This is a genomic window from Corynebacterium sp. 335C (assembly GCF_053525695.1).
Genome location: NZ_JASTTB010000001.1, coordinates 171,539 through 229,209 on the forward strand (window position 1 = coordinate 171,539; position 57,671 = coordinate 229,209).

Annotated in this window: 48 protein-coding genes and 2 pseudogenes (1 of these 50 cut by a window edge); 6 read left to right on the plus strand and 44 right to left on the minus strand. The window is 74.0% G+C overall.

Annotated features, from left to right (window positions below):
• The first annotated feature begins 26 nt into the window (after positions 1-26).
• On the plus strand, positions 27-995 hold the full coding sequence (locus QQS41_RS00730; RefSeq protein WP_448850797.1) for a quinone oxidoreductase family protein: 969 nt from the start codon (positions 27-29) through the stop codon (positions 993-995).
• 97 nt (positions 996-1,092) lie between these two features.
• On the opposite strand, the gene QQS41_RS00735 is transcribed toward QQS41_RS00730, so the two are convergent.
• On the minus strand, positions 1,093-2,037 hold the full coding sequence (locus tag QQS41_RS00735; protein ID WP_448850798.1) for a heme o synthase: 945 nt from the start codon (positions 2,035-2,037) through the stop codon (positions 1,093-1,095).
• Between the two features lie 455 nt (positions 2,038-2,492).
• On the opposite strand from QQS41_RS00735, the gene tkt reads away from it, so the two are divergent.
• From tkt to pgl, 5 genes are all read left to right on the plus strand, one after another.
• Entirely contained in the window at positions 2,493-4,592 is a 2,100-nt protein-coding gene (gene tkt / locus QQS41_RS00740; RefSeq protein ID WP_448850799.1) for a transketolase, read from the plus strand.
• Positions 4,593-4,958: 366 nt separating this feature from the next.
• Complete coding sequence (gene tal, locus QQS41_RS00745) at positions 4,959-6,080, plus strand: transaldolase (RefSeq protein WP_448850800.1); 1,122 nt, start codon at positions 4,959-4,961, stop codon at positions 6,078-6,080.
• Positions 6,081-6,104: 24 nt separating this feature from the next.
• Entirely contained in the window at positions 6,105-7,682 is a 1,578-nt protein-coding gene (gene zwf, locus QQS41_RS00750) for a glucose-6-phosphate dehydrogenase (protein ID WP_448850801.1), read from the plus strand.
• 27 nt (positions 7,683-7,709) lie between these two features.
• Entirely contained in the window at positions 7,710-8,672 is a 963-nt protein-coding gene (locus QQS41_RS00755) for a glucose-6-phosphate dehydrogenase assembly protein OpcA (RefSeq protein ID WP_448850802.1), read from the plus strand.
• Positions 8,673-8,846: 174 nt separating this feature from the next.
• Complete coding sequence (pgl, locus tag QQS41_RS00760; RefSeq protein ID WP_448850803.1) at positions 8,847-9,593, plus strand: 6-phosphogluconolactonase; 747 nt, start codon at positions 8,847-8,849, stop codon at positions 9,591-9,593.
• Between the two features lie 192 nt (positions 9,594-9,785).
• Here pgl and secG read toward each other — a convergent pair whose 3' ends face one another.
• The 43 genes and pseudogenes from secG to QQS41_RS00975 form a co-directional block, all read right to left on the minus strand.
• Complete coding sequence (secG, locus tag QQS41_RS00765; protein WP_448850804.1) at positions 9,786-10,022, minus strand: preprotein translocase subunit SecG; 237 nt, start codon at positions 10,020-10,022, stop codon at positions 9,786-9,788.
• A 291-nt stretch (positions 10,023-10,313) separates the two neighbouring features.
• A complete protein-coding gene (gene ppc, locus QQS41_RS00770) occupies positions 10,314-13,091 on the minus strand; it encodes a phosphoenolpyruvate carboxylase (RefSeq protein ID WP_448850805.1) in 2,778 nt (925 codons plus the stop codon).
• A 178-nt stretch (positions 13,092-13,269) separates the two neighbouring features.
• Positions 13,270-14,052 (minus strand): triose-phosphate isomerase, encoded by a 783-nt coding sequence (gene tpiA / locus QQS41_RS00775; RefSeq protein WP_448850806.1) that lies wholly within the window; start codon positions 14,050-14,052, stop codon positions 13,270-13,272.
• A gap of 151 nt (positions 14,053-14,203) precedes the next feature.
• Positions 14,204-15,412 carry a phosphoglycerate kinase gene (locus QQS41_RS00780; protein WP_448850807.1) on the minus strand — a complete coding sequence of 403 codons (1,209 nt, stop codon included), beginning with the start codon at positions 15,410-15,412 and terminating at the stop codon, positions 14,204-14,206.
• 109 nt (positions 15,413-15,521) lie between these two features.
• Positions 15,522-16,526: a type I glyceraldehyde-3-phosphate dehydrogenase gene (gene gap / locus QQS41_RS00785; protein ID WP_448850808.1), complete on the minus strand. Its 1,005-nt coding sequence runs from the start codon at positions 16,524-16,526 to the stop codon at positions 15,522-15,524.
• A gap of 186 nt (positions 16,527-16,712) precedes the next feature.
• The gene (whiA, locus tag QQS41_RS00790; protein WP_448850809.1) at positions 16,713-17,696 is read right to left on the minus strand and encodes a DNA-binding protein WhiA; all 984 of its coding nucleotides are present in this window, start codon (positions 17,694-17,696) and stop codon (positions 16,713-16,715) included.
• 72 nt (positions 17,697-17,768) lie between these two features.
• Positions 17,769-18,722 (minus strand): gluconeogenesis factor YvcK family protein, encoded by a 954-nt coding sequence (locus tag QQS41_RS00795; RefSeq protein WP_448850810.1) that lies wholly within the window; start codon positions 18,720-18,722, stop codon positions 17,769-17,771.
• Positions 18,723-18,810: 88 nt separating this feature from the next.
• Positions 18,811-19,704 carry an RNase adapter RapZ gene (rapZ, locus tag QQS41_RS00800; RefSeq protein ID WP_448850811.1) on the minus strand — a complete coding sequence of 298 codons (894 nt, stop codon included), beginning with the start codon at positions 19,702-19,704 and terminating at the stop codon, positions 18,811-18,813.
• A 10-nt stretch (positions 19,705-19,714) separates the two neighbouring features.
• A complete protein-coding gene (gene uvrC / locus QQS41_RS00805; protein WP_448850812.1) occupies positions 19,715-21,766 on the minus strand; it encodes an excinuclease ABC subunit UvrC in 2,052 nt (683 codons plus the stop codon).
• A 3-nt stretch (positions 21,767-21,769) separates the two neighbouring features.
• The gene (locus QQS41_RS00810; protein WP_448850813.1) at positions 21,770-22,273 is read right to left on the minus strand and encodes a PH domain-containing protein; all 504 of its coding nucleotides are present in this window, start codon (positions 22,271-22,273) and stop codon (positions 21,770-21,772) included.
• Positions 22,270-22,779, minus strand: a complete 510-nt coding sequence (gene ribH / locus QQS41_RS00815) for a 6,7-dimethyl-8-ribityllumazine synthase (RefSeq protein WP_448850814.1) — start codon at positions 22,777-22,779, stop codon at positions 22,270-22,272. The genes QQS41_RS00810 and ribH overlap by 4 nt, the downstream gene beginning before the upstream one ends.
• 99 nt (positions 22,780-22,878) lie before the next feature.
• Positions 22,879-24,216: a bifunctional 3,4-dihydroxy-2-butanone-4-phosphate synthase/GTP cyclohydrolase II gene (locus tag QQS41_RS00820; protein ID WP_448850815.1), complete on the minus strand. Its 1,338-nt coding sequence runs from the start codon at positions 24,214-24,216 to the stop codon at positions 22,879-22,881.
• 4 nt (positions 24,217-24,220) lie between these two features.
• A complete protein-coding gene (locus QQS41_RS00825; protein WP_448850816.1) occupies positions 24,221-24,814 on the minus strand; it encodes a riboflavin synthase in 594 nt (197 codons plus the stop codon).
• Between the two features lie 104 nt (positions 24,815-24,918).
• On the minus strand, positions 24,919-25,926 hold the full coding sequence (ribD, locus tag QQS41_RS00830) for a bifunctional diaminohydroxyphosphoribosylaminopyrimidine deaminase/5-amino-6-(5-phosphoribosylamino)uracil reductase RibD (protein WP_448851923.1): 1,008 nt from the start codon (positions 25,924-25,926) through the stop codon (positions 24,919-24,921).
• A gap of 134 nt (positions 25,927-26,060) precedes the next feature.
• A complete protein-coding gene (gene rpe / locus QQS41_RS00835) occupies positions 26,061-26,723 on the minus strand; it encodes a ribulose-phosphate 3-epimerase (protein ID WP_448850817.1) in 663 nt (220 codons plus the stop codon).
• Positions 26,724-26,860: 137 nt separating this feature from the next.
• Positions 26,861-28,423: an RsmB/NOP family class I SAM-dependent RNA methyltransferase gene (locus QQS41_RS00840; RefSeq protein ID WP_448850818.1), complete on the minus strand. Its 1,563-nt coding sequence runs from the start codon at positions 28,421-28,423 to the stop codon at positions 26,861-26,863.
• The gene (fmt, locus tag QQS41_RS00845) at positions 28,424-29,365 is read right to left on the minus strand and encodes a methionyl-tRNA formyltransferase (protein ID WP_448850819.1); all 942 of its coding nucleotides are present in this window, start codon (positions 29,363-29,365) and stop codon (positions 28,424-28,426) included. It abuts the gene before it with no gap.
• 8 nt (positions 29,366-29,373) lie between these two features.
• Positions 29,374-29,874, minus strand: coding sequence for a peptide deformylase (def, locus tag QQS41_RS00850; RefSeq protein ID WP_448850820.1), 501 nt, complete (start codon positions 29,872-29,874; stop codon positions 29,374-29,376).
• A 191-nt stretch (positions 29,875-30,065) separates the two neighbouring features.
• Positions 30,066-32,198: a primosomal protein N' gene (locus QQS41_RS00855; RefSeq protein ID WP_448850821.1), complete on the minus strand. Its 2,133-nt coding sequence runs from the start codon at positions 32,196-32,198 to the stop codon at positions 30,066-30,068.
• Positions 32,199-32,309: 111 nt separating this feature from the next.
• Complete coding sequence (metK, locus tag QQS41_RS00860) at positions 32,310-33,524, minus strand: methionine adenosyltransferase (RefSeq protein ID WP_448850822.1); 1,215 nt, start codon at positions 33,522-33,524, stop codon at positions 32,310-32,312.
• Positions 33,525-33,661: 137 nt separating this feature from the next.
• Positions 33,662-34,900, minus strand: a complete 1,239-nt coding sequence (coaBC, locus tag QQS41_RS00865) for a bifunctional phosphopantothenoylcysteine decarboxylase/phosphopantothenate--cysteine ligase CoaBC (RefSeq protein ID WP_448850823.1) — start codon at positions 34,898-34,900, stop codon at positions 33,662-33,664.
• 60 nt (positions 34,901-34,960) lie between these two features.
• On the minus strand, positions 34,961-35,248 hold the full coding sequence (gene rpoZ, locus QQS41_RS00870; RefSeq protein ID WP_448850824.1) for a DNA-directed RNA polymerase subunit omega: 288 nt from the start codon (positions 35,246-35,248) through the stop codon (positions 34,961-34,963).
• Between the two features lie 79 nt (positions 35,249-35,327).
• Positions 35,328-35,906, minus strand: coding sequence for a guanylate kinase (gene gmk, locus QQS41_RS00875; protein WP_448850825.1), 579 nt, complete (start codon positions 35,904-35,906; stop codon positions 35,328-35,330).
• A gap of 5 nt (positions 35,907-35,911) precedes the next feature.
• Entirely contained in the window at positions 35,912-36,235 is a 324-nt protein-coding gene (gene mihF / locus QQS41_RS00880; protein ID WP_448850826.1) for an integration host factor, actinobacterial type, read from the minus strand.
• 383 nt (positions 36,236-36,618) lie between these two features.
• Entirely contained in the window at positions 36,619-37,479 is an 861-nt protein-coding gene (gene pyrF, locus QQS41_RS00885) for an orotidine-5'-phosphate decarboxylase (RefSeq protein WP_448850827.1), read from the minus strand.
• Between the two features lie 3 nt (positions 37,480-37,482).
• Positions 37,483-40,824 carry a carbamoyl-phosphate synthase large subunit gene (gene carB, locus QQS41_RS00890; protein ID WP_448850828.1) on the minus strand — a complete coding sequence of 1,114 codons (3,342 nt, stop codon included), beginning with the start codon at positions 40,822-40,824 and terminating at the stop codon, positions 37,483-37,485.
• A gap of 3 nt (positions 40,825-40,827) precedes the next feature.
• Entirely contained in the window at positions 40,828-41,976 is a 1,149-nt protein-coding gene (gene carA, locus QQS41_RS00895) for a glutamine-hydrolyzing carbamoyl-phosphate synthase small subunit (RefSeq protein WP_448850829.1), read from the minus strand.
• Positions 41,977-42,017: 41 nt separating this feature from the next.
• Positions 42,018-43,424, minus strand: coding sequence for a dihydroorotase (locus QQS41_RS00900; RefSeq protein WP_448850830.1), 1,407 nt, complete (start codon positions 43,422-43,424; stop codon positions 42,018-42,020).
• Complete coding sequence (locus QQS41_RS00905; RefSeq protein WP_448850831.1) at positions 43,421-44,410, minus strand: aspartate carbamoyltransferase catalytic subunit; 990 nt, start codon at positions 44,408-44,410, stop codon at positions 43,421-43,423. Before QQS41_RS00905 ends, QQS41_RS00900 begins: the two co-directional genes overlap by 4 nt.
• Positions 44,407-44,988, minus strand: a complete 582-nt coding sequence (pyrR, locus tag QQS41_RS00910; RefSeq protein WP_448850832.1) for a bifunctional pyr operon transcriptional regulator/uracil phosphoribosyltransferase PyrR — start codon at positions 44,986-44,988, stop codon at positions 44,407-44,409. The genes QQS41_RS00905 and pyrR overlap by 4 nt, the downstream gene beginning before the upstream one ends.
• A 324-nt stretch (positions 44,989-45,312) precedes the next feature.
• A pseudogene (gene nusB / locus QQS41_RS00915) lies at positions 45,313-45,864 on the minus strand (transcription antitermination factor NusB); the annotation flags it as partial.
• 8 nt (positions 45,865-45,872) lie between these two features.
• A complete protein-coding gene (gene efp, locus QQS41_RS00920; RefSeq protein ID WP_448850833.1) occupies positions 45,873-46,436 on the minus strand; it encodes an elongation factor P in 564 nt (187 codons plus the stop codon).
• 140 nt (positions 46,437-46,576) lie between these two features.
• Complete coding sequence (locus tag QQS41_RS00925; protein ID WP_448850834.1) at positions 46,577-47,758, minus strand: M24 family metallopeptidase; 1,182 nt, start codon at positions 47,756-47,758, stop codon at positions 46,577-46,579.
• 101 nt (positions 47,759-47,859) lie between these two features.
• A pseudogene (gene aroQ, locus QQS41_RS00930) lies at positions 47,860-48,282 on the minus strand (type II 3-dehydroquinate dehydratase); the annotation flags it as partial.
• A gap of 47 nt (positions 48,283-48,329) precedes the next feature.
• Positions 48,330-49,427, minus strand: coding sequence for a 3-dehydroquinate synthase (gene aroB, locus QQS41_RS00935; RefSeq protein WP_448850835.1), 1,098 nt, complete (start codon positions 49,425-49,427; stop codon positions 48,330-48,332).
• On the minus strand, positions 49,424-49,978 hold the full coding sequence (locus QQS41_RS00940) for a shikimate kinase (protein ID WP_448850836.1): 555 nt from the start codon (positions 49,976-49,978) through the stop codon (positions 49,424-49,426). The genes aroB and QQS41_RS00940 overlap by 4 nt, the downstream gene beginning before the upstream one ends.
• Positions 49,975-51,177, minus strand: a complete 1,203-nt coding sequence (gene aroC / locus QQS41_RS00945; protein WP_448850837.1) for a chorismate synthase — start codon at positions 51,175-51,177, stop codon at positions 49,975-49,977. The genes QQS41_RS00940 and aroC overlap by 4 nt, the downstream gene beginning before the upstream one ends.
• A 100-nt stretch (positions 51,178-51,277) precedes the next feature.
• Positions 51,278-51,769, minus strand: a complete 492-nt coding sequence (locus QQS41_RS00950) for a prepilin peptidase (RefSeq protein WP_448850838.1) — start codon at positions 51,767-51,769, stop codon at positions 51,278-51,280.
• A gap of 148 nt (positions 51,770-51,917) precedes the next feature.
• Positions 51,918-52,730, minus strand: coding sequence for a shikimate dehydrogenase (locus QQS41_RS00955; protein ID WP_448850839.1), 813 nt, complete (start codon positions 52,728-52,730; stop codon positions 51,918-51,920).
• 59 nt (positions 52,731-52,789) lie between these two features.
• The gene (locus QQS41_RS00960) at positions 52,790-53,905 is read right to left on the minus strand and encodes an endolytic transglycosylase MltG (RefSeq protein WP_448851924.1); all 1,116 of its coding nucleotides are present in this window, start codon (positions 53,903-53,905) and stop codon (positions 52,790-52,792) included.
• Between the two features lie 410 nt (positions 53,906-54,315).
• Positions 54,316-54,798 (minus strand): Holliday junction resolvase RuvX, encoded by a 483-nt coding sequence (gene ruvX / locus QQS41_RS00965; RefSeq protein WP_448850840.1) that lies wholly within the window; start codon positions 54,796-54,798, stop codon positions 54,316-54,318.
• A 16-nt stretch (positions 54,799-54,814) separates the two neighbouring features.
• A complete protein-coding gene (alaS, locus tag QQS41_RS00970) occupies positions 54,815-57,478 on the minus strand; it encodes an alanine--tRNA ligase (protein ID WP_448850841.1) in 2,664 nt (887 codons plus the stop codon).
• A gap of 87 nt (positions 57,479-57,565) precedes the next feature.
• Positions 57,566-57,671 carry the end of a replication-associated recombination protein A gene (locus QQS41_RS00975; RefSeq protein ID WP_448850842.1) on the minus strand. 1,292 nt of this gene lie beyond the right edge of the window, so only the last 106 of its 1,398 coding nucleotides appear in the window; its start codon lies off the right edge, out of view; the stop codon is at positions 57,566-57,568.

Consider the following 57,671-nt stretch of genomic DNA (forward strand, 5'->3'; position numbering starts at 1 on the left):
CGGGGCGTCGCCCGTATCGTGGGCCCATGCGAGGAATCAGAGTCAGCCGGTTCGGCGGCGCCGACGTCCTGGAGCACGTCGGCGACCTGCCGGACCCGCGGCCGGGCGCGGGCGAGGTGCTCGTGCGCGTGGAGGCCGCGGGCATCAACTACACCGACGTGTACCAGCGCGAGGGCATCTACCCGCGCGATCTGCCGTTCATCCCGGGCGGCGAGGGCGCGGGCGTCGTCGAGGAGGTCGGCGAGGGCGTCGACGGCGTCTCCCCCGGCGACCGCGTCGCCTGGTGCGACGACGACGCCTCCTACGCGGAGTTCACCGTCCTGCCCGCCGGCCGCGTCGTGCCCGTGCCGGACGGGGTCTCCCCGGAGACCGCCGCCTCCGCGATGCTGCAGGGCTGCACGGCCCACTTCCTGGCCACGTCCGTGGCCCGCCTCGGCGAGGGCGACACGTGCCTCATCACCGCCGGCGCCGGCGGCGTCGGCCTGCTGCTCACCCAGTACGCCCGGGCGCTCGGCGCGACGCCCATCACCCTGACGTCGACGGAGGAGAAGGCGGAGCTCTCCCGCGCCGCCGGCGCCGCCCACGTGCTGCGCTACGGCGACGACGTGCCGGACGAGGTCCGCGACCTGACCGGCGGCCGGGGCGCCGACGTCGTCTTCGACGGCGTGGGCCGCGCCACCTTCGCGGGCTCCCTGGCCTCCGCCCGCGTCCGCGGCCTCGTCGTCCTCTTCGGCGCCGCCTCCGGCGCGGTCGAGCCGTTCGACCCGCAGGAGCTCAACAAGCACGGCTCGCTCATGCTCACGCGCCCGCACCTGCGGCACTTCATCGCCTCCGACGAGGAGCTGCGGGAGCGCGCCGGCGACGTGCTGGAGCGCATCGCCCGCGGGGAGCTCGACGTGCGCACCGGCGCGACGTACCCGCTGGCGGACGCCCGCCGCGCCCACGAGGACCTGGAGGCGCGCCGCACGACCGGCGCTTCGGTCCTGCTGCCCTGACGCGGGGTGCCGTCGTCACGCACATCCACCCGCACACGACGGAGGGCCCCGGGGACGGTTCCCCGGGGCCCTCCGTCGCGCGTGCGGCGCCGCGCGGCTAGGACAGCAGCTGCGTCAGCGTCAGCAGGCCGAGCACCGCGTCGAGCGACAGGCCGACGCACACCAGCGCCAGGTAGTTGTTCGACAGCAGGAACAGCTTCATCGGCTTGATCTCGGCGCCTGCGAGGACGCCGCGGTGCAGCTGCACCGACGCGACGATGAACCAGATGCCCGCCACCAGCGCGACGACCAGGTAGATGAGGCCGGTCGCGGGGATGAGCAGCAGCGTCGTCACCACGGTCGCGACGGTGTACCAGATGATGCGGATGGTCACCTCCGGCGGGGACTTCACCACCGGCATCATCGGCACGCCCGCGGCCTCGTAGTCCTCGCGGTAGCGCAGGCCGAGCGCCCACGTGTGCGGCGGCGTCCAGAAGAAGATCACCATGAACAGGACGATCGCCTGCCACCAGTGCGTCCAGCCGTCGACGGTGGCGGAGTTGTCGGTGATGGCCGCCCAGCCGACGAGGACCGGCATGCAGCCGGCCGCGCCGCCCCAGACGACGTTCTGGTCCGTCCGCCGCTTCAGCCACATCGTGTACACGAAGACGTAGAACGCGATGGTCATCAGGATGAAGATGCCCGCCAGCAGCGAGCCGCACAGCAGCCACAGCCACAGGAAGCTGGCCACCATCAGCACCACGCCGAAGATGAGGGCCGCCCGGTTGCTCACCGACTGCTTCGCCAGCGGCCGCTTCGCGGTGCGGCGCATGACCTTGTCGATGTCCGAGTCGACGACCATGTTGAACGTGTTCGCCGCCGCGGCGCCCATCCAGCCGCCGACGAGCGTGCCCAGGATGAGCGGCACGTCGACGTGGCCGCGATCCGCCTGCAGCATGGCGGGGATCGCCGCGACGAGGAGCAGCTCGATCACGCGGGGCTTCGTCAGCGCGACGTACGCCTTGACGGTGTCCAGCAACGGTCCTCCTGTAATCGTGGGCATCGTCCGAGTAGTCGGACGCGGCGGGGCGGAGGTTCCCGCGGCGGCGTGCGCGCGGGAACAGGCCCGGGTTCGAATGGTAGCCGTTGCGCACTCAGGACCGTGCACCGCCCCGCCGATACCCCGGGGGATTCTCCGCGTGACGACGGCCACCGTGCCGCGGGCGCGCCCCCGCCCCCGCGGCGGGCGCCCGGAGGGCCTCCGGGGCGGCGCCCGGGGGTCGTGCGTGCGGCGACGGCGGCGTCCCGCGGCGACGCGAGGGGGCTCCGGCGGGGTTCCCGTGCGGCCGGCCGCGGGCGGTGGGCGCTGTTGCGGCAACTTGCCGGGCCGGGACGCCCCATGAACGCCGGACGGCACCCTACACTGAGGGCCACGGGACGGATCCCGCGGGAGGCGCGCCGCGCCGCCGCCGGCCATCCGCCGCACACGTCGACAACGAACTCAGGAGGACGACGAACGTGACCCTCTCCCCGGAGCTGCAGGCGCGAGTCGAGCGCAAGTACCCCGACGACTGGACCGACCTGGACACCCGCGCGGTCGACACCGCCCGCGTGCTGGCGGCCGACGCCGTGCAGAAGTGCGGGTCGGGCCACCCGGGCACCGCGATGAGCCTCGCGCCCCTGGCGTACACGCTGTACCAGCGCGTCATGCGCCACGATCCGGCCGACTCGCGCTGGGCGGGCCGCGACCGCTTCGTCCTGTCCTGCGGCCACTCCTCCCTCACCCAGTACATCCAGCTGTACTTCGCCGGCTTCGGCCTCGAGCTGGACGATCTGAAGGCGCTGCGCACCTGGGGTTCCCTGACCCCGGGCCACCCGGAGTACGGCCACACCGCCGGCGTCGAGATCACCACCGGCCCGCTGGGCCAGGGCCTGGCCACCGCCGCCGGCATGGCGATGGCGGCCCGCCGCGAGCGCGGCCTGCTGGACCCGGAGGCCCCGGCCGGCGAGTCCCCGTTCGACCACTTCGTCTACGTCATCGCCTCCGACGGCGACATCCAGGAGGGCGTCACCGCCGAGGCCGGCTCGCTCGCGGGCACCCAGCAGCTGGGCAACCTCATCGTCTTCTGGGACGACAACGGCATCTCCATCGAGGACGACACCACCATCGCCTTCACCGAGGACGTCGCGGCCCGCTACCGCGCCTACGGCTGGCAGGTCATCGAGGTGGACGGCGGCGAGGACGTCGCCGCCCTCGAGGCCGCCGTCGAGGAGGCCAAGGCGGACGTCAACCGCCCGACCTTCATCCGCGTCCGCTCCGTCATCGCCTACCCGGCGCCCAACGCCATGAACACCGGCGCCTCCCACGGCGCCGCGCTGGGCGACGAGGAGGTGCGCCTCATCAAGGAGGAGCTCGGCTTCGACCCGGAGCGCACCTTCCAGGTCGACGACGACGTCATCGCCCACACCCGCTCCCTCGGCCAGCGCGCCAAGGAGGCCCGCGCCGAGTGGCAGAAGTCCTTCGACGAGTGGTCCGACCGCAACCCGGAGGGCCGCAAGCTGTTCGACCGCCTCGAGGCGCGCACCCTGCCGGAGGGATGGGACGCCGACCTGCCGCAGTGGGACGCCGACGCCAAGGGCGTCGCGACCCGCAAGGCCTCCGAGGCCACGCTGCAGGCCCTCGGCGCCACCCTGCCGGAGCTGTGGGGCGGCTCCGCCGACCTCGCCGGCTCCAACAACACCGTGATCAAGGGCGAGAAGTCCTTCGGCCCGGAGGAGATCACCACCGACACGTGGTCCACCTCCCCCTACGGCCGCAACCTGCACTTCGGCATCCGCGAGCACGCCATGGGCTCCATCCTCAACGGCATCGCCCTGCACGGCGGCACCCGCCCCTACGGCGGCACGTTCCTCATCTTCTCCGACTACATGCGCCCGGCCGTGCGACTCGCGTCCCTGATGGACATCTCCCCCATCTACGTCTGGACGCACGACTCCATCGGCCTCGGCGAGGACGGCCCGACGCACCAGCCGATCGAGCAGCTGGCCTCCCTGCGCGCCATCCCGGGCATGACGACGTTCCGCCCGGCCGACGCCAACGAGACCGCCGCCGCCTGGGCCGCCGCCATCGACGGCCCGGAGGGCCCGAAGGCCCTGGCGCTCACCCGCCAGAACGTCCCTGTGCTCGAGGGCACGAAGGAGCTGGCCGCCGAGGGCGTGCGCCGCGGCGCCTACGTCCTGCGCGACGCCGACGGCGAGCCGGACGTCATCCTCATGGCCACCGGCTCCGAGGTCCAGATGGCCGTCGAGGCCGCCGACGTCCTCGCGGAGGACGGCGTGAACGCCCGCGTCGTGTCCGTGCCGTGCCTCGACTGGTTCGAGAAGCAGGACGCCTCCTACCGCGAGTCCGTTCTCCCGGCCTCCGTCCGCGCCCGCGTGTCCGTCGAGGCGGGCATCGCGATGCCGTGGCACCGCCACATCGGCGACGCCGGCCGCGCCGTCTCCATCGAGCACTTCGGCGCCTCCGCGCCGTACCAGAAGCTCTTCGAGGAGTTCGGCATGACGACGGAGTCCGTCGTCGCCGCGGCCCGCGAGTCCATCGAGGCCGCCCGCGCCTAGCGCCCGCGCCTCCCGGCCCGCGTCCCTCGCGGCGGACAGGGCCCCGAGACGGCGCCCCGGCTTCGGCCGGGGCGCCGTCCCCGTTTCCGGGGCACGCCGCGGCGGAATCCGGGCGACCGCCCGGCAACACCCCGCAACCCCGCGCGCGGCGGCGCCGAGCCGCGTAGCGTGGCGACCGCACCCCCGGGACTCCCCCGGCGCGATCCGCCGCGATCCCGGGGATCGGCCGCCGCGGCCGCGGCACCCCGCGTCCCGCCCGCATCGCGCGGGCCGGGTGGGCACCGCGCCCGGGACGGCGGCGAACGAGCGACAGACACGACAGCACACGACGACACGAACGAAGAACCCGACAGAAAGGCCACCGACGTGACCAACCAGAACCTCTCCGACCTCGCCGCCGCCGGCACCTCCGCCTGGCTCGACGACCTGTCCCGCCAGCGCCTCGACGGCGGCGAGCTGGATGCCCTCGTCGACGAGCTCGCCGTCGTCGGCGTGACGACGAACCCCGCCATCTTCCACACCGCCATGACCGCCGGCGACGCCTACGACGCCCAGCTCACCGAGCTGGCGAAGGAGGGCGCCGAGGCCGCCCCCGCCGTCTTCACCATGGCCATCGACGACGTCCGCCGCGCCTGCGACGCGCTGGCGCCGATCCACGCCTCCACCGGCGGCGCCGACGGCCGCGTCTCCATCGAGGTCGACCCCCGCTACGCCGACGACTACGACGCCACCATCGCGCAGGCCCGCGAGCTGTGGGAGCGCGTCGGCAAGGACAACGCGATGATCAAGATCCCGGCCACCGACGCCGGGCTGCCCGCCATCACCGAGGTCCTCGCCGACGGCATCAGCGTCAACGTCACCCTCATCTTCTCCCTCGCCCGCTACCGCCAGGTCGTCGAGGCCTACATCGCCGGCATCGAGAAGGCGAAGGAGAACGGCCGCGACCTGTCCCGCATCCACTCCGTCGCGTCCTTCTTCGTCTCCCGCGTCGACACCGAGATCGACAAGCGCCTCGAGGGCATCGGCACCGACGAGGCCCTCGCGCTGCGCGGCAAGGCCGGCGTCGCCAACGCCCGGCTCGCCTACGCCGAGTTCGAGCGCGCCTTCGCCGCCGACGACGATCGCTGGGCCCCGCTGGCCGAGGCCGGCGCCCACGTCCAGCGCCCGCTGTGGGCCTCCACCGGCGTGAAGAACCCCGACTACCCGGCCACCCTCTACGTGACCGAGCTGGCCGGACCGCACACCGTCAACACCATGCCGGAGAAGACCCTGCGCGCGACGGTCGAAGCGGCCCTGGACGCCCCGATCTCCGATACGCTGACCGGGACCGGCGCGGACGCCGAGGCCCTGATGGCCTCCCTGGCGGACGCCGGCATCGACCTCGACGACGTCTTCGCCGTCCTGGAGAAGGAGGGCGTCGACAAGTTCGTCGACTCCTGGCGGCAGCTGCTCGACGCCATCGGCGAGAAGCTCGAGCGCCTGCGCTAGGACCGACCGACGACAAGGAGCCCCATGGACAACGGACGCTCGACGCTGCAGAACCCCGCCGCGCCCCGCGAAGGCGCCGGAGGCTGGACCAACCCCCTCCGCGACGCCCGCGACAAGCGGCTCCCGCGGATCGCGGGACCCGGCGGCATGGTCATCTTCGGCGTCACCGGCGACCTCGCCCGCAAGAAGCTGCTGCCGGCCATCTACGACCTCGCCAACCGGGGTCTGCTGCCCGCCAGCTTCGCGATGGTCGGCTACGGCCGCCGCGGGTGGTCGAAGGAGGAGTTCGAGTCCTACGTCCGCACCGCCGTCGAGGCCGGCGCCCGCACCGAGTGGCGCGAGCACGTGTGGAACCGCCTCGCCGAGGGCATCCACTTCGTCACCGGCACCTTCGACGACGACGAGGGCTTCGACGCCCTGGCGGCCAAGCTGCGGGAGCTCGACGAGTCCCGCGGCACCGCCGGCAACTGGGCGTACTACCTGTCCATCCCGCCGAGCGGCTTCGCCGCCGTGTGCAACCAGCTCGACCGCGCCGGCCTCGCGACGCCGGGCGAGGAGAGCTGGCGCCGCGTCATCATCGAGAAGCCCTTCGGCCACGACCTCGCCTCCGCCCGCGAGCTCAACCAGACGGTCAACTCCGTCTTCCCGGAGTCGTCGGTGTTCCGCATCGACCACTACCTGGGCAAGGAGACCGTCCAGAACATCATGGCGCTGCGCTTCGCCAACCAGCTGTTCGAGCCGCAGTGGAACGCGCACTACGTCGACCACGTGCAGATCACGATGGCGGAGGACATCGGCCTCGGCGGCCGCGCCGGCTACTATGACGGCATCGGCGCCGCCCGCGACGTCATCCAGAACCACCTGCTCCAGCTCCTGGCGCTGGTGGCCATGGAGGAGCCGTCGGCCTTCACCCCGGAGGACCTGCAGGCGGAGAAGATCAAGGTGCTCCGCGCCGCCGAGCCGGTGCTGCCCCTGGCGAAGACCACCGCCCGCGGCCAGTACTCCGCCGGCTGGCAGGGCTCCCACTTCGTCCGCGGCCTGCGCGAGGAGGAGGGCTTCGACCCCGAGTCCCGCACCGAGACCTACGCCGCCTGCACCGTCCAGGTGAACTCCCGCCGCTGGGCCGGCGTGCCGTTCTACCTGCGCACCGGCAAGCGCCTCGGCCGCCGCGTCACCGAGATCGCCCTGGTCTTCAAGACCGCGCCGCACCTGCCGTTCGCCGACGACATGACGACGGCGCTGGGCGCCAACGCCCTGGTCATCCGCGTCCAGCCGGACGAGGGCGTCCTGCTGCGCTTCGGCTCCAAGGTCCCGGGCTCCACCATGGAGGTCCGCGACGTCAACATGGACTTCGCCTACCAGGAGTCCTTCACCGAGGAGTCGCCGGAGGCCTACGAGCGCCTCATCCTCGACGCCCTGCTAGACGAGGCGAGCCTCTTCCCCACCAACGAGGAGGTCGAGCACTCCTGGCGGATCCTCGACCCCATCATCGAGTACTGGGCCCGCGAGGGCCGCCCCGAGGACTACCCGGCCGGCACGTGGGGCCCGGAATCCGCCGACCGCATGCTCGCCCGCGAGGGCCGGGCCTGGCGGCGGCCGTAGGCGACGAGGACGACGAGGAACAGGCACATGATCAAGAACCTCCCCGACACCGACACCCGCGACATCGCCCGCGAGCTGCTCACCCTCCGCGAGGACGGCGGCGGCGCCACCACCGGCCGCGTGCTGACGCTCATCGTGCTCGCCCAGCGCGAGGACGACCTGGCCCGCATCATCAGCATCGCCAACGAGGTCTCCCGCGAGCACCCGGCCCGCGTGCTGGTGCTCATCTCCGGCGACCCGCGCGGCGAGTCCCGCCTCGACGCGGAGCTGCACTTCGGCGGCGACGCCGGCGCGGCCGAGATCGTCGTCATGCACGTCTCCGGCGAGGTCGGCGAGCACCCCGCGGCCGTCGTCACGCCGCTGCTGCTGCCCGACACCCCGATCGTCGCGTGGTGGCCGTCGAAGCCGCCGCAGGTCCCGGCCGCCACCGCCGTCGGCCAGATCGCGCAGCGCCGCATCACCGACTCGCTCATCGACCCCGACGCCGACGCGGTGAACCTCCGCCGCACCGGCTACAACCCGGGCGACACCGACCTCTGCTGGTCCCGCCTGACATCGTGGCGCGGCGTCCTGGCCTCCGCGATGGACCAGCCGCCGCACGGCGCCGTCACCGCCGCGACGATCGCCGGCTCGGCCGACGACCCGTCCGTCGACATCGCCGCCGGCTGGCTCGCCGACCGCCTCGGCGTCACCGTCACCCGCGTCATGGAGGACGGCCCCACCGTCCCGCTGGACCACGAGGGCGAGCCGAAGGCGCCCGTCAGCCGCGTCCTGCTGGAGCGCGAGGCCGGCGACCTGGAGCTGCGCGTCACCGGCTCCATGACCGCCGTCGTCCGCATCGGCGGCCGCCCGCCGTTCAAGGTCGCGCTGTCGCGCCGCCCCACGGCCGACTGCCTGACGGAGGAACTGCGCCACCTCGACCCGGACGTCGCCTACGGCCGCGCCCTCCGCGGCCTGGCGCGCATCCGCCGCGTCCGCGAGTCCCACTAGAGGACCCGGAACCGGCCGCGGCCCCGGCGACCACCGCCGGGGCCGCCGTCGCGTCCGGGCCCGGCAGCGGTGCCCCGCCTCCGGGCCCGCCGGTCCGCCCCGCGCATCGACCCCGGGGCACAACTGAACCGCGCCCGCCCCACCCCGACCATCCCGACCAGAAAGGCCCCGCACATGGCCGAGTTCGATCTCTTCGGCACCCCCGAGTTCTCCCGTCACGCCGACCAGGCAGCCCTCGTCGAGGCCGCCCGCGCCCGCTTCTGCGACGTCGTCGCGCAGGCGCAGGGCAACGACGACGTCGCCCGCGTCGTCATCACCGGCGGCGGCGCCGGCATCGCCCTGCTGGAGGCGCTGGCCGCCGACTCCGGCGACGTCGACTGGGAGCGCGTCCTCGTGTTCTACGGCGACGAGCGCTTCGTGCCCGCCGACGACCCCGAGCGCAACCAGCTCCAGGCCGACCGCGCGCTGCTGTCGAAGGTCCGCATCCCGGAGTCCCACGTGTTCAGCATCCTGCCGTCGGACGGCCCCTTCGGCGACGACCCGGGCGGCGTCGCCCGCGCCTACGCCGCCATCGTCGCGGAGCAGGCCCCCGACGGGTTCGACCTCCACCTCATGGGCATGGGCGGCGAGGGCCACGTCAACTCGCTGTTCCCCCACTCCCCGGCCCTGGCCGAGGAGAACGCCCTGGTCGCCCCCGTCCGCGACTGCCCGAAGCCCCCGCCGACCCGCATCACCCTGACCATGCCGGCGGTGCGGACGGCCGACCGCATCTGGCTGCTGGTCGCCGGCGACGCGAAGGCCGACGCCGTGCGAGCCATCGCCGACGGCGCCGACCCGGCCGAGTGGCCCGCCTCCGGCGTCCGCGGCCGCCGCGAGACCGTCGTCTTCGTCGACGACGCGGCCGCCGCCAAGCTGGACTAGCCCGGCGGCGCCGGGGCACGGCACGTCCGCCCCGGCACGGGAGGCCGGTCACCGCCGGCCCGGCCCGGCCGGCCCTCCTCCGCCCACGCGAAACGGGGACCCCGCACGATGCGGGGTCCCCGTTTTCCGCGCCCGGTGCGCGTCGTCACGCATGACCCGGGCGATGCGCCGGCCGCGGCCGGCGCGCGGCCGTCACCAGCCGAACGCCTGGAACAGGCCGAGCAGCACGATGCACGCCAGCCACAGGATGGCGGTGATGATCGTGATGCGGTCGAGGTTCTTCTCCACCACCGTGGAACCCGACAGGTTGGACTGCATGCCGCCGCCGAAGAGGCTGGACAGGCCGCCGCCCTTGCCCTTGTGCAGCAGCACGAAGACGGCCATCAGCAGGGACGTGATGACCAGGATGATCTGGAGAGCGAGTTCCACGCGGCGTTTCCTCCACGGCGTCGTCGTCGGTCGGTGGTCGTCCGGGGCTGCGGCCCCGGTGCGGTGTCCCGGGGCGCGCCCCGGTGCGGCTCCCCCGCGGGGGCGCCGTCGACTCCCGCCACGATACCGCACCCGCGGCCCCGGTTGCGGCACCGGGGCGAACCGCGCGGCGCGGAGGCCCCGCGGTACGTCGCCTGGCCCGGGCGGGCGGATGATCGCGGCGGGGCGCGTCGTCACGCGATCACCGCACCCGCGCACCGCGGGTGCGTCGCGTGACGACGGCGATCCGCGCTACCCGGAGTTGCGCAGCGCGGTGGCCAGGCCGTTCATGGTCAGCTGGATGCCGCGGTGGACCTTGTCGCGGCGGTCGCCGGCGCGGTAGCGGCGCAGCATCTCCAGCTGGATGACGTTGAGCGGCATGAGGTACGGGAAGCGCATGTCGACGGAGCGGGCCAGCAGCGGGTTGTCGCCCAGCAGCCCCTCGTGGCCCGTGACCTCGAGGAACATCTCGCGGGTCAGCGCGAACTCCTCGCGGATGTGGGCCTGGATGCGATCGGCGACCTCCCGGTCCGCGACGAGCGTGGCGTACTGGGCGGCGATGTCCATGTCGGCCTTCGACATGACCTGCGCCATGTTCGACAGCACCGACTCGAGGAAGGGCCAGGAGCGGACGAGCTCCCGCAGCTCCTCGCGGCGGGCGTCGTCGCCGCCGATCCAGTCGCGCAGCGCCGTGCCGACGCCGAACCAGCCCGGCACCATCGACCGCTGCTGCGACCACGCCAGCACCCACGGGATGGCGCGGAGATCGGAGATGGACGTCGTCTGCTTGCGCGACGTCGGCCGCGAGCCGATGTTGAGGTTGCCGATCTCCGCCACCGGCGTCGACTCCTCGAAGAAGGCGATGAAGCCCGGGTCCTCGTGCATGAGCGAGGCGTAGGCGTCGCGCGACAGGTCGGCGATCTCGCGCATCACGGCGTGGGCGCGCTCGTGATCCTCCAGGTCCTCGACGCGCAGCAGCGACGACTCGATGGTCGCCGACAGCAGCGCCTCCAGGTTCCGGCGGGCCGAGGCGGGGGCGCCGTACTTCGCGGAGATGATCTCGCCCTGCTCCGTGATGCGCACGGAGCCGCGCACCGCGCCGTGCGGCTGGGCGAGGATCGCCTCGTAGGACGGGCCGCCGCCGCGGCCGACGGTGCCGCCGCGGCCGTGGAACAGGCGCAGGTGGACGTCCGCCTCCCTCGACAGGGCCGTCAGCTGCAGCTCCGCGTCGTAGAGCGCCCAGTTGGCGGCGAAGTAGCCGCCGTCCTTGTTGGAGTCGGAGTAGCCGAGCATGACCTCCTGCTCGTCGCCCCGGTTGCGCAGGTAGGCGCGGTAGACGTCGACGTCCAGGGCGTCGCGCAGGATGCCGGCGCCGGCGCGGAGATCCTCGATGGTCTCGAACAGCGGGATGACGTCGACGGTGCCGGCCGGGCCGTCCTCGCCGACGGTGATGAGCCCCGCCTCCTTCAGCAGGATCATCGGCTCCAGCAGGTCGGACACCGAGGAGCACATGGAGATGATGGAGTGCGGCACGACCTCCGGGCCGTAGGCGGCGCAGGCCGCGGCGGCGGCGCGGACGATGCCGAGCTCCCGCTCGGCGACCTCCGACAGCCGCGCCCCGGCGGGCACGAGCGGGCGGGCCGACGACAGCTCGCGGACGAGGATCTCCACGCGCTTGTCCTCCGGCAGGCGGGAGTAGTCCGGGGCGACGCCGGCGAGGCGGAACAGCTCCGTCAGCACGTCCTCGTGCACGTCGGAGTTCTGGCGCAGGTCCAGGGAGTGCAGGTGGAAGCCGAAGGTGCGGACCGTCTCCTGCAGGTCCGCCAGGCGGTGGTCGGCGAGGATGTCGTCGTGGTTGCGGCGCAGCGAGCCCTCCACGACCGCGAGGTCCGCGAGCATCTCCCCCGCGTCCGCGTACGGCTCGTGGTCCGACCAGTCGCCCTCGACGACGCCGGAGCCGAGGCGGTGGATGGCCGTGGCGGCGACGCGGCCGCGGACGCCGTGCATCGCGCGGCGGTAGGGCTCGTCGACGCGCGACGGGACGTCGTTGCGTCCCCGGCCCGCCAGGGCGATGAGGTCGACGGAGACGTTGGACAGCCGGTCCGACAGGCTTAGCTCGCGCTCCAGGGCGTGGCACTGGGCGACGTAGTGGCGCAGCACCGTCGCGGCCGCCCGGTCGGTCGCGTAGCGCACGGTGTCGGCGTCGACGAAGGGGTTGCCGTCGTGGTCGCCGCCGATCCAGGAGCCCATGCGCAGCGTCGGCGCCATGTCCGCGTCGCCGCCGCGTTCCACGAGCCGGCGGCGCACCTCGCGGTTCAGCTGCGGGATCGTCTCCAGCAGGGACAGCTGGTAGTAGCGCAGGCCGACCTCGACCTCGTCCCGGATGTCCGGGCGGTTCATGCGGATGAGCGCCGTCTGCCACAGCGTCGTGATGCGGCGGCGGATGTCGTGGTCCAGCGCGGCCAGGCGTCCGGCGGTGCGGGCGGTCTCCGGCTCCGCCTGGATGCGGTGGCGCTCGCGCATGGCGGTGGCGATGTGCTTCTGGACGTCGAAGACGGTGCGGCGCCGGGTCTCCGTCGGGTGGGCGGTGAGCACCGGGGAGACCAGGGCGCGGCGGGAGACCGCGGCGACCTGCTCCGGGGCGACGGAGGCGTCGTCGAGCTTGCGCCACGTCGCCGCCAGCGAGGAGTCGCGGGGCTCGGCGCCGGCGTCCAGCTCGGCCTCCAGCAGGCGTTCCTCGTGGAGGTCCTCGGCGACGTTGGCCAGCAGCGCGAAGTGGGTGAACGCGCGGATGATCGGGCTGGCGTCGGCCGGGTCGATGTCGTGGAACAGGTCCGCCAGCGCGGTGACGTCGCCCTCGCCGCGGTGGAGGCGGAACGCCGTGCGGCGGGCCTCCTCCACCAGGTCGAAGACGTCGCCGCCCTCCTGCTCGGCGATGACCTCGCCGAGGATCCGGCCGAGGTGGCGGATGTCCTCCCGGAGGATCGCGTCGCTGGCGTCTGCCGTGGGCATGCTGCGGTGGTCGTTCATGGCCCGGATGCTACGCCCGGCACGGCCGCGGCGCGCGGGCCCGGGCCCGGCGTGGACCGGGTCGGGCGCCGCGCGCCGCGTGCGTGTGGGACGCGGGGGCGATGCGCGGGGGACGCCGGTCCCTCGCGTCGCCGCCGCCGGGTGCGCCGCGTGACGACGGCACCCGCTCCGGCGGGGTCTACTCCGCGGAGTCGGCGGCCAGGGCCGCCAGCTTGGCGAACGCCTCGCCGTCGAGGGAGGCGCCGCCGACGAGGCCGCCGTCGACGTCGGGCTGGGAGACCAGCTCGGCGACGTTGTCGACCTTCATGGAGCCGCCGTAGAGGATGCGCATGCCGTCGGCGACGACGTCGCCGGCGATCTCGCGGACGGCCTCGCGGATGGCCTTACAGACCTCCTGCGCGTCGGCGGAGGACGCGACCTTGCCGGTGCCGATGGCCCACACCGGCTCGTAGGCGATGACGGACGCGGCGACGTCCTTGTCGGTCAGGCCGTCGAGGGAGCCCTTGACCTGCTCGACGACGTAGTCGACGTGCTCGCCCTTCTCGCGGATCTCCAGCGGCTCGCCGACGCAGACGATGGGGGCCATGCCCTCCTTCAGCGCCGCCTTGGCCTTCTTGGCGACCAGCGCGTCGTCCTCGCCGTGGTACTCGCGGCGCTCGGAGTGGCCGACGACAACCCAGCGGCAGCCGAGCTTGGCCAGCATGTGGCCGGAGATCTCGCCAGTGTAGGCGCCCTTCTCGTGGACGGAGACGTCCTGGGCGCCGTAGGTGACGGCCAGCTTGTCGCCCTCGACGAGGGTCTGCACGGAGCGCAGGTCGGTGAACGGCGGGATGACCGCGACGTCGACCTTGTCGTAGTACTCCTTCGGCAGGGCGAAGGCGAGCTTCTGGACGACGCCGATGGCCTCCAGGTGGTTGAGGTTCATCTTCCAGTTGCCGGCGATGAGGGGCTTGCGAGCCATGGTCGTTTCGTCTCCTTCCCCCGCGCGGTCGGCGCGGGCGGGTGATCGTGGTGTGTCGGTGGGACGGGGGTCGGCGGGCCGGGCATCGCGCCCGGCCCGCCGGGGCTCCGCCGCGGCGCGTGGTGCGTCGTGCGGGGCCGGTGCCGCGGGGCTAGGACTCGAGGACCTCGACGCCCGGCAGCTCCTTGCCCTCCAGGAACTCGAGCGACGCGCCGCCGCCGGTGGAGATGTGGCTGAAGCCGTCCTCGTCGAGGCCCAGGGTGCGCACCGCCGCGGCGGAGTCGCCGCCGCCGACGACGGAGAAGCAGCCGTCCTTCGTCGAGTCGATGATGGCCTGCGCGACCAGGCGGGTGCCGTTGGCGAACGCCTCCATCTCGAACACGCCCATCGGGCCGTTCCAGAACACGGTCTTGGCCTCGGCCAGCACGGAGGCGAACGCCATCGCGGACTCCGGGCCGACGTCCAGGCCCATCCAGCCGTCGGGGATCTCGGTGGCGTCGACCGTCTTGCGGTCGGCGTCGGCGGCGAACTCGGAGGCGACGACGACGTCGGTCGGCAGCACGATCTGCTCGCCGTACTTCTCCAGCAGCTCCTTGCAGGTGTCCACCATCTCCTCCTGCAGCAGGGAGGACCCGACGGACAGGCCCTTGGCGGCGAGGAAGGTGAAGCACATGCCGCCGCCGATGATGAGGTTGTCGACCTTCGGGGCCAGCGCCTCGATGACGCCCAGCTTGTCGGAGACCTTGGAGCCGCCCAGCACCACGGCGTAGGGCTTCTCCGGGTCCTCGGCGACGGTGCGCAGCACCTCGAGCTCGGCGCGGACCAGGTCGCCGGCGTAGGCCGGCAGCTTCTTCGCGACGTCGTAGACGGACGCCTGGGCGCGGTGGACGACGCCGAAGCCGTCGGAGACGAACGCGCCCTCCGGGACCAGGTCGGCCAGCTCGGCGGCGAACGCCTCGCGCTCCGTCTCGTCCTTGGAGGTCTCGCGGGCGTCGTAGCGGACGTTCTCCACCAGCAGCACGTCGCCGTCGGTCAGGCCGTTGGCGCGCTCGTGGGCGTCCTCGCCGGACACGTCGCCGGCGAGGGCGACGTAGCGGTCCAGGCGCTCGGACAGCGCCTCGGCGACCGGGGCGAGGGACAGCTCCGGCTTCGCCTCGCCCTTCGGGCGGCCCAGGTGGGCGGTGACGACGACCTTCGCGCCGGCCTCGGAGAGCTTGCGCAGCGTCGGGACGGAGGCGTCGACGCGGCCGAAGTCGGTGATGGCGCCGTCCTTCAGCGGGACGTTGAGGTCGGAGCGGACGAGGACGTAGCGGCCCTCGACGCCCTCGTCGAGCAGGTCCTGCAGGGTCTTCACGGTCATGGTCGGGGGTTCCTTCCTTGGGGTGTTTCCCGGTGAGAATGCCGCCGGGCCGGGGCACGCGCCGTGGGCGCGCGCCCCGGCCCGGGGTCGAGGGGTGCGGGTGGGGCGCCTAGAGGCGCTCGCCCACGTACTCGGTCAGGTCGACGAGGCGGTTGGAGTAGCCCCACTCGTTGTCGTACCAGGAGACGACCTTGACCTGGTTGCCGATGACCTTGGTCAGGCCGGAGTCGAAGATGGAGGAGTGCGGATCGGTCTCGATGTCCTTGGAGACGATCGGGTCCTCGGTGTAGTACAGGACGCCCTTCAGGTCACCCTCGGCGGCCTCCTTCATGGCGGCGTTGACGGCCTCGACGGAGACCTCGTTCTTCGCCTCGAAGGTCAGGTCGGTCACGGAGCCGGTCGGCACCGGGACGCGCAGGGCGTAGCCGTCCAGCAGGCCCTTCAGCTGCGGCAGGACCAGGGAGACGGCCTTGGCGGCGCCGGTGGAGGTCGGGACGATGTTCAGGGCGGCGGCGCGGGCGCGGCGCAGGTCCTTGTGCGGGGCGTCGTGCAGGCGCTGGTCGCCGGTGTAGGCGTGGATGGTGGTCATGAGGCCCTTGGCGATGCCGAACTTCTCGTCCAGGACCTTGGCCATCGGCGCCAGGCAGTTGGTGGTGCAGGACGCGTTGGAGATGATGTGGTGCTTCTCCGGGTCGTAGTCGGTGTGGTTCACGCCGACGACGAAGGTGGCGTCCTCGTTCTTCGCCGGGGCGGAGATGATGACCTTCTTGGCGCCGCCCTCGATGTGGGCCTTGGCGGCCTCCGCGTCGGTGAAGAAGCCGGTGGACTCGACGACGACGTCGACGTCGTGCTCGCCCCACGGGAGGTTCTTCGGGTCGCGCTCGGCCCAGACGATGATCTTCTTGCCGCCCACGGTGATGGACTCGTCGTCGTAGGTGACCTCGGCGTCGAGGCGGCCCAGGAGGGAGTCGTACTTGAGCAGGTGGCTCAGGGTCTTGTTGTCGGTCAGGTCGTTGACCGCGACGATCTCCAGGTCCGAGTTGTTGGCCAGCACGGCGCGGAAGAAGTTGCGGCCGATGCGGCCGAATCCGTTGATGCCTACACGAACGGTCACTGTGGTTCTCCTTAAAGGGATCGATTGCAAACCCGTGCCGGCGGTCCTGGCGGGGCCGCCGGGGTCACCACGAGTGTACGTGCGCCGGGGCCGTTTCGCAGGGGGCCCGGGGGCGGGCGCGCCGCGCCCCTCCTCCCCCGCGCCGCAGCCCGCGCGGGCCCCGGGGAACCGATCCCCGGGGGCGCCCTACGCCTCGTCGGGCAGGTCGTCCGGCACCGCCGCGGTGGTGTCCGGAATGCCGAGTTCGCGGGCTCGCTTGTCCGCCATCGTCGTCAGGCGGCGGATGCGCCCGGCGATGGCGTCCTTCGTCATCGGCGGATTGGCCAGGCGGCCGATCTCGTCGAGGGTGGCGTGTTTGTTCTCCACGCGCAGGCGGCCGGCGGCGACCAGGTGATCGGGGGCCTCGTCGCCGAGGATCTCCATCGCGCGCTCGATGCGGGCGGCGGCGATGACGGCGGCGCGGGCGGAGCGGCGCAGGTTCGCGTCGTCGAAGTTGGCGAGGCGGTTGGCGTTGTTGCGCACCTCCCGCCGCATGCGCTGCTCCTCCCACTCCAGGCGGGTCTTCTGGGCGCCCATGCGGGTCAGCAGCGCGCCGATGGCCTCCGCGTCGCGCAGGACGACGCGCTCGCCGGTCTTCGTCTCCCGCGTCTTCGCGGACAGGCCCAGGCGCCGGGCGCAGCCGACGAGGGCGAGCGCCGCCTCGGGGGCCGGGCACGCGACCTCGAGCGCCGAGGAGCGGCCGGGCTCCGTGAGGGTGCCGTGGACGAGGAACGCGCCGCGCCACGCCGCCTCGGCGTCCAGCACGGTGCCGCCGATGATGCGCGGCGGCAGGCCGCGGACGGGACGGCCGGCGCGGTCGATGAGGCCGGTGGAGCGGGCGAGCTCCTCCGCCCCGTCGGTGATGCGCACGACGTAGCGGGTGGAGCGGCGCAGGCCGCCGGGGCCCAGCGCCAGCAGCTCGGCGTCGACGCCCTGCAGGTCGTGGACGAAGCCGATGAGGCGTCGGGCGACGGCGCCGGAGGCGACCTCGGCCTCCAGCACGATGCGGCCCGCGACGACGTGGAGGCCGCCGGCGAAGCGGAGCAGCGACGCCACCTCGGACTTGCGGACGTCGTCCTGCGACACCGCGACCCGGGCGAGCTCGTCCTTGACGTTCGACGTCAGCGCCACCGGCGCACCTTCCTCCCTCGGGGCGGCCGCGCAACGGGCCGCCCGCGCTTCTGCTTGACGGTCCCGGAGAGTCTAGCGGTCCAGCCGGCCGCGCAGCGCCGCGGCCAGCTTCCGCGGCTGGTGCCGGCCGGTCCAGCGGCCGTCGCCGTCGATCTCCTGCACGTCGGCGGCGACGATCTCCGCGCCGAGGCCGGCGGCGGCCCGCTGCAGGAAGCGCAGCTCGCTGGCGCCGGCGACGGTGCGCTCGTCGACGATGACGGCGTCGGCCTCCAGGCCCGGGGCGTGCTGCGCCAGCATGTGGATGTGTCGCTCGGCGGAGAACCCGGCGGTCTCCCCCGGCTCCGCGACGAGGTTGAGGACGATGACGCGCGTCGCCTCCGTCTCCCGCAGCGCCTCCACGAGATCCGGCACCTGCAGGTGCGGCAGCACGGACGTGAACCAGGACCCCGGGCCGAGCGTCACCAGGTCGGCGTCGCGGATGGCGTCGACCGCCTGCGGCGTCGCCGCCGGGTTGTCGGGGATGAGGCGGATGCGGCGCACCTGGCCCGGGGTGGTCGCCACCGCGACCTGGCCGCGGACGGGCCTGACGACGCGCGCGTCGTCCTCCAGCCCCACCACCTCGGCCTCGATGTCCAGCGGGATGGTGGACATGGGCAGGACGCGGCCGCGGACGCCGAGGAGCCGGGCGACCTCGTCGAGCGCGGCGACCTCGTCGCCCAGCACCGACGTCAGGCCGGCCAGCAGCAGGTTGCCGACGGCGTGGCCGGCGAGCGCGCCGGTGCCGCCGAAGCGGTGCTGGACGACGGTCTCCCACATCCGGCCCCGCTCGTCGTCGGCGGCCAGGGCGGACAGCGCCATGCGCAGGTCCCCGGGCGGGATCTGCCCGAGCTCGCGGCGGATGCGGCCGGAGCTGCCGCCGTCGTCGGCGACGGTGACGACGGCGGTGACCGAGTCGGTCAGCGTGCGGGCCGCGCGCAGCGTCGCGAACAGCCCGTGTCCTCCGCCGAGGCAGGTGATGGCGGTCATGGGGTCCTCCTCCGTGCGGCGCCCGGGGATGGCGGGGCGCCGGTGTCCTCGGCCCGCGGGGCGGATCGCGCCGCCGCGGGCCCCGTCGTCAGTCGCGGGCGATGTCCCTGTGGACGGCGTCGACGACGACGCCGGGCATGCCGCCGAGGCGGTCGGCGAGCGCCTCCGCGACGGCGACGCTGCGGTGGTGGCCGCCGGTGCAGCCGATGGCGATGGTCATGAAGCTCTTGCCCTCGCGCTTGTAGCCGGGCAGCGCCACCTCCACCATCTGGCGGACCAGGTCGAGGAAGCGCGCCGACTCGGGGCGCTCCAGCACGAACTCCGCCACGTCGTCGTCGGTGCCGCGGTGCTCGCGCAGCTCCGGCACCCAGTACGGGTTGGGCAGGAAGCGGACGTCCAGCAGCATGTCCGCGTCGCGCGGGGCGCCGTGCTTGAAGCCGAACGACTGCACGGTCACGTGCTGCTTCGCCGACGCCGGGTCGGTGAACTGGCGCTCCAGCTCCCGGCGCAGGTCGTGGATGGACATCCGGGACGTGTCGACGACGATGTCGGCGGCCGCCTTGATGCCGGCGAGCATCACCCGCTCGCGCTCCAGGCCGTCGACGAGCGTGCCGTCGTCCTGCAGCGGATGGCGGCGGCGCACCTTGTCGTAGCGGGCGATGAGCACGTCGTCGTCGGCGTCGAGGAACATCACCAGCGGCCGGTGGCCCGTGTCCCGCAGGCGGTCGAGGACGTCGCCCAGCGAGCCCGCGAAGGCGCGGGAGCGGACGTCGGTGACGATGGCCAGGCGCTCGACCGGCGAATCCCCGTCGAAGCTCAGCTGCACCATGCGCACGATGAGCTCCGGCGGGAGGTTGTCCGCGACGTACCAGCCCATCTCCTCGAGCACCTGGGCGGCCGTGTTGCGGCCGGAGCCGCTCATGCCGGTGATGAGCACGAGCGAGGGATCCGGGCTGACTCCGGGCACGGTCGGTTGCGTCATGCCGTCCAGCCTACGTCGTTGACCCCTGCTCCGCCCGGCCTTCACCGCCCCCGCCGTCGCCCGGGTGCAGCGCCGCGTGCACCGTCGCCGCCAGCGCCGGGCCGATCCCGCGGACCTCCCGGATCTCGTCCTCGCTCGCCGCCTTCAGCTTCTTCACGGACCCGAAGTGCTTCACGAGGTCGGAGCGCCGTTGCGGGCCCAGGCCCGGGATGCCGTCGAGCACCGACGCCCGCATGCGCTTGGACCGCTGCTGCCGGTGGTAGGTGATGGCGAACCGGTGGGCCTCGTCGCGGATGCGCTGCATGAGGTACATCGCCTCCCCGCCGCGGGGCAGGATCACCGGCTCGTCGTCGCCGGGTACCCAGATCTCCTCCAGGCGCTTCGCCAGGCCGACGAGGGTGACGTCGTCGACCCCCAGCTCGTCGAGCACCGCCTGGGCGGCGGCGACCTGCGGGGCGCCGCCGTCGACGATGAACAGCTGCGGCGGGTACGCGAACCGGCGCTCGGAGGTCGCCTCCTCGACGACGTCGGCCTCCTCGTCCTCGAACGCGGTGCCGTCCTCGCTGCCCGGCATGGCCAGCTTGTCCTCGACGTGGCGGCGGAAGCGGCGGCGGACGACCTCGGCGATGGAGCCGACGTCGTCGCTGCGGCCGTCGCCGGCGGCGTCGCGGATGCGGTACCGGCGGTAGTCGGACTTCTTCGGCAGCCCGTCCTCGAACACGACCAGGGACGCGACGACGTCGGTGCCCTGGATGTGGGAGATGTCGGTGCACTCGATGCGCAGCGGCGCCTCGTCCATGAACAGGGCGTCGCGGATGCCCTCCAGCGCCTGCGAGCGGGCGGTGAGGTCGCCGGAGCGGCGCAGCTTGTGCTGGGTCAGCGCCTCGGCGGCGTTGCGGCGAACCGTCTCCAGCAGCTCCCGCTTGTCGCCGCGCTGCGGCACGCGCAGGTCGACGTGGGCGCCGCGGATGCCGGAGAGGTACTCGCGGACCCCGTCGGCGTCGTCGGGCTCGACCTGCACCAGGATCTCGCGCGGCACGGTGCCGGCGGCGGTCGTCGACTCGTCGCCGTCGACGCGCGCGTGCTCGGCGGCGTCGCCGTAGAACTGCGCCAGGAAGTCGGCGAGCAGCCGCGGCAGCGCCGGGTCCTCCTCCCCTTCGGCGATGGGGCCGGTCTCCGCGTCGCCGGACTTCTCGACGACCCAGCCGCGCTGGCCGTGGATGCGCCCGGAGCGGACGTGGAAGATCTGGACGGCCGCCTCGAGCTCGTCGGTCGCGAAGGCGACGAGGTCGGCGTCCGTGGCGTCGCCGAGGACCACCGACTGCTTCTCCATCACCCGGTGGACGGCCTGCAGGTCGTCGCGCAGGCGGGCGGCGCGCTCGAAGTCCAGCTGCTCGGCGGCCTCCGTCATCTCGGTCTCCAGCGAGCGGGTCAGCTGCCGGGTGTCGCCGGACATGAAGCGCATGAAGCCGTCGACGATGGCACGGTGCTCCTCCGCGGAGACGCGGTGGACGCAGGGGGCGGCGCACTTGTCGATGTAGCCCAGCAGGCAGGGCCGCTCGAGCTGGCGCTGCCGGTTGAACACGCCCTTCGTGCACGTGCGGGCCGGGAAGACGCGGGTGAGCAGGTCGAGGGTCTCGCGGATGGCCCACGCGTGGCCGTAGGGGCCGAAGTAGCGCACTCCCTTGCGGCGGGGGCCGCGGTAGACGAACAGCCGCGGGTAGAGCTCCCCGACGCTGACGGCGAGCATCGGGTAGCTCTTGTCGTCGCGGTACATGACGTTGTACCGGGGCCGGAAGCGCTTGATCCACGTGTACTCGAGCTGCAGCGCCTCGACCTCGGTGCGCACGACGGTCCAGCGCACCTGGGAGGCGGACAGCACCATCTGCCGGGTGCGGGGGTGCAGGCCGGCGACGTCCTGGAAGTAGTTGGACAGGCGGGCGCGCAGGTTCTTCGCCTTGCCGACGTAGAGCACGCGCCCGGAGTCGTCGCGGAACGTGTACACCCCCGGCTCCTGGGGGATGGTGCCGGGGGCGGGGCGGTAGGTCGCGGGGTCGGCCACGCCCTAGTCCTCGGGCATCCAGCGGTCCTCGAGCTCGCGGAACCGGCGGACGGCGTCGACGGTGCGCTCGCCGTCGGAGGCGGGCATCGCCCACATGGGGACGAACTCGAAGTCGGGCAGCTCCAGGCGGGCGCAGCGCGCGTCCTCCGGGAAGCTCAGGCCGTAGACGTCGGCCCACACGTAGAACCGGGGGCCGCCGAAGTTGCGGACCTCGACGCCGCGGTCGTTGACGCGCACGCGCGGGCGGGTGAGCGTCAGGGCGCAGGCGGCGACGATGACGCCGATGAGCGGGTAGGCGGCGACGTCGATGGGGGTGACCGCGGCGCCGGTGTCGCCGACGCCGACGACGGCGCCCATGAACAGGTGGATCACGATCGCGGCGGCGGCGAGGCCCCAGCCCCACGTCTTCATCCGCTTCGAGGTGACCTCGTAGACCCAGCCGCCGTCGGCCGCGGCCGCCGGGTCGGCGGCGCGCTCGCCGGAGGTGCGGGCGTCGCGGGCGGTCACGCGATCACCTCGCCCTCGCCCCCGGCGTAGGGCCGGTCGTCGTCGACGCGGGACAGTACGAGGGCGGTGTGCAGCGCGGCGACCATCGCCTCGCGGCCCTTGTCCTCGGTGGAGCCCTCGACGCCGGAGCGGGCGACGGCCTGCTCGTGGGTGTCGCACGTCAGGACGCCGTTGCCGACGGGCGTCGCCTCGTCCAGCGCGATGCGGGTGAGCCCCTGCGTCACGGAGTCGCAGACGTAGTCGAAGTGCGGGGTGCCGCCGCGGATGACGCAGCCGAGCGCCACGACGGCGTCGCAGCGCCGCGCGAGCGCCTGCACGACGACGGGCAGCTCCAGCGTGCCGACGACGACGTGGTCCTCCACCGTCGCGCCCGCCTCCTCGGCGGCGGCGATGGCGCGCTCGCGGAGCACGGAGGTGATGTCGGCGTTCCAGTGGGCCGTGACGACGCCGACGGTCAGCCCCTCGGCGTCGGGCAGCTCGATGTCCGGGAGTCCGGCTCCGCTCACGATGTCTCCTTTGCGTCGGTGGCGCGCCCCGCGCGGCGGGTGCGGGGCGCGGATGGCCCGGTCCGCGGGATGCGGGCCGGGCGGGGCCCGGGCGCGGGCCTAGTGCGCGTGCGGCTCCACGTGGTGGGTGCCGCAGGCGGGGCACTCGGCGATGCGGCCGGGCAGCTCCGAGGGGGCGGGGCCCTCCGGGAGCCCGTGGTCCCCAATGTAGTCGTCCAGCCACGGCAGTTCATGGCCCATCCGCTCGCGCTTGGTCAGCAGGTAGCGGATGTTGTCCTCGTTGACCTCGACGGGCACCGGCACGCGGCGCTCCATCTCCAGGCCGTGGCCGCCGAGGCCGGCGCGCTTGGTCGGGTTGTTGGTCAGCAGGGCCATGGTGCGCACGCCGAGGTCCCGCAGGATCTGGGCGCCGGTGCCGTACTCGCGGGCGTCGGCGGGCAGGCCGAGCGCGAGGTTCGCGTCGACGGTGTCGGCGCCGGCGTCCTGCAGGTGGTACGCCTCGAGCTTGCTCATCAGGCCGATGCCGCGGCCCTCGTGTCCGCGCATGTACAGGATGACGCCGCGGCCGGCCTCCTGGACCATCTCCATGGAGCGGTGCAGCTGCTGGCCGCAGTCGCAGCGGCGGGAGCCGAACACGTCGCCGGTCAGGCACTCGGAGTGCACGCGAACGAGGACGTCGCGGCCGTCGTCGGCGGTGATGTCGCCGACGACGAGGGCGACGTGCTCGACGCCGTCGACGCGGCTGCGGTAGCCCACGGCGCGGAAGAGGCCGAAGTCGGTGGGCATGCGCGTCTCGACGACCCGCTCGACCAGCGTCTCGTGGTGTCGGCGGTACTCGATGAGCTGCTCGATGCTGATGAGCGCGAGGTCGTGGGCGTCGCAGAAGCGGCGCAGCTCCTCGCTGCGGGCCATGTCCGTCGGGTCGTCCTCGGAGACGACCTCGCACAGCACGCCGGCCGGGCGCAGGCCCGCCAGGCGGGCGAGATCCACGGCGGCCTCCGTGTGGCCGGCGCGGGCCAGGACGCCGCCGTCGCGGGCGCGCAGCGGGACGACGTGGCCGGGACGGGTGAAGTCCTCCGGGCGCGTCTCCGGGTCCGCGAGCAGGCGGATGGTGTGGGCGCGGGAGGTCGCGGAGATGCCGGTGGTGCCGGTGGAGGCGTCGACGGTGACGGTGTAGGCGGTGCCGCGGGCGTCCTCGTTCCGGGCGACCATCGGCGGCAGGCCCAGGCGATCGCAGTCGGCGCCGGTCAGCGGGGCGCAGACGTAGCCGGAGGAGTAGCGGACCATGAAGGCGAGCAGCTCGGGCGTCGCCTTCTCGGCGGCGAAGATGATGTCGCCCTCGTTCTCGCGGTCCTCGTCGTCGATGACGACGACGGCGCGGCCGGCCGCGATGTCGGCCACGGCCCTCTCGACGCTGTCCAGTTCAATCACGGCCATGAGTCTATCGGCCGAGCATCTTCTCGACGTACTTGGCCATCACGTCGACCTCCAGGTTGACCCGATCGCCTGCGCCACGTGCGCCGATGACTGAATCGCGCAGGGTCGTGGGGATGAGGGACACCTCGAACCAGCCCTCCCCGATCGCGGAGACCGTCAGCGACGTTCCGTCGACGGCGATGGAGCCCTTCTCCACGACGTAGCGGTCCAGATCGGCGGGCAGGGAGATGCGGAGGACCTCCCAGTGCTCCGCCGGGGTGCGGGAGACGACCTCGCCGACGCCGTCGACGTGGCCCTGCATGACGTGGCCGCCGAGGCGGGCGCCGACGGCGAGGGCGCGCTCGAGGTTGACCTCGTCGCCCACGGCGAGGTCGCCGAGGCCGGAGCGGTCGAGGGACTCGCGCATGACGTCGGCGACGAAGCCCTCCCGATCGCCGATCATCTCCGCGACGGTCAGGCACACGCCGTTGACCGCGATGCTGTCGCCCAGGTGGGCGTCGGAGACGGCCAGGGTGCAGGAGACGGACAGGCGGATCGCGTCGCCCAGCTCCTCGATGGCCGCGACGCGGCCCTTCTCTTCGACGATTCCGGTGAACATTCCACAGAGCCTAGCCCCGGCCCCGTGCGCGGCCGCAGCGGCGCCCCGGGGCCGGGCCCGCCCCTCCCCCGTTCGCGGGCGGCGGCGCGCCGGGCGCCCCGTCGTCAGGCGTCGCGGCGCACGGCGCGGATGAGCACGTCGTCGCCCAGCACGTCGACGGAGACGGTGCGGAACCGCGTGATGTCGTCGATCGAGGTGCGCGCGCAGGTGTCGACGACGGCGGTGCCGGCGCCGAGCAGCGACGGGGCGACGTAGGACTCGACGGCGTCGACGAGCCCCGCCTCCAGGAACGCGCCGGCCAGCCGCGGCCCGCCCTCGACGAGGACGTCGACGATGCCGAGGTCGGCGAGCACGTCGACGACGGTCTCCATGTCGCGGGTGCGGATGTGGCGGAAGCCCCCGTCGCCGGGGGCGCCGTCGCCGCGCACCAGCGCGTCGTCCGGCACGTCCTTCTCCCCCACGACGACGCGCAGCGGCTGGCGGTCGTGCAGGCCGCCGTCCGGTTTCCGGGCGGTGAGGCGCGGGTCGTCGGCGATGACGGTGCCGGTGCCGACGACGATGGCGTCGCGCCGCGACCGGTCGACGTGGACGCGCTCACGGGCCCGCTCGCCGGTGATCCACTGGGAGGAGCCGTCGGTCGCGGCGGCGAGGCCATCGAGGGTGCCGGCGGTCTTCAGCGTGATGTGGGGGCGCCGCGTTGCCTGCCAGTGCAGCCAGGGCCGCAGCACGGTGTCGGCGATGACGCCGGAGAGCACGCCGCGGCTCACCTCGACGCCCTGCTCCGCCAGCCAGTCCGCGCCGCCGGCGGCGACGGGGTTCGGGTCGGACACGCCGAACACGACGCGGGCGACGCCCGCCTCCGCGAGCGCCCGGGTGCAGGGCCCGGTGCGCCCCGTGTGGTTGCAGGGTTCGAGCGTGACGACGGCCGTCCCGCCGCGCGCCCGATCCCCGGCGGCGGCGAGGGCCTGCGGCTCCGCGTGCGGGCCGCCGACGGGCTCCGTGCCGGCGGCGGCGACGGGGATGCCGCGGGCGTCGAGGACGACGCAGCCGACCGGCGGGTTGGGGGTGGTGGAGCCGCGGACGCGCTCGGCGGCGGCGATGGCCGCGCGCATCGCCTGGTCGTCGGACAGCGGCGTGGCGGCGGCGAGATCCGGGAAGACGGGCACGGGGATCCTCCTCGCGTCGGGCGGGCGCGCGGAGTGCGCGTCCGCGGGGTCGTGCCGCGCCCGTGACCGGCGCGGCGGGGTCAGCGTGCGGCGGCCGCCAGGCGGCGGAGCTCCTCGACCGCCTCGTTCGGGTCCTCGGCGCCGTAGACGGCGGAGCCGGCGACGAAGGCGTCCGCGCCGGCGGCGGCCGCGTCGCCGATGGTCGTGGCGTTGATGCCGCCGTCGATCTCGACGACGCAGTCCAGGCCGCGCTCGTCGATGGCGGCGCGCAGCAGCCGGACCTTCTCCAGCTGATCCGGCATGAAGGACTGTCCGCCGAAGCCCGGCTCGACGCTCATGACCAGCACCAGGTCGAACTCCTCCAGGTGGTCGAGCCACGGGCGGATGTCGGTGCCGGGGCGCACGGAGATGCCCGCGCCGACGCCGGCCTCCCGCAGGCGGCGGGCCAGGGCGATGACGTCGTCGGCGGCCTCGACGTGGAAGGTGATGCTGTCCGCGCCGCCCTTGACGTAGCCGTCGACCCAGTCCTGCGGGTTCTCGATCATCAGGTGGACGTCGAGGAAGCGGTCGGTGACGGAGTCGACGGCCTTCAGGATGGGGACGCCGAAGCTGAGGTTGGGCACGAAGTGTCCGTCCATGACGTCGACGTGGATCCAGTCGGCGCCCGGCACCCGCTCGACGTCGCGGCCCAGGTGCGCGAAGTCGGCGGAGAGGATGGAGGGGGCGATGATCGGCGCGTTCATGGCCCCGATCCTACCGCCACCGGGCGGCCCCCCGGCCGCGGCGCGCGCCCGCGTCCCCCGGGGCGGGGCGGACCCCGGCGCCGGGGCGGCGGACGGCCGCGGCGGGTCCCGTCGTCACGCGGACGGGGACGGCGGCGCTACGCCTGCGCCGGACGGCGCAGCACGGCGAAGAACATCGCGTCGGTGCCGTGGCGGTGCGGCCACATCTGCACCGACGGGTGATCGCCGACGCGGTCCATCGGGGCGACGAGGCCGTGGGCGTCGAGCTCCTCCAGCCCCTGGGTGCGCACGGCGCGGTCGACGGCGCCGCGGGTCTCCCGCACGTGCGGCGAGCACGTCGAGTAGACGATGACCCCGCCCGGGCGCACCAGCTCCGCGGCGGAGGCGAGCAGCTCGCCCTGCAGCGTCGTCAGCGCCCGCAGATCCGACGGGTCCTTCGTCCACCGCGACTCCGGGCGGCGGCGCAGCGACCCCAGGCCGGAGCACGGCGCGTCGACGAGCACGCGGTCGTAGCCGGGCTCCAGGCCCGGGTCGCGGCCGTCGGCGACGTGGACGTCGACGGGCAGGCCGGCGGTCGCCTCGCGCACGAGGTTCGCGCGCCGCTCCTGCAGCTCCACCGCGTCGACGCGGGCGCCGTCGATGGCGGCGATGGCGCCGAGGAACGCGGCCTTGCCGCCGGGGCCGGCGCACAGGTCGAGCCAGCGGCCGCCGTCGGGCCCGTCCAGCGGGGCCTCCGCGGCGGCGCGGGCGATGAGCTGGGAGCCCTCGTCCTGCACCGCCGCCAGGCGATTGCGGACGGGCTGCAGGTCGCCGGGGTCGCCGCCGTCGTCGAGGCGCACGGCGTACGGGGACCACGGGCCCTCCTCGCCGCCGGTGACCAGCGCCAGCTCCTCCGCGGTGATCTCGCCGGGCCGGGCGGCCAGGTGCACCACGGGGCGGGAGTCGTCGGCCGCCAGCGCGTCGGCGAGCTCCGCGGCGTCGGTGCCCAGCGCCTGCGCGAACGCCTCGGCGATCCAGCGCGGGTGGTTGTGGCGCATCGCCAGGTGGCCGATGGGGTCGCGCGCCGCGTCCGGCGCGACGCGCTCCACCCACTCCTGCTCCGATCGCTTCGCGACGGTGCGCAGCACGGCGTTGACGAAGCCCTTCGCCGCGCCCGACCCGGCCGCCTCCGCCGCACGGACCGACGTGTCGACGGCCGCATGGGCGCCGACGCGGGTGCGCAGCAGCTGGTAAGCGCCCATGCGCAGCACGTCGAGGAGCTCGGGGTCGATCTCCTCCAGCGGCCGCGACGACGCCGAGTCGAGCACGGCGTCGACGAGCCCGCGGGCGCGCAGCGTGCCGTAGGTCAGCTCCGTCGCGAAGGCGGCGTCGCGGCCCTCCATCTTCCGCCGGCGCAGCTCCGCCGGCAGCGCGAGGTTCGCGTAGGCGCCCTTGTCGCGCACCGCCGCAATGACCTCGAGGGCCGCCGCGCGCGGGGCGTCGACGCCGTGGTCGCGGCGCGGGCGGCTGCCGTGGTTGCCCCTGTTGCCGCCGCGATTGCCGCCGCGCCGGTTGCCGCGCCCGCCGCGGGCCGCGTCGTCGCGCCCCTTCCTGCCGCGGCGCTCGCCGGCCGCGTTGCGGCGCCGGCCGCCCCTGCGCGGGCCGCCGGCATCCCCGGCGCCGCCGTCGCGGCGGGCGCCGCCCTCGTCGTCGTCACGCATCTACTCCACGACCTTCCCGTCCGGATCGGCGCCGTTGGCCCAGTCGCCCGCGCGCATCATGCGCTTGCCCGGCGCCTGGACCTCCGTCAGCTCCACGGGCACGGTGCCCGTGCCCACCACCACGCGCGCCTTGCGGCGGCGGATCACGCCGGGGGCGAGCCCGCCCTCGGCCATCGGGTCCGACTCCGCCAGCGGCGTGACGCGGCCGAGCTTCAGGCGCGCCTCCCCCAGCATCGTCCACGGCCCCGGATGCGGCAGGTGCGCGCGCACGCGGCGGTCGATGACGTGGGCCGGCAGCGACCAGTCGATGCGGGCGTCCTCCGGCGTGATCTTCGCCGCGTGGCTGACGCCCTCGGCCGGCTGCGGCTCCGGGCGCATCCGCCCGGCGGCCAGGCCGTCCATCGTCGCCGCCAGCAGGTCGGCGCCGGAGACGGCGAGGCGATCCAGCAGGTCGCCGGCGGTGTCGTCGGCGCGCACCGCCTCCGTGACCGTGCCGAGCACCGGGCCGGTGTCCAGGCCCTCCTCGATGCGGAAGGTGGAGGCGCCCGTGATCTCGTCGCCCGCGGCGATGGCCGCCTGCACCGGCGCGGCGCCCCGCCAGGCGGGCAGCAGCGAGAAGTGCAGGTTCACCCAGCCGTGGACCGGCAGGTCGAGCAGCTCCGGCGGCACGAGGTTGCCGTAGGCGACGACGGCGACGCAGTCGGGCGCGAGCTCCCGCAGCGCCTCCGCGGCGTCGGCGTCGCGCAGGGAGCGGGGCGTGAGCACGGGCACGCCCGCGGCGTCGGCGACCTCGCGCACCGGCGACGGGTGCAGCCGCTTCCCGCGGCCGCGCTTCGCGTCGGGGCGGGTGAGCACCGCGACGACCTCGTGGTCCGGGTGCTCCAGCAGCCGCCTCAGGGACGGGACGGCCGGCTCCGGGGTGCCGGCGAAGACGATGCGCATCGCACCCGTCACCCCTTCATGAACCAGTCGGTGGCGCGCAGGTCGCGCATCGCCTGCTTCCGCACGTCCGGCGCCATGCGGCGCATGAACATCACGCCGTCCAGGTGGTCGGTCTCGTGCTGGATGCAGCGGGCGAGCAGTCCCTCGGCCTCGATCTCCACCGGCCGTCCCTGCGGGTCCTGGCCGGTGGCGCGCACGCGCATGTGGCGCTCGACGTCTCCGCCGACGCCGGGCACGGACAGGCAGCCCTCCTCGCCGACCTGCATCTCGTCGTCCACCGGCTCCCACACCGGGTTGACCAGGGCGCCGCGGACGCCCTCGCAGTCGTAGACGAAGATGCGGCGCAGCACGCCGACCTGGTTGGCGGCCAGGCCGACGCCGCGGCTGTCGTCCATGGTCTCCAGCATGTCCTCGGCCAGGCGGGCCAGATCGGCGTCGAAGTCCGTCACCTCGTCGGCGCGGGACGTCAGGACCGGGTCGCCGAACAGGCGGATGTCGCGCAGCGCCATCGCCGGATCATCTCCCTTCGGGGGTTCGGGGTCGGGTGGCGTGGCGGGGCCGGTTCCGGGCCCCGCGATCCCGCCCATGGTAGCGCAGGCAACGGGTGCTCCCCCGCGCCGCGCGGGGTCGCCCCGGTCGCGTGACGACGCACCCCGCCGGAGCCGTGCCGGACGCCCGGCCGGGTCCGGCGGGCCGGGGATCAGCCGATGCGCACCGGGTCGACGATGACGCGGACGGGCTGGGATCCGCGCTCCGACGTCCGGCGCGCGGCGGCGACGCGCAGCGCCCGGCCGAGCTCCCGGGCCCGGTCGCGCGGGACGCGCAGCAGCAGCCGCACCGGCTCGTCGTCGGCGTCCGACCCGGCGGGCGGGCGCACCCCGGGCGGCAGCGGGACGGGGCCGAGGAACGCCGTGCCCCGCGGGGCCTCCAGTCCGTCGCGGAAGGCGGCCACGGCCGCGGCGGATCCGTCGACGGCGGCCATCTGCACGGCGGGCGGGAACCCGGCGGCCTCGCGATCGGCGTACTCGCGGGCGGCGGCCGCCGCGACGTCCCAGCGCAGCAGGTCGGCGACGGCCGGCAGGGCGGCGTCGGCGTCGACGACCACGACGCCGCCGTCGCCGGCCGGGCGGACCATCGCGGCGGCCCGGGCCCAGTTGGCCAGCGCCTCCTCCCCGGCCCGCAGGTCCTGGCGGCCGAGGCTCGCCCACGTGTCCATGATGATCGCGGCGCCGTAGCCGCCCTCGACCTCCGGCTCCGCGCCCGGCGTCGCGACGACGACGCGGGCGCCCGGGTCGACGCGGGCGACGACGTGCTCGCCCGACGACGCGGTGATCCGGTGCGGGGCGAAGACGCGGCCGAGCTCCTCCGCCGTGCGGTCGGAGCCCGTGACGACGGCCCGGATCCGCGGCGAGCCGCACTCGTGGCAGCGGTGGCGGGCGTCGACGCGGCCGCACCAGCGGCACGTCGGGGCGCCGGCGGAGCCGCCGTGGCCGGGTGCGGCGCGCAGCGGCAGCTCGCGGCGGGGCCCGGGGCCGGCGGGACCGCCCGGCCCGCCCTGCCCCGTGCCGCCGCCCGGCCCGCCGTCCGCCGGCTGCGCATGCGGGATCTCCAGCGGCCCGTTGCAGTGCCGGCAGCGGGCCGGGGCGCCGCAGGAGCCGCAGGACAGCGTCGGCACGTAGCCCTTGCGCGGCACCTGCACCAGCACGGGCCGGTCGTCGCGCAGCGCGGCGCGGGCGGCGCGGAACGCCGCGGCGGGCAGGCGCCCGCGGGAGACGTCGGCGGGGTCGTCGTCGGTGTCCGTCGTCGCGCGCAGCTCCGGCACCGCGGCGGCGAGCGACTCCGGCGCCGGCATGAGCGGCGCCAGCCACCCGGAGCGCACGAGCGTCTCCATCTCCGCCGTGCGCGTCCACGAGGCCGCGAGGAAGCCGCAGCCTTCCTGGCTCGCCCGGGTCACCAGCACCTCGCGGGCGTGGACGTACGGGGCGCGCGGGTCGACCAGCGTGTCGTCGCCGTCGTCGACCAGCACGACCAGCCGCAGGTCCCGCACCGGGGTGAACGCCGCGGAGCGGGTGCCGATGACCAGGCGCGCCGAGCCCCGCAGCGCGTCGAGGTAGCGCCGGTACCGCGACTCGGGGCCGGTGCCCGCCGACAGCGCCGTGATCTGGCGCGGGCCGACGTGACGGCGCAGCGCCTCCTCCAGCGCATCCAGCCGCCGCTGATCCGGCACGATGACGAGGACTCCGCCGCCCTCCCGCGCCGTTGCCGCCGCGAGTTCCGCCAGCCGTGCGGCGACATCCTCCCCCGGCATCGGGTGCCACGCGGCGCGGGCGGGCCGGGCGGCGTCGCCGGCGACCGCCGCGGCCGTGAACGACCGGCCGTAGGCGTAGGCGCCCCACGACGACAGGTCGACGTCGTCGAGCTCGAGGGGGCCGAGCTCCTCCCACGTCGGCGGGGTCTCCGCCAGCGACTTCTCCGCGCGCGCGTGCCGCGACGGCACCGCCGCGCGGATGACGTCGCTGCGCACCCCGCCGTAGTACTCCGCCAGCGACTCCGTCAGCCGCGCCAGCTGCGGCGGGTACACCACGTGCGGCGACACCACGGCCTTGAGATCCGCCAGCCGGCCGGGATGCTCCGTCGTCTCCGCGAGCTCCAGCAGGATCCCGTCGACCAGCCGCCCGCCGAAGCGCACGCGCACGCGCACGCCGGGCTGCGCCGCCTCCACCATCTGCTCCGGCACCCGGTAGTCGAACACGCGGTCCAGGTGCGGCAGCCCGAGCAACGGCAGCACCCGCGCCACGGGGGCGCGGGTGCCGGATGCAGGGGCGTCGGTCATGCCGCCGATAGTAGAGGCGGCCCCGGCATGCGGTGCATGCCGGGGCCGGGGCGTAGGTCGGGTGCGCGGATGGTGCCGTGCTTTGCGACGGGTGCCGCGCGGCGCCGCGGGCTACAGCCCGGCGGCGGCGCGGAGATCCTCGACGCGGTCCGTGCGCTCCCACGGCACGTCGAGGTCGGTGCGGCCGAAGTGGCCGTACGCGGCGGTCGGCGCGTAGATGGGGCGCTTCAGGTCGAGCTCGCGGATGATCGCGGCCGGGCGCAGGTCGAAGACCATGCGGATGGCCTCCTCGATGACGGACTGCTCGACGGCGCCCGTGCCGAAGGTCTCCACGTAGAGGCCGACGGGGTTGGCGCGGCCGATGGCGTAGGCGACCTGGACCTCGGCGCGGCGGGCCAGGCCCGCGGCGACGACGTTCTTCGCGACCCAGCGCATGGCGTAGGCGGCGGAGCGGTCGACCTTGGACGGGTCCTTGCCCGAGAACGCGCCGCCGCCGTGGCGGGCCATGCCGCCGTAGGTGTCGACGATGATCTTGCGGCCCGTCAGGCCCGCGTCGCCCATCGGACCGCCGAGCACGAAGGAGCCGGAGGGGTTCACCAGGACGGTGAGGTCGGAGACGTCGAGGGCCGGCAGGCCCTCCTCCGCCAGCACGGCGTCGATGACGTGCTCGCGCAGGTCCGCCTCGATCTGGTCCAGGGACACGCCGGGGTCGTGCTGCGTGGAGATGACGACGGTGTCCAGCGTCACCGGGCGGTCGTCGGCGTCGTAGCCCACGGTCACCTGGGTCTTGCCGTCCGGGCGCAGGTAGCCCAGCACGCCCTCCTTGCGGACCGCGGTCAGGCGGCGCGACAGGCGGTGGGCCAGCGCGATCGGCAGCGGCATGAGCTCAGGGGTCTCGTCGACCGCGTAGCCGAACATCAGGCCCTGGTCGCCGGCGCCCGCCAGATCGTCGGCGTCGACCTCGCCGCCGGCGGTGCGGGCCTCCAGCGACTGGGTGACGCCGTCGGAGATCTCCGGGGACTGCTCGCCGATGGACACGAGCACGCCGCAGGTGTGGCCGTCGAAGCCCTTCTCCGAGGAGTCGAAGCCGATCTCGATGAGCCGGTCGCGCACGATGCGCGGGATCTCGACGTAGGTGCGGGTGGAGACCTCGCCGACGACGTGGACCTGGCCGGTGGTGACGACGGTCTCCACCGCGACGCGGCTGTCCGGGTCGTCGGCGAGCATCGCGTCGAGGATCGAGTCGGAGATCGCGTCGCAGATCTTGTCCGGGTGGCCCTCGGTCACGGACTCGCTGGTGAACAGGCGCAGGCCCTGGGTGGTCATCTGTCTCCCTTCTGCCCGCCGCGGCGCCGCCCGGGCTGGCCCGGACGGCGCGGCGGAGGTGTTCGGTGGGTCGGGCGGGCGCGTCGCCCGCGGCCCGCGCCGGCGGTGCCGGGGCGGGGAACGTCGGCAAGTATAGACTAAGCGGTCCGGGTGTCCAGGAGATCCCCGGCGCCGTCGAGGATCGCGGCGGCCACGGCGTGCTTCGAGCCGCGTGGCACGTCGTCCGCCTCCCCGTCCGGGGTGAGCAGCCAGCCCGCGTTGTCCTCGGCGCCGAAGGTGCCGCCGCCGGAGACGTCGTTGCACATCAGCAGGTCGCAGCCCTTGCGCGCGATCTTCTCCCGCGCCAGATCCAGGGGCGTGCGCTCGGCGTCGCCCGTCTCCGCGGCGAACCCGCAGATGACCGCGTCCGCGTCGAGCTCCCCCGCCGCGCGGCGCTCGACGGTGCGGCGCAGGATGTCCGGGTTCTCCGTCAGGCGCAGCGCCGAGAGGGCGTCGTCGTCGGAGCCCTTCTTCATCTTCGACGCGGCCTCCGTCTCCGGCCGGTAGTCGGCGACGGCGGCGGCCATGATGAGGAGGTCCGCGCCCGGGGCCGCCTCCGCGACCGCCGCGTCGAGATCGCGCGCGGACGTGATGCGGACGAGCTCCGCGCCCGGCGGCGTGTCCAGCTCGTCGGTCGAGCCCGCGATGAGCGTCACCGACGCGCCGCGGTGCACCGCGACGTCGGCCAGCGCGAAGCCCTGCCGGCCCGAGGAGTGGTTGCCCAGGTAGCGCACCGGATCCAGCGCCTCGCGGGTGCCGCCGGCGGTGATGACGACGCGGCGGCCCTCCAGCGTGCGGTCCAGCGCGCCCGGCCGCTCGGCGGCCAGCAGCGCCATCCGCCCGATGTGATCGGGCTCCGGCAGCCGGCCCGGGCCGCTGTCCTTCCCGGTCAGGCGCCCGTGCGCGGGCTCCAGCACCACCGCGCCGTGCCGGCGCAGCGTGGCGACGTTGTCCCGGGTCGCCGGGTGGTTCCACATCTCCGTGTGCATCGCCGGGGCGAACACCACGGGGCACGTCGCCGTCAGCAGCGTCGCGGTCAGCAGATCGTCGGCCCGCCCCTGGGCGGCGCGGGCCATGAGATCCGCGGTCGCCGGCGCGATCACGACGAGGTCCGCCTCCTGCCCGATGCGGACGTGGCGGACCTCGTCGACGGCCTCGAAGACCGTCGTGGAGACCGGGTTGCCGCTCAGCGCCTCGAACGTCGCCGCACCGACGAAGTTCAGCGCGGACGGCGTCGGCGCGACCGTGACGTCATGGCCGCGCTCGGCGAAGAAGCGGACGAGGTGGCAGGCCTTGTACGCGGCGATTCCGCCGGCCACGCCGACGACCACCTTCATGGGACGGGGGGACGTCGAAGCACGGCCGTCGGTCACGTGGCCTGCCACCTCTCCTTCGGTCTAGTTGCCCTCGGTGTGATCGAGGAGCCCCGCGTTGATCTCGCGCAGGGCGATGGACAGCGGCTTCTCGGCCGGGCCCGGCGTCACCAGGGGGCCGATGAACTCCAGCATGCCCTCGTTGAGCTGCTGGTAGTAGTCGTTGATCTGGCGGGCGCGCTTGGCCGCGAAGATCACCAGGGCGTACTTGGAGGAGGTCGTCCCCAGCAGCTCGTCGATCGGCGGGTTCGTGATGCCGACCGGCGGATCGAACACCGGCTGCGGGTTGGCCTCTGCGGTCTCCTGGGTCACTGTGCGTTGTCCTTCGAATCGATGGCGAATGGTCGGGGCGCCCGCTCGCGCGGGCGCGGTCGGGGCGCGTGCCCCGTGGTCAGCGGCCGAGATCCGCGCCGAGCTCGGCGGCGATGTCCCGGGCCGCGACGGCGGCGTCGTCGTTGATGATCGTCCGGTCGAACTCCCCCTCGGCGGCCAGCTCCTCGCGGGCCGTCCGCAGGCGGCGCTCCACCTGCTCCTCCGTCTCCGTGCCGCGGCCGCGCAGCCGCCGCTCGATCTCCCCCGTGTCCGAGGGGCGCAGGAACAGGCGCCGGGCCTCCGGCATCGACTCCGCGATGCTCCGGGCCCCGGCCAGATCGACCTCGATGAGGACCGGGCGGCCCGCGGCGAGAGCCTCGTCCACCGGCACGCGGGGCGTGCCGGAACGCTGCAGTCCGCCGTGGATGTCCGCCCACTCCAGCATCTCGCCGGCCGCGATCGCCGCGTCGAAGCGCTCGCGGGTGACGAAGTGGTAGTCGACCCCGTCCGACTCGCCCGGACGCGGCGGGCGGGTCGTCATGGAGACGCTGAAATAGAGGTCCGGGATGCCCGCCAGGAGCTTCGCGACCACCGTCGACTTGCCCGACCCGGCGGGGCCGGACAGCACGACGACGCGGGCGGAACCGGGACGGGACATCGCGACTACTCCGAGGTGAAGCCGAAGCGCTCGAGCAGGGCGCGGCGCTGGCGCTCGCCGAGGCCGCGCAGACGGCGGGTCTGGGCGATCTCCAGGTCGGCCATGATCTCCTGGGCCTTGACCTTGCCGACCTTCGGCAGGGCCTCGAGCAGGGCGGACACCTTCATCTTGCCGATGATCTCGTCCTCGTCGGCCTGCTTCAGGACCTCGGGCAGCTCGACGGCGCCGCGCTTCAGCTTGTCCTTCAGCTCGGCGCGCACCTTGCGGGCCTTGGCGGCCTTCTCAAGGGCGGCGGCGCGCTGCTCGGGGGTCAACTGCGGAAGGGCCACGGGTTCCTCCGTATGGGTTAGGGGTCTTGGATTCTCGTCGGTGACGCATCCGCGCGCAGGTGGCGCGCGGAACGGGCCGTAAGGCTAGCGCACCTGCGGCCGCACCGGTCAATCCGCGCCGTGCGGCGGGTCGCCGGGCCCGGTCGCGGGCGCCGCCCGTCCGGCCCTCGCCGGAGGCTCCGGCGGGTCAACTCGGGACAGTGTAGCACCATGTCGCCGCATGTCAGAACGCGGATCGGGCCGCGCGGCGCGAATTGCCGCCCGCCGCCGGGACTGGTATGGCCCCGGAAACGACGGCGGCGGACCGCCGGGGCGCACGTGCGCGCCCCCGCGATCCGCCGTGGGCCGGCCGGCTCCGCATCATGCGCCGCCGGCCGACGGGATCAGGCCGGGAACTTCCCCGCCGCGCGCAGCGCCGCCTCGCGCAGCGCACGCGGGTCCGGCCCGGCCTTCAGGATGGCCCGGGAGATGTTCGGCAGGGCCAGGCGGGCGGCGCCGCCCGCCACGCGGGCCACGTCGTCCGCGTCCGCGCCCTGGGCGCCGACGCCCGGCATGAGCACCGCGCCCGCCAGCTCGTCGAGCACCGGCGGCTCGGCCACCGTCGCCCCGACGACGACGCCGACGGAGCCCCCGCGGGCCCCGGCCGCGACGGCGGAGGCGTTCCGCTCCGCCGCGGCGTCGACGATGAGCTGGGACAGCGCGCGGCCCCCGTCGTCACGCGAACGCTGCACCGACGGGCCCTCCGGGTTGGAGGTCGCCGCCAGGACGAACACGCCCCGGCCCGTCTCCTCCGCCAGATCGAGCGCCGGCTCCAGCGAGCCGAAGCCCAGGTACGGCGAGACCGTCACCGCGTCGCACGCCAGCGGCGAGCCGTCGGCCAGCCACGCGCGGGCGTAGGCCGCCATCGTGGAGCCGATGTCGCCGCGCTTGGCGTCCGCCAGGGTCAGCGCCCCGGCGTCCGACAGCGCGCCGAGCAGCCGCTCCAGGACCGCGAAGCCGCGGGAGCCGTGCTCCTCGAACATCGCCACCTGCGGCTTCACCAGCGCGACGACGTCGCCGAACGCCTCGACGCACGTCATGGAGAACCGCTCCAGGCCGTCCGCGTCGTACGGCAGGCCCCACGCCTCCAGCAGCGCCGGATGCGGGTCGATGCCCGCGCACAGCCGGCCGCGCGCCTCCGTGGCGTCCAGCAGGCGGTCGCCGAAGCCCGGGCGGGCCCCGGCGCCGCTCGTCGCGTCCGCCATGGCCTACGCCCCCGCGCCGTGCAGGTCCTGCAGCGGGCGCACGTCCGTCTCGTTGTCGCGGATGGCCTCGATGCCCTGCACGGCCGCGATGGCGGCCTGGACCGTCGTCACGCACGGCACGCCCATGGCGACCGCCGCGGCGCGGATCTCGTAGCCGTCCTGGCGCGCCCCCGCGGAGCCGCCCGGCGTGTTGACGATGAGGTCGACCTCGCCGGCGCGGATGGCGTCGACGATGGTGGACTCGCCCTCGACCTCCGGGCCGTCGGCGGTGAACTTGTTCACGACCTCGCAGTCGATGCCGTTGCGGCGCAGCATGCCCGCCGTGCCGCGGGTGGCCAGGATGCGGAAGCCCATCAGCGCCAGGCGCTGGATCGGGAACACCAGGGTGCGCTTGTAGCGGTTCGCCAGCGACACGAAGATGGTGCCCTCCGCCGGCAGGTCGCCGTAGGACCCGGCCTGGCTCTTCGCGTACGCCTGGCCGAAGTCGCCCGCCAGGCCCATGACCTCGCCGGTGGACTTCATCTCCGGGCTCAGCAGGGAGTCCAGCTGGCGGCCGTCCGGGCTGCGGAAGCGGTTGAACGGCAGCACGGCCTCCTTCACCGCGATGGGCGCGTCCAGCGGCAGCGAGCCACCGTCCATGCCCTCCGGCAGCATGCCCTCGGCGCGCAGCTCCGCGATGGTCGCGCCCATCATGACGCGGGACGCGGCCTTCGCCAGCTGCACCGAGGTCGCCTTGGAGACGAACGGCACGGTGCGGGAGGCGCGCGGGTTGGCCTCGATGACGTACAGGGTGTCGTCCTTCAGGGCGTACTGGACGTTCATCAGGCCCTTCACGCCGATGCCGTGCGCCAGCGCGGCCGTCGAGCGGCGGACCAGGTCGATGGTGTCGTCGCCCAGCGTCATCGGCGGCAGGGCGCACGCCGAGTCGCCGGAGTGGATGCCGGCCTCCTCGATGTGCTCCATGACGCCGCCGAGGTAGACCTCCTCGCCGTCGCACAGGGCGTCGACGTCGATCTCGATGGCGTTGTCCAGGAAGCGGTCGACGAGCACCGGGTGGTCCGTCGACAGCTCCGTGGCGCGCTCGATGTAGTCCTCCAGCGTCGCCTCGTCGTAGACGATCTCCATGCCGCGGCCGCCCAGCACGTAGGACGGGCGGACCAGCACCGGGTAGCCGATGGACGCGGCGACCTCGCGGGCCTCCGCGAAGGAGGTCGCGGTGCCGAACGCCGGCGCCGGCAGGCCCGCGGCCTCCAGCACCTTGCCGAACTCGCCGCGGTCCTCCGCCATGTCGATGGCCTCCGGGGTCGTGCCGACTACCGGCACGCCCGCGTCCGCCAGGCGCTGCGCCAGGCCCAGGGGGGTCTGGCCGCCGAGCTGGACGATGACGCCGGCGACCGTGCCGGACTGCGACTCCGCGTGGTAGACCTCCATGACGTCCTCGAACGTCAGCGGCTCGAAGTACAGGCGGTCGGCGGTGTCGTAGTCGGTGGAGACGGTCTCCGGGTTGCAGTTGACCATCACCGTCTCGTAGCCGACGCGGGACAGCTCCAGCGCGGCGTGGACGCACGAGTAGTCGAACTCGATGCCCTGGCCGATGCGGTTCGGGCCGGAGCCCAGGATGATGACCTTCTCGCGCTCGGTCTGCGGCGCGACCTCCGACTCGGCGGCCGGGTCCAGCTCGTAGGCCGAGTAGTGGTACGGGGTCTTCGCCTCGAACTCGGCGGCGCAGGTGTCGACGGTCTTGAACACCGGGTGGACGCCGAGGCGCCAGCGCAGCGTGCGCACGCCCTCCTCGCCGGCCAGCTCCGGGCGCAGCGCGGCGATCTGGGCGTCGGACAGGCCCCAGTACTTCGCCTCGCGCAGCAGGTCCTCGTCGACGACGGCGGCGTCGAGGAGCTTACGGCGGACGTCCTGCAGGTTCTCCATCTCGGCGATGAACCACGGGTCGAGGCCGGAGGCCTCGTGGATCTGCTCGATGGAGGCGCCCAGGCGCTGGGCCAGCTCGACGTCGTAGATGCGGCCCTCGGTCGGGCGCCGCAGGTCCTCCAGGACCGCGTCGACGTCGGTCGCGCGGTCGCCGGCGAACGCCTCGTCGGGGACGGTCCAGAAGCCGGACGGCTTGTTCTCGAGGGAGCGCATGACCTTGCCGAGCGCGCCGATGTAGTTGCGGCCGATGGCCATGGCCTCGCCGACGGACTTCATCGTCGTCGTCAGGGTGTCGTCGGCGCCCGGGAACTTCTCGAACGCGAAGCGCGGGGCCTTGACGATGACGTAGTCCTGCACCGGCTCGAACGCCGCCGGGGTCTCGCCGGTGATGTCGTTGGTGATCTCGTCGAGGGTGTAGCCGATGGCCAGCTTCGCGGCGAACTTCGCGATCGGGAAGCCGGTGGCCTTCGACGCCAGCGCCGAGGAGCGGGACACGCGCGGGTTCATCTCGATGGTGATGATGCGCCCGTCCTCCGGGTTCACGGCGAACTGGATGTTGCAGCCGCCGGCGGCGACGCCGACCTCGCGGAGGATGGCGATGCCCTGGTTGCGCATCACCTGGAACTCGCGGTCGGTGAGCGTCATGGACGGGGCGACGGTGACGGAGTCGCCGGTGTGGACGCCGAGGGCGTCGACGTTCTCGATGGAGCAGATGACGACGACGTTGTCGTCGGCGTCGCGCATGAGCTCCAGCTCGAACTCCTTCCAGCCGAGGATGGACTCCTCGATGAGGACGTTCGCCTCCGGGGAGGCCGCGAGGCCGCCGCCGGCGATGCGCTCCAGGTCCTCGTCGGTGAACGCCAGGCCGGAGCCGAGGCCGCCCATGGTGAACGACGGGCGGACGACGACCGGCAGGCCGAGCTCCGCGACGGTCTCGCGGACCTCGTCCATGTCGTGGCACACGCGGGAGCGGGCGGACTCGCCGCCGATCTTCTCGACGATGTCCTTGAACATCTGGCGGTCCTCGCCGCGCTGGATGGCGGGGATGTCAGCGCCGATGAGCTCGACGCCGTACTTCTCCAGGATGCCGGCGCGGTCCAGCTGGATGGCCGCGTTGAGGGCCGTCTGGCCGCCGAGGGTGGCCAGCACCGCGTCGATCGGGTGGCCAGCCTCCTTCTCCTTCTCGAAGATCTTCTCGATGTACTGCGGCTGGATCGGCTCGATGTAGGTGTGGTCGGCGAACTCCGGGTCCGTCATGATGGTCGCCGGGTTCGAGTTGATGAGGGTGACCCGCAGGCCCTCCTCCTTCAGCACGCGGCACGCCTGGGTGCCGGAGTAGTCGAACTCGCAGGCCTGGCCGATGACGATCGGGCCGGAGCCGATGACCAGGACGTGGTTGATGTCGGTGCGGCGGGGCATGGGCTAGACCTGGCCTTCCATGAGCTCGAGGAACGTGTCGAAGAGGGTGCGCGCGTCGTGCGGGCCGGCGGCGGACTCCGGGTGGTACTGCACCGAGAACGCGCGGCCGCTGTCCAGGGCCACGCCCTCGACGGTGCCGTCGTTGAGGCAGGTGTGGGTGACGGAGGCCGTGCCCCACGGGGTCTCGAAGGAGTCGCCCGCCACGCCCTTCAGGGCGAAGCCGTGGTTCTGCGCGGTGATGTAGACCCGCTGGTCGCGGTGGTCCATCACGGGGACGTTGAGGCCGCGGTGGCCGAACGTCATCTTGTACGTGTCCAGGCCGAGGGCGCGGCCGAGGATCTGGTTGCCGAAGCAGATGCCGAACAGCGGCATGCCGTCGTCGAGGGCGTCCTTGACGACCTGGACCTGGGCGTCGGCCGTGGCCGGGTCGCCCGGGCCGTTGGACAGGAACACGCCGTCCGGGTCGTGGGCCTCCTTGGCCTCCGCGTAGGTGGTGGCGGCTGGCACGACGACGACGCGGATGCCGCGCTTGGCCATCTCGCGCGGGGTGTTGGCCTTGATACCGAGGTCCCACGCGACGACGGTCTTCTTCGCCTCGCCCTCCGGCTCGACGACGTAGGTCTCCTCCGTGGTGACCTCGGAGGCGAGATCGGAGCCCTCCATGGACGGCTGGGAGCGGACGATCTCCAGCAGCTCCTCCACCGGCTTGGCGGCCTCCTCGCCGGAGAAGATGCCGGCGGCGACGGAGCCGTGCTCGCGGATGTGGCGGACCAGCGCGCGGGTGTCCACCTGGCGGATGCCGACGATGCCCTGGTCGGCCATGACCTGCGACAGGGTGCCGGCGTCGTTGCGCCAGTTGGAGGGGATGCGCGACAGGTCGCGGATGATGACGCCGGCGGCCCAGATGCGGTCGCCGGGGTTCTCCCCGTCCTCGGTGTTCCAGCCGGTGTTGCCGATCTGGGGCGCGGTCATCGTGACGAGCTGCCGGTGGAAGGACGGGTCGGTCAGGGTCTCCTGGTAGCCGGTCATGGCGGTGGTGAACACCGCCTCGCCGAGGGTGCGGCCGGCGGCGCCGAAGCCGCGGCCCCGGAACACGCGTCCGTCCGCGAGGACCAGGACCGCCGGAAGATCGTTGGCGGGCTCGTTGCTCACGTGGCTGCCTTTCTGTTCGTGGGTGGGGGCGGAACCGGCGCTCATGCGCGGGCCCCGGTGTCGGTCGGCAGGGCCGGGTCGGCCTCGCCGTGGAGGGCGGTGACGCGGCCGCGCAGCACGGTGGCCGCGACGGACACCCGCATCTCCATGTCCTCGTACGGGGTGTTGGTCGTCTTCGACGCCAGGTCCTCGCCGTGGACGACCCAGCGCTTCTCCGGGTCGACGACGGTGAGGTTCGCCGGCTCGCCGACGGCGATGGGGCGGCCGTGGCCGGGCAGGCGGACGATCTCCGCCGGGCGCTCGGACATGACCTTCGCCAGCCAGCGCCAGTCGCACGGGCCGTCGTCGAGGACGAACTCCTCGGCGATGATGGACATCGACGTCTCCAGGCCCAGCATGCCCGGGCGCGCCATGTCGAACTCGCAGCACTTCTCCTCGGAGCCGTGCGGGGCGTGGTCGGTGGCGACGCAGTCGATGACGCCGTCGATGAGCGCCTGGCGCAGGGCCGCGGTGTCGCGGTCCTCGCGCAGCGGCGGGTTGACGCGGTTGACGCCGTCGAACGTCTCCAGGCGCGCGTCGGTGAGGATGAGGTGGTGCGGGGTGACCTCGGCGGTCATGGGGATGCCGTGGTCCTTCGCCCACTTCACCAGCTCGACGGTGCCCTCGGTGGAGGCGTGGCAGATGTGGGTGCGGCCGCCGTAGTCGCGCGCCAGGATGGCGTCGCGGGCGACGATGGACTCCTCCGCCACGCGCGGCCAGCCGCCGAGGCCGAGGCGCGCGGCGGTCGGGCCCTCGTGGGCGACGGCGCCGACGGTGAGCCGCGGGTCCTCGCAGTGCTGGGCCAGCAGGACGTCCATGCCGCGGGCGTACTCGACGGCGCGGCGCATGATCATCGGGTCGTCGACGCACTTGCCGTCGTCGGAGAAGACGCGGACCTTCGCCTGGGAGTCGGCCATCATGCCGAACTCGGTGAGGTTGGTGCCCTCCAGCCCCTTGGTGATGGAGCCGATGGGGTGCACGTCGCACAGGCCGATGGCCTGGGCCTTCAGCCACACGCTCTCGGCGATCGACGGGTCGTCCATCACCGGCTTCGTGTTGGGCATGGTGAACACGGCGGTGAAGCCGCCGCGGGCGGCCGCCTCGGAGCCCGTCTGCAGGGTCTCCGTGTCCTCGCGGCCCGGCTCGCGCAGGTGGACGTGGATGTCGACGAGGCCCGGCAGCAGCACGAGGCCGTCGAACTCGAGCGTCGCCGCGCCGTCGGCCGCATCCGCCGCGGCGTCGGCGCCGATGGCGGCGATGACGCCGTCGCGCACGAGCACGTCGACGGGCTCGCCCTCGCCGTAGGGGCGGACACCGCGCAGGACGAGGTCGCCGCGCACCGGCGGCGCCAGCGGGCCCGCCTCCGGGTAGTCGGTCCCCGCGGCCGGGGTGGTCTGCGTCGCGGTCACTTGGCCGCTCCTTCCTCGGTCGAGCCGGTGCCCTTGACGCCGGTCTCCATCGGCCCGGTGGAGCCGGAGGTCAGCAGCGTGAACAGGACGGCCATGCGGACGTGGACGCCGTTGGAGACCTGCTGCAGCACGGCGGTGCGCGGCAGGTCGGCGACGTGGTCGTTGATCTCCATGCCGCGCAGCATCGGGCCGGGGTGCATGACGATGGCGTCGTCGCGCATCAGCTTCTCGCGGTTGCGGGACAGCCCGTAGCGGGTGGCGTACTCGCGGTGCGACGGGAAGAACCCGCCGTTCATGCGCTCCTGCTGGACGCGCAGCATCATCACCGCGTCGGCGTCGGGCAGCTCCGGGTCCATCTCGTAGCTAACGCGCACCGGCCACTCCTCCACGCCGTACGGCAGCAGCGTCGGGGGCGCGACGAAGACGACCTCGGCCCCCAGCGTCGACAGCAGGTCGGCGTTGGAGCGGGCGACGCGGGAGTGCAGGATGTCGCCGACGAGGACGATCTTGCGGCCCTCGATGCCGCCGAGGCGCTGGCGCAGCGTCACCACGTCGAGCAGCGCCTGGGTGGGGTGCTGGTGCTTGCCGTCGCCGGCGTTGACGATGGACGGCTGCTGGCCGTGCTTCCCGGTCCAGTCGGCGATCTGCTTCGCGGCGCCGGACGACGGGTGGCGGACGACGATGGCGTCGGCGCCAATGGCGTCGAGGGTCAGCGCCGTGTCCTTCAGCGACTCGCCCTTCTTCACGGAGGACGACGACGCCGAGATGTTGATGACGTCGGCGCTCATCCACTTGCCCGCGGTCTCGAAGGAGGCGCGGGTGCGGGTCGAGTTCTCGTAGAACAGGGTGTAGATGGTGCGGCCGCGCAGCGTCGGCAGCTTCTTGATCTCGCGGCCGTCGAGCGCCTCCCGGAACCGGTCGGCCTCGTCCATGAGCCCGACGATCTCGTCCCGGCTCAGGTCCGCGATGGACAGCAGGTGCTTCACTTGCCCTCCTCCTCGGGGCGGGACAGGACGACGGCGTCGCGGCCGTCGAGGCTCTCGGTCAACACCTGCACGTCCTCCGTGCGCGCGGTCGGCAGGTTCTTGCCGACGTAGTCCGCGCGGATGGGCAGGCGCCGGTGGCCGCGGTCGACGAGGACCGCCAGCTGGATGGCGTCCGGCCGGCCGATGTCGGAGACGGCGTCGAGCGCGGCGCGGATGGTGCGGCCGCTGAACAGGACGTCGTCGACCAGGATGACCAGGGCCCCGTCGAGCCCGGCCGGCGGGATGCGCGTCGGCTGCAGCGCCCGGTGCGGGCGGTCCCGCAGGTCGTCGCGGTACAGGGTGATGTCGAGGCTGCCGGTCTCCGGGCGCACGCCCGAGAACTCCTCGATGCGCCCCGCCAGCCGCTCGGCCAGCGGCACTCCCCCCGACGGGATGCCCAGCAGCACCACCCTCGGCGCGGCCGATCCGTCCAATGCCGTCTTCTCGATGATCTGGTGCGCGATGCGCGCGACCGTCCGCGACACCTCCTCGGCGCTCAGCAGCTCCGTGACGTGCCCGGCGTTCGTATCGTCGCTCATCGTGACCTCCTTCCCCGCCTCTCGGTGCGGTCCCTTAAAGGATGTCGACGTGACATACCGGCTCGAGGATAGCACCGGTCTCGGCCCGGTCCGGGATCGGCGGCGCCCCCGCACCGGGGTGTCCCGGTGCGGGGGCGTCGTGCGGGGCTACTCCCCCCGCTTCGCCTCGCCGGCATCGACCACGGAGTCCGCGGCATCCGCGTCGCCCGCGGGTGCTGCGTCCGCGTCGGTCGCCGTCCCGTGCGTGACGACGTCCTCCTGCGCGGCGTCCGCGCCCGCCTCCCGCGCGGGCGCCTCCTCCGGCGCGTCGCCCGCGCCGTCGGCGTCGGGCTCCGCCGCGGCGGGGGCGGCGTCGTCACGCGGCTCCGCGTCCCGCGGCGGGACGACGACCGCGGCCGCGGCCAGCCGCGCCTGATCGGCGACGTCCGCGGCGGAGTCGAGCACCGCGTTGATGTACGGTGGCGCGACGTCCGTCGAGTACTCGGCGGCCAGCTCCACGGCCTCCACCACCGCGACGCGCGGCGGCACGTCCGGGTTGTGGAACAGCTCCCACGTGCCGATGCGCAGGATCGCGCGGTCGACGGCCGGCAGCCGGTGCAGCGGCCACTCCTCCGACAGGTAGCCGACGATCGTGTCGTCGATGCCGAGGATCTCGCGGGCCACGCCGATGACGATCTCCTCCGCGTACTCCGGCACCGGCGCGACGCCGGCCTCCGGATCGCGGGCCAGCTCGATGCGGTCGGCGACGAGCTCCTCCGCGTCGACGGAGCGCTGCTCCGCCTCGAACAGCAGATCGACGGCGCGGCGGCGCGCCCGGTAGCGGGCCCCGCGGCGCTTGTAGTTGGCCTCGCGGGCCCCGGTGCGGTCCTTGCCCACCGCCGGGCCTAGCTGGAGACGCGCGACAGGTAGGAGCCGTCGCGGGTGTCGATCTTCAGCAGGTCGCCGGTCTCGATGAACAGCGGGACCTGCACCTCGGCGCCGGTCTCCAGGGTCGCCGGCTTGGTGCCGCCGGTGGAGCGGTCGCCCTGCAGGCCCGGATCGGTGTGCTCGACCTTCAGCTCCACGGACACCGGGAGCTCCGCGAACAGGGGGTTGCCCTCGTGGAAGGACACCTGCACCGGGGAGTTCTCCAGCAGGAAGCGGGCGCCGTCGCCCATGAGGGCCGGCTCCAGGTTGATCTGGTCGAACGTCTTGTCGTCCATGAGGACGAAGTCCTGGCCGTCGCGGTACAGGAAGGTCATGTCGCGGCGGTCGACGGTGGCGGTCTCGACCTTGACGCCGGCGTTGAACGTCTTGTCGATGGTCTTGCCCGAGACGACGTCCTTCAGCTTCGTGCGGACGAAGGCGGGGCCCTTGCCCGGCTTGACGTGCTGGAACTCGACGATCTGCTGAAGCTTGTTGTCGATCTTCAGCACGAGGCCGTTCTTGAAGTCGGCGGTGGTTGCCACGTGTTCACTCCTGTGGGGCGGATGGGTGTCTTGCGGGTCCACGGTACCCGCGCAGGCGGCGCACGGGAAACGCGCCGCGCCGGGGACCGCGGGGTCGCCCACCGCGCCGACGCGGGGACGGCGGCGCGGCGGGCGCGGGATCAGAGGGTCTTCGGCAGCGGGACGAGGTTCTCGGGGTCGCCGTCGGTGATGACCAGCGTGTCCTCGATGCGCACGCCGCCGCGGCCCGGGACGTAGATGCCCGGCTCGATGGTCAGCGTCATGCCGGGCTCCAGCACGCCGGTGCCGGAGACGGCGGCGTACGGGAACTCGTGGACGTCGACGCCGATGCCGTGGCCCGTCGAATGCACGAAGTACTCGCCGTATCCGGCGGCGACGATGACGTCGCGGCAGGCTGCGTCGACCTCCGTCAGCTTCGCGCCGGGACGGGCGGCCTCCACGCCGGCGAGCTGGGCCCGCAGGACCACGGAGTGGATCTCGCGGGAGAAGTCGTCGGCCGCGTCGGCGCCGCCGACGGCGACGGTGCGGGTCATGTCGGAGCAGTACCCGTTCGCCAGCGCGCCGAAGTCGACGGTGACCAGGTCGCCCTCCTCCAGCACCCGGTCCTCCGCCCCATGGTGGGGCTTCGCGGAGTTCGGGCCGGAGGCGACGATGGTGTCGAAGCTCGGACCGTCGGCGCCGCGGACGCGCATGCGGTACTCCAGCTCGGCGGCGACCTCGCGCTCGGTGACGCCGGCGCGGATGCAGCCGTCGGCGGTCAGCGCGGCGAACGCGTCGACGGCGATCTCCGCGGCGCGGCGCAGCAGATCCAGTTCGACGTCGTCCTTGACGGCGCGGAGCTTCTCGACGACGTCGGTGACCTCGACGAGCTCCCCGCCCGCCGCCTCGCGCAGCGCGCCGGCGGCGGCGACGGTGACGTGGCCGGCCTCGAAGCCAATGCGGGGCGCGGCGGCATCGGCCGCGTCGCCGGCGTCGGAGGCCCCGTCGTCACGCGTCTTCTCCCGCTCCAGCAGATCCGCGATGAGCGCGGTGCCGCACGCGCGGGCGTCGACGCAGCGCAGATCCGGGGCCTGCGCGGCGACCTGCACGGTGTAGCGGCCGTCGGTGGAGATGACGGCGGGCTCGGCGCCCTCACGGGCGTCGACGAGCACCGCGCCGTTGGAGCCGGAGAAGCCCGTCAGCCAGGCGACGTGCGCCGGATGCGTGACGACGAGCGCGTCGCACCCGGCCTCCGGCAGCGCGGCGGCCAGGGCCGCGCGGCGGGCGGCGAAGTCGGGGCGGGCGGTCGCGGCGTCGGCCCCGGCGGTGGCGTGGTCGGTCATCGGTCCTCCTCCGGAACGGTGGAATGGTCGGTGTCGCCGGCGGCGGCCCCGGCTCCGGCGGATGCGGCGGCCCCGGCGCCCGCGGACTCCCCCGCGCGGCCGGCGATGGCGCCCAGCGCCATGCCGTAGCCGGCGACGCCGCAGCCGACGATGACGCCGTCGGCGATCGGCGACAGGTACGAGTGGTGGCGGAACGGCTCGCGGGCGTGGACGTTCGAGATGTGGACCTCGAAGAAGCCGCCGGCGTCGGCGACCTCCGCCATCGCGTCGCGCAGCGCCACGGAGGTGTGGGTCAGGCCGCCGGGGTTGATGATGACGGGCCAGCCCTCGTCGGCGGCCTCGTGGGCCCAGCCGATGAGCTCGCCCTCGTAGTCGGACTGGCGGCATTCGACGGTGATGCCGTGCATGGTGCCGAGGTGCCGCAGCTGCTCCTCGACGTCGTCCAGCGTCGTCGCGCCGTAGACGTCCGGCTGCCGCTTCCCCAGGCGGCCGAGGTTCGGGCCGTTGAGCACGAGCACGTGCATGGGGCCGGCGTCGGGGTGGACGAGCGGGCGGGGGCCGTCGGCGGCGATCATCGGGCCGACTCCTCCGCGGCGGGCTTCCCGGCGGCGGTCAGCGCGTCGTAAGCGGCGCGCAGCGTCTCCGTGTCCGGGTCCTCCAGGCGCGTGCAGCGCCCCGGCTCCTCGAGGACGACGAAGCGGATGCGGCCGCGGCGGTTCTTCTTGTCGCGGGTCATGCCGGCGTGCAGCTCGTCGAACAGGCCGGGCGCGTACGTCGTCGGCAGGCCGATGGACTCGAGGATGCGGCGGTGGCGCTCCACCAGGTCCGCGTCGATGAGGCCCGCCAGGCGGGCCAGCTCGGCGACGTAGACCATGCCGACGGCGACGGCGTGGCCGTGGCGCCAGCGGTACTCCTCGTGCCGCTCGACGGCGTGGCCGAAGGTGTGGCCGTAGTTGAGGATCTCGCGCAGCCCGGACTCCAGCAGGTCCTGCGACACGACGTCGGCCTTGACCTGGATGGCCCGGACGATGAGCTCCTCCAGCGCGCCGTCGACGTCGATCGCGGCGGCCGGGTCGGCCTCGTACAGGTCCAGGATGGCGGTGTCGGCGATGAAGCCGGCCTTGATGATCTCCGCGGAGCCGGCGACGATCTCCGCCTCCGGCAGGGTGCGCAGGAAGTCGAGGTCGCAGAACACGGCGGCCGGCTCGTGGAACGCGCCGACGAGGTTCTTGCCCGCGGCGGTGTTGACGCCGGTCTTGCCGCCCACGGCCGCGTCGACCATGGCCAGCAGCGTGGTGGGCACCTGGATGACGTCGACGCCGCGCATCCACGCCGCGGCGACGAAGCCGCCGAGGTCGGTGGCGGCGCCGCCGCCGACGGCGATGACGGCGTCGCGGCGGCCGAGGCCCCGCTCGCCGAGGGCGTCCCAGCAGCGCTCGGCGACCTGCAAGGTCTTGCCGGCCTCCGCGTCGGGGACCTCGAGGGCGAAGGCGTCGACGCCGGCGGCGGCGAGCGCCTCCTCGATGCGGCGCACCGGGCCCGCGACGGAGCCCTGGTGGACGATCGCGACGACGGACGCGCCGGAGGCGGCCTCCGCGATGGCGGGGACCAGGCCCCGGCCGACGGCGATGTCGTACGGCCGGGGGCCGTTGACGGTGATGGTGGTCATGCGTTGCTCCTCTCGGGGGCGGCGTCGTCCTCGTCGGACTCCAGGAAGCCGAGGATCTCGGCGACGACCTGCTGCGGCGTCCGGCCGGCGGAGCGGGCGCGGAACGACGCGACCTCCTCGTACAGCGGGCGGCGGCGGTCCAGCAGGGCGCGGTAGTGGGCGGCGGGGTCCTCGGCGGCCAGCACCGGGCGGGTGTTCTCCTCCGCCGTGCGGCGCACGCCCTCCTCCGCGTCGATCTCCAGGTAGACGACGGCGTGGCGGGACAGGCGGGCGCGGGTGGCCTCCGACAGGACGGCGCCGCCGCCGAGGCTGACGATGCCGGGGCGGGTCAGCGCCTCCGCCACCAGCTCCTCCTCGATCTCGCGGAAGCGCGGCTCGCCGAGGTCGGAGAAGACCTCGCCGCAGGCGCGGCCCTCGCGCTGCTCGATGAGCTCGTCGGAGTCCGTCAGCGGCACCCCGAGGGCGCGGGAGAGGCGCCGGCCGATGGTCGACTTGCCGGCGCCGGGCGGCCCGACGAGGACGGCGAGCGGGGCGTCGGCGGGCGCGGTCACTCGGCGGCCCCCTCGTCCCAGGCGAGGCGCCCGGCGACCTGCGCCAGGTAGCCCTCGACGTTGCGGCGGGTCTCGCCGATGCTGTCGCCGCCGAACTTCTCCATGACGGCCTGCGCCAGCGTCAGCGCGACCATCGCCTCGGCGACGACGCCGCCGGCGGGCACGGCGCACACGTCGGAGCGCTGGTGGATGGCGGTGGCGGCGGCGCCGGTGGCCATGTCGACGGTCTTCAGCGCACGCGGCACGGTGGAGATCGGCTTCATCGCGGCGCGGACGACCAGCGGCTGGCCGTTGGTCATGCCTCCCTCGAGGCCGCCGGCGCGGTTGGTCAGGCGGGTCACGCCGTCGCCCTCGCGGACCATCTCGTCGTGGGCGGCGGTGCCGCGGCGCCGGGCCTCCTCGAAGCCGTCGCCGATCTCGACGCCCTTGACGGACTGGATGCCCATCAGCGCCGACGCCAGGCGGGCGTCCAGGCGGGCGTCGCCGGAGATGTGGGAGCCCAGGCCGACCGGCAGGCCGTGCACGACGACCTCGACGATGCCGCCGAGCGTGTCGCCCTGCTTCTTCGCGGCCTCGATCTCGGAGACCATCGACTCCTCCGCCTCCTTCGAGAAGGCGCGCACCGGCGACGCGTCGATCGCGTCGACGTCGTCGAACGTCGGCAGCGGGCCGTCGTACGGCTCGGAGGCGCCGATGGAGACGACGTGGGTGACCACCTCGACGCCGAGCGCCTCGCGCAGGATGGCGCGGGCGACGCTGGCGGCGGCGACGCGGGCGGCGGTCTCGCGGGCCGACGAGCGCTCGAGGATGTTGCGGGCGTCCTCGTGGTCGTACTTCAGCATGCCGTTGAAGTCGGCGTGGCCCGGGCGCGGGCGGGTCAGGCGGGCGCCGCGGGCGGTCTCCAGCTCCGCCGGGTCCACCGGGTCGGAGGACATGACGGTGGTCCACTTCGGCCACTCCGTGTTGCCAATCATGATGGCGACGGGCGAGCCGAGCGTCCGGCCGTGGCGGACGCCGCCGACGAACGTCAGCTCGTCGGCCTCGAACTTCATGCGGGCGCCGCGGCCGTAGCCGAGGCGGCGGCGGGCGAGCTGGTGGGAAACGTCCTCGCGCGTCACGGTGACGCCGGCGGGGACGCCCTCGACCATGGCGATCAGCGCCTGGCCGTGCGACTCCCCTGCAGTGGTCCAACGAAACATGGGTGCCATTGTGGCATGCCGCCCGCCGCGGCGGGCGCATAGCCCGGGACCCGCCGCCGACCCTCCCCCGCGCCGCCGGTTCCGGTGCCGTGCGGGTGGCTCACGCGGCCGCGAGCGCGACGGCCAGCGCCGCGCCCGCCAGCATCCCGGGCCCGTGGGGCACCGCGCCCGGGTCCGCGTCCCGGTTGCGCTCCCCGCCGCGCCACCGGATCCGCGTGACGACGCCCAGGGCCGCCGTCGCCGCCCCCGACGCCGCGACGGCGGCGGCCAGCAGGACGGGCAGGTCCCCCGCGCCGCCCGAGCGGACCGCCGCCCAACCCACGGCCGCGCCGAGCGGCAGGGCCAGCTTCACGTCGCCGCCGCCCATCGACCCCGGCGCCGCCACCGCCAGGGCGAGGTGCGCCCCCGCCCAGCACGCGGCCCCGGCGACGGCGAGCGTGGCCGCGCGGGTCCCGTCGTCAAGCACCGCGGCGGCGGGAACGAGCACGGCCGCGGGCAGCGTGAGCGCGTCGTCGAGGCGGCGGCGCGTCAAGTCGCGCCATGCGAGCACGGCGGCCCACGCGAGGGCCAGATACGGGAGGACCGGCGTCATGGGCGGGACGCTACGGGCGCGCCGGCGGGCGTGCGGGGGCCGTCGCCCCGACCGTGGACGGCCCGGGCGGGCGGGAAGATCGGCCGCGGCACAGTGGATGGCGGCGGCGGATCGGGCGGCGAAGCGGACGGAAGGGCAGGACCCCGCGTCAGGCGCCGAGCGCCGCGCGCATCTCCGCGACGGGCGCCGCGTGCCCGGTGAACCGCTCGAACTGGGCCGTGCCCTGGTGCAGCAGCATCGACAGGCCGCCGACGACGGGATGGCCGACCTCGCCCGCGGCGCGGGCCAGCGGCGTCGGCCACGGGTCGTAGATGACGTCGAGGATGCGCGGGGCGCGCGCGAGGTACGTCGCGACGCCCTGCAGCGCATCCGACGGCACGGTGGACACGAGCACGTCGGAGGCGCCGGCGATGTCCGGCAGGCGCCCGTCGTCGAAGCGCACCCACGTGAACTCCATCCCCAGCGCGGCGGCGAGGGGCTCGACGGCCAGGGCCCGCTCGGAGCGGGCGACGACGTCGAGGTGGCGCACGCCCGCGCGGGCCAGGGCCCACAGGGCCGGGCGGGCGGTGCCGCCGGCGCCGACGACCACCGCGCGGCCGTCGGGCAGATCATCGGCGCCGAGCTCCGCGAGCGCCCCGGCGACGCCGTCGCAGTCGGTGTTGTCCGCCAGCCACCCGCCGTCCGGCAGGTGCACGAGCGTGTTCGCGGAGCCGACGAGCCGGGCCCGCTCGGTCGACTCGTCCGCCGTCTCCAGCGCGGCGAACTTGCCGGGCATGGTGACGGAGAACCCGGCCCACTCCGGGCCCGCCGCCGCGACGAGCGCCGGCAGCTCCTCTGCGCCGCAGTCGACGCGGACGTACTCCCAGTCGTCGAGCCCGAGCGCGGCGTAGCCGGCGCCGTGCAGCTGCGGCGACTTCGAGTGCGCGATGGGGCGCCCGAGGACCGCGGCGCGATGCGCCACGCCATCACGGGCGGGCGCGGGAAGCGCCGCGGGGGGCTTCCCCGGGCCGGGCGCGCCGGTCATCGGTTGGAGTCCAGCACGCCGCCGTCGATCGCCTGCTGCGTCGCGGCCTGGTGCTCCTCGAGGGTGTTGGAGAAGATCGTCGTGCCCTCGGAGTCGACGGTGACGAAGTACAGCCACTCGCCCGGCGCCGGGTTCTCCATCGCCTCGATGGCCTTCAGCGACGGCGCGCCGATGGGCGTCGCCGGTAGCCCGTACATGCGGTACGTGTTCCACGGGGTCTCGCGGGCGCGGGCCTCGTCCGTCGTCGCGACCTCCTGGTCCGGCAGGTCGTAGTTGACGGTGGAGTCGAACTCCAGGGGCTGGTTGATCTCCAGGCGGTTGAGGATGACGCGGGCGACCTTGTCGAAGTCGTCCGCCGGCGCCTCCGCCTCCACCAGCGACGCGGCGGTGACGAGCTCGTACGGGGTGAGGCCGACGGCCATCGCCGTCGCCTCCAGGCCCGTGGACTCGAACTGCTGCGCGGACTCCGCCAGCAGGCCCTTCAGCACCGCGACGGCGTCGCCCGACGGGTCGAAGTGGTGGATGCCCGGGGTGATGAGGCCCTCGATGCGCTTCGGGTCGTCGCCGCGGGCGTTGACCGCGTCGACGGCCCACGCGGGGACGCCGAGCTCCGCGGGCGGGGTCGTGCCCGCCGCGGCGCGCAGGTCCTCGACGCTGACGCAGTCCTCGCCGCCGCCGGCGCAGGACGCCTCGGAGATGAGGGTGAAGATGCCCTTGCGGACGTCGTCGGACGCCACGACGTGGGTGTCCTCCAGGCGCAGGCCGGTCGGGATGTCGATCATGCCCGCCTGGTTCTCCGGGTTGAGCAGGGCCTCGACCGCGGACTCCGCGGACATCCGCTCCTCCAGGCGGTAGAAGCCGGGCTGCAGGGAGTTCGACCGCGGGTGCGCGTTCGCCGCGTTGACGAAGGCGCCCGGGGAGCCGACGACGCCCTTCGCGTCGAGCTCGTCGGCCAGGTCCGACAGGGACTGGCCGGCGGCGACCTCCACCATGACCGGGGTGCCGTTGCCGTCGCCGCTGAAGTCGCCCTCCGTGCCGCCGCGGGCCCAGGCGACGCCGACGCCGACGAGGACCATGAGGCTGAGCAGGATGGAGGTGACGTTGATGGCCATCGACGTCTGCCGGCGGCGCACCCGCCCCCGACGTCCGTTGCGGCCGCGGCCCCTGTCCCGGGGCGCGCCCCGACGGGCGGTCTTGCTCATGGGGTGCTTCCTCCGGGGTCGACGGTGAACTAACCCTGCGATTGTCGCGCACGGCGCGCCGAAAGTCACGTTGCGGTCACGGCGGGTCGCGCCGGACGGGACGCGTCAACCGCCCGGTGACCGTCGTTCGCGTGACGACGGGGCGTGACCGGCGGCGACGCCGCCGGACCGCGGCGGCGCGCGGGCGGGGAGGTCTTACCGGTGCCGACGCCCGAACGTTACCCCCGGCCACCCCCGGCCACCCCCGACGGTGTTCCGGCCGGGCACGGGCGGGCGTGTGCGGGGGCCGTCGCCCGTGCAAGGCGGGCCGTGTCCGGGGCCTACGTCCCGCGGCGCAGGTCCAGCCAGGCCTGGAGGATCTCGACGGCGGCGGCCTGATCGACGGACTTCCGGCCCTCCCGGGCGGACACCCCCGCCTCCCGCATCCGGGACTGGGCGATGACCGTCGTCATGCGCTCGTCGCCCATCCGGACGGCGACGTCGCCGAGACGGCGGCGCAGGCGGAAGGCGACGTCGGCGGCCTTGCGCGCCGAGGTGCCGGGCGTGCCGTCGAGCATGAGCGGCAGGCCGACGACGATCTCGACGACGCCGAACTCCTCCGCCAGCTCCACGAGCCGGTCGATGTCGGGGCCGTCGGGGCCGCGCCGGCCGGTGGCCCGGGCGACGGTCTCCACCGGGGTGGCCAGCAGGCCGTCGGGGTCGCTGACGGCGACGCCGACGCGGACGTCGCCGACGTCGACGCCGAGGCGCCGGCCGGGGCCGGGATCGTCGGCGCCGGGCCGGTCGGGCACGAGCGTCGCCACGCGGGACTCCCCCGGCCTAGCGCCCGGCGAGGTGCGCGCGCACGGCGGCGAGGCCGGCGTCGACGCCCGACGGGTCGTTGCCCGCGCCCTGGGCCAGCTGCGGCTTGCCGCCGCCGCGGCCGGCGATGTGGGCGCCGAGGACCGGGACGAGATCGCCGGCCTTCAGGCCCGCGGCGACCGCCGGGTCGGTGACGCCGACGGCGAACGGGGCCTTGCCGCCGTCCTTGCCGCACAGCACCACGACGGCGGCGCGGTCGTTGAGGCGCCCGCGCAGGTCGTTGGCGAGGGTGCGCATGTCGCCGGCCTTCGTGCCCTCCGGCAGGTTCAGGCCGAGGAAGGTGACGTCGCCGACCTGCTCCGCGGAGTCGAGGTGGGAGGCGGCGTCGGACAGCAGCTGCTTCGCCTTGAGGTCCGCGAGCGCCTTCTCGGTGGCCTTCAGCTTCTCCGACAGGGCGCCGATGCGATCCGGCAGGTCGGCGGACGGGGTCTTGAACTCGGCGGCGAGGCGCTCGGCCAGCAGGCGCTCCGCGGACAGGTAGCGGAACGAGTCCATGCCGGAGTACGCCTCGATGCGGCGGGCGCCGGAACCGACGGAGGACTCGCCCAGCACCGCCACCGGACCGATCTGGGAGGTGTGGGCGACGTGGGTGCCGCCGCACAGCTCCATGGAGAACGGGCCGCCCATCTCGACGACGCGGACGCGGTCGCCGTAGTTCTCGCCGAACAGGGCCATCGCGCCCATCGCCTTCGCCTCGTCGAGGGAGGTCTCGATGGTGTTGACGGTCCAGTCCGCGTCGACGGCCTCGTTGGCCAGCGCCTCCACGCGGCGCAGCTGCTCCTCGGAGAGCTGCTCGCCGTAGGTGAAGTCGAAGCGCAGGTAGCCCGGCTTGTTCAGCGAGCCGGCCTGGACGGCGTCCGGGCCGAGGACCTCGCGCAGCGCGGCGTGGACGAGGTGGGTGGCGGAGTGCGCCTGGGTGGCGCCGTGGCGCCAGACCTCGTCGACGCGGGCCTCGGCGAGCTCGCCGACGGCGGCCTCGCCGGAGACGACGCGGCCCTTGTGCAGCCACAGCTTCTTGCCGACCTTCTGGACGTCGCCGATCTCGACGACGGCGCCGGAGCCGGTGGTGATGCGGCCGTGGTCGGCCATCTGGCCGCCGGACTCCGCGTACAGCGGGGTGCGGTCGAGGATGACCTCGATCTCGTCGCCCTCCGCGGCGCGCTCGACGCGCTCGCCGCCGGAGACCAGTCCCAGCACCGTCGACTCGTCGATGAGGCGGTCGTAGCCGGTGAACACGGTCGGGTGCTCGTCGAGGAACTCGCGGTAGACGCCGAGGTCGCCGTGGGTGCGCTTCTTCGCGCGATTGTCGGCCTTGGCGCGGGCGCGCTGCTCGGCCATGAGCTCGCGGAAGCCCTCCTCGTCGACCGTCAGGCCGGCCTCGGAGGCCATCTCCAGCGTCAGGTCCAGCGGGAAGCCGTGGGTGTCGTGGAGGGTGAACGCGTCGTCGCCCGACAGGGTCGTGCGGCCGGCGGACTTCGCCTCCGCGGCGGCCTCCTCGAACAGGCGCGTGCCGGCCTCGAGGGTCTTGAGGAACGCGCGCTCCTCGGCGACGCCGGTGCGGCGGATGCGGTCCCAGTTGTCCGCGATCTCCGGGTAGGACGGGGTCATCGTCTCGCGGACGGTGTCCAGCAGCGTCTCCAGGGTCGCGCCCTCGGCGCCGAGCAGACGGGCGGAGCGGACGATGCGGCGCAGCAGGCGGCGCAGGATGTAGCCGCGGCCCTCGTTGGACGGGGTGACGCCGTCGAGCATGAGCATGAGGCCGGTGCGCGCGTGGTCGGCGATGACGCGGAACAGCACGTCGTCACGCTGGGAGCCGCCGTAGGTGGAGCCCGTGAGCTTCTCCGCGGCGTCGATGACCGGGCGCAGCAGGTCCGTCTCGTAGACGTTCTCGACGCCCTGGAGCAGGAACGCGACGCGCTCGATGCCCATGCCGGTGTCGATGTTCTTCTTCGGCAGGGGGCCGAGGATCTCGAAGTTGTCCTTGCCGATGCCCTCGCCGCGCTCGTTCTGCATGAAGACGAGGTTCCAGATCTCGACGTAGCGGTCCTCGTCCGCCACCGGGCCGCCGTCGACGCCGTACTCCGGGCCGCGGTCGTAGAAGATCTCCGAGCACGGGCCGCACGGGCCGGGCACGCCCATCGACCAGTAGTTGTCCGCCATGCCGCGGCGCTGGACGCGCTCCTCCGGCAGGCCGACCTTCCCGGTCCAGATGTCGTGCGCCTCGTCGTCGTCGAGGTAGACCGTGGCCCACAGGCGATCCGGGTCGATGCCGAAGCCGCCGTCCGCCACCGGCTTCGTCAGCAGCTCCCAGGCGAGCGTGATCGCGCCCTCCTTGAAGTAGTCGCCGAAGGAGAAGTTGCCCGCCATCTGGAAGAAGGTGTTGTGGCGGGTCGTGATGCCCACCTCCTCGATGTCGAGGGTGCGCACGCACTTCTGGATCGACGTCGCCGTGTCGAAGGACGGGGTCTCCTGACCCAGGAAGTAGGGCTTGAACGGGACCATGCCGGCGTTGACGAACAGCAGGTTCGGGTCCTCGAGGATCAGCGATGCGCTGGGGACCTCCACGTGCCCGTGGGAGGTGAAGTGATCCAGGAAACGCTGGCGGATCTCGTGGGTCTGCAAGGCTGTTCGTCCTTCTGGTCGGTCGATCGCGGGCGGGTGCCGGCCCGGGTCCGGGCCGACGGCACCCGGACAGCATACTCCCCGGGGTCAGCCGCGGCGGAACCCGCGCACGATGCGGCGCAGGCGGCCGATGTATTCGCCGATCGGCTTCTCCCGCCCGTGGTCCGACGGCGCGTAGTAGACGCCGTCCAGG

Bases quoted from the DNA above. Each gene is read 5' to 3' on its own strand.
- QQS41_RS00730 (WP_448850797.1), top strand. From the start codon at position 27: ATGCGAGGAATCAGAGTCAGCCGGTTCGGCGGCGCCGACGTCCTGGAG.
- QQS41_RS00735 (WP_448850798.1), bottom strand. From the start codon at position 2,037: ATGCCCACGATTACAGGAGGACCGTTGCTGGACACCGTCAAGGCGTAC.
- zwf (WP_448850801.1), top strand. From the start codon at position 6,105: ATGGACAACGGACGCTCGACGCTGCAGAACCCCGCCGCGCCCCGCGAA.
- QQS41_RS00755 (WP_448850802.1), top strand. From the start codon at position 7,710: ATGATCAAGAACCTCCCCGACACCGACACCCGCGACATCGCCCGCGAG.
- pgl (WP_448850803.1), top strand. From the start codon at position 8,847: ATGGCCGAGTTCGATCTCTTCGGCACCCCCGAGTTCTCCCGTCACGCC.
- ppc (WP_448850805.1), bottom strand. From the start codon at position 13,091: ATGAACGACCACCGCAGCATGCCCACGGCAGACGCCAGCGACGCGATC.
- tpiA (WP_448850806.1), bottom strand. From the start codon at position 14,052: ATGGCTCGCAAGCCCCTCATCGCCGGCAACTGGAAGATGAACCTCAAC.
- QQS41_RS00780 (WP_448850807.1), bottom strand. From the start codon at position 15,412: ATGACCGTGAAGACCCTGCAGGACCTGCTCGACGAGGGCGTCGAGGGC.
- QQS41_RS00795 (WP_448850810.1), bottom strand. From the start codon at position 18,722: ATGACCGCCATCACCTGCCTCGGCGGAGGACACGGGCTGTTCGCGACG.
- rapZ (WP_448850811.1), bottom strand. From the start codon at position 19,704: ATGACGCAACCGACCGTGCCCGGAGTCAGCCCGGATCCCTCGCTCGTG.
- QQS41_RS00820 (WP_448850815.1), bottom strand. From the start codon at position 24,216: ATGGCCGTGATTGAACTGGACAGCGTCGAGAGGGCCGTGGCCGACATC.
- QQS41_RS00825 (WP_448850816.1), bottom strand. From the start codon at position 24,814: ATGTTCACCGGAATCGTCGAAGAGAAGGGCCGCGTCGCGGCCATCGAG.
- ribD (WP_448851923.1), bottom strand. From the start codon at position 25,926: ATGCGCGCGGCCATCGCCGCCGCCGAGCGCGTCCGCGGCTCCACCACC.
- rpe (WP_448850817.1), bottom strand. From the start codon at position 26,723: ATGAACGCGCCGATCATCGCCCCCTCCATCCTCTCCGCCGACTTCGCG.
- QQS41_RS00840 (WP_448850818.1), bottom strand. From the start codon at position 28,423: ATGCGTGACGACGACGAGGGCGGCGCCCGCCGCGACGGCGGCGCCGGG.
- fmt (WP_448850819.1), bottom strand. From the start codon at position 29,365: ATGCGCATCGTCTTCGCCGGCACCCCGGAGCCGGCCGTCCCGTCCCTG.
- def (WP_448850820.1), bottom strand. From the start codon at position 29,874: ATGGCGCTGCGCGACATCCGCCTGTTCGGCGACCCGGTCCTGACGTCC.
- QQS41_RS00855 (WP_448850821.1), bottom strand. From the start codon at position 32,198: ATGACCGACGCCCCTGCATCCGGCACCCGCGCCCCCGTGGCGCGGGTG.
- metK (WP_448850822.1), bottom strand. From the start codon at position 33,524: ATGACCACCCAGGGCCTGCGCCTGTTCACCAGCGAGTCCGTGACCGAG.
- coaBC (WP_448850823.1), bottom strand. From the start codon at position 34,900: ATGAAGGTGGTCGTCGGCGTGGCCGGCGGAATCGCCGCGTACAAGGCC.
- gmk (WP_448850825.1), bottom strand. From the start codon at position 35,906: ATGTCCCGTCCCGGTTCCGCCCGCGTCGTCGTGCTGTCCGGCCCCGCC.
- pyrF (WP_448850827.1), bottom strand. From the start codon at position 37,479: ATGGCGGACGCGACGAGCGGCGCCGGGGCCCGCCCGGGCTTCGGCGAC.
- carB (WP_448850828.1), bottom strand. From the start codon at position 40,824: ATGCCCCGCCGCACCGACATCAACCACGTCCTGGTCATCGGCTCCGGC.
- pyrR (WP_448850832.1), bottom strand. From the start codon at position 44,988: ATGAGCGACGATACGAACGCCGGGCACGTCACGGAGCTGCTGAGCGCC.
- QQS41_RS00925 (WP_448850834.1), bottom strand. From the start codon at position 47,758: ATGACCGACCACGCCACCGCCGGGGCCGACGCCGCGACCGCCCGCCCC.
- aroB (WP_448850835.1), bottom strand. From the start codon at position 49,427: ATGACCACCATCACCGTCAACGGCCCCCGGCCGTACGACATCGCCGTC.
- aroC (WP_448850837.1), bottom strand. From the start codon at position 51,177: ATGTTTCGTTGGACCACTGCAGGGGAGTCGCACGGCCAGGCGCTGATC.
- QQS41_RS00950 (WP_448850838.1), bottom strand. From the start codon at position 51,769: ATGACGCCGGTCCTCCCGTATCTGGCCCTCGCGTGGGCCGCCGTGCTC.
- QQS41_RS00960 (WP_448851924.1), bottom strand. From the start codon at position 53,905: ATGGCCATCAACGTCACCTCCATCCTGCTCAGCCTCATGGTCCTCGTC.